The organism is Streptoalloteichus hindustanus (assembly GCF_900129375.1).
Classification (GTDB): domain Bacteria; phylum Actinomycetota; class Actinomycetes; order Mycobacteriales; family Pseudonocardiaceae; genus Streptoalloteichus; species Streptoalloteichus hindustanus.
In genome coordinates this window covers 342,986-398,308 of the sequence record NZ_FQVN01000006.1, presented here as the reverse complement: position 1 = coordinate 398,308, position 55,323 = coordinate 342,986, and the positions used below count along the sequence as shown (strand labels likewise).

The 55,323-nt window shown below is 73.3% G+C and carries 59 protein-coding genes and 1 pseudogene (2 of these 60 only partly in view); 18 read left to right on the top strand and 42 right to left on the bottom strand.

What is annotated here, in order from left to right:
* Positions 1-398: the 3' portion of a potassium channel family protein gene (locus tag BUE43_RS20640; RefSeq protein ID WP_073485662.1), read on the top strand. It extends 259 nt beyond the left edge of the window; only the last 398 of its 657 coding nucleotides appear in the window; its start codon lies off the left edge, out of view; its stop codon occupies positions 396-398.
* Between the two features lie 150 nt (positions 399-548).
* On the opposite strand, the gene BUE43_RS20635 is transcribed toward BUE43_RS20640, so the two are convergent.
* Complete coding sequence (locus tag BUE43_RS20635) at positions 549-1,322, bottom strand: DUF3159 domain-containing protein (RefSeq protein WP_234995834.1); 774 nt, start codon at positions 1,320-1,322, stop codon at positions 549-551.
* A gap of 74 nt (positions 1,323-1,396) precedes the next feature.
* Complete coding sequence (locus tag BUE43_RS20630) at positions 1,397-1,777, bottom strand: OB-fold nucleic acid binding domain-containing protein (protein ID WP_073485660.1); 381 nt, start codon at positions 1,775-1,777, stop codon at positions 1,397-1,399.
* A gap of 116 nt (positions 1,778-1,893) precedes the next feature.
* On the opposite strand from BUE43_RS20630, the gene BUE43_RS20625 reads away from it, so the two are divergent.
* Positions 1,894-2,667, top strand: a complete 774-nt coding sequence (locus BUE43_RS20625) for an alpha/beta fold hydrolase (RefSeq protein ID WP_234995817.1) — start codon at positions 1,894-1,896, stop codon at positions 2,665-2,667.
* Here the strand turns inward: BUE43_RS20625 and BUE43_RS20620 are convergent, their stop codons facing one another.
* Positions 2,668-3,630, bottom strand: a complete 963-nt coding sequence (locus BUE43_RS20620) for a threonine ammonia-lyase (protein ID WP_073485655.1) — start codon at positions 3,628-3,630, stop codon at positions 2,668-2,670.
* Positions 3,631-3,860: 230 nt separating this feature from the next.
* Here BUE43_RS20620 and BUE43_RS20615 point away from each other — a divergent pair, with 230 nt between their 5' ends.
* On the top strand, positions 3,861-4,502 hold the full coding sequence (locus tag BUE43_RS20615; protein ID WP_200797606.1) for a GntR family transcriptional regulator: 642 nt from the start codon (positions 3,861-3,863) through the stop codon (positions 4,500-4,502).
* A gap of 22 nt (positions 4,503-4,524) precedes the next feature.
* Here the strand turns inward: BUE43_RS20615 and BUE43_RS20610 are convergent, their stop codons facing one another.
* A complete protein-coding gene (locus tag BUE43_RS20610) occupies positions 4,525-4,989 on the bottom strand; it encodes a GNAT family N-acetyltransferase (protein WP_083959876.1) in 465 nt (154 codons plus the stop codon).
* Between the two features lie 257 nt (positions 4,990-5,246).
* Between BUE43_RS20610 and BUE43_RS20605 the strand changes: the two genes are divergently transcribed.
* Positions 5,247-5,870, top strand: a complete 624-nt coding sequence (locus BUE43_RS20605; RefSeq protein ID WP_073485651.1) for a LysE family translocator — start codon at positions 5,247-5,249, stop codon at positions 5,868-5,870.
* Positions 5,871-5,921: 51 nt separating this feature from the next.
* Here the strand turns inward: BUE43_RS20605 and BUE43_RS20600 are convergent, their stop codons facing one another.
* From BUE43_RS20600 to BUE43_RS20590, 3 genes are all read right to left on the bottom strand, one after another.
* Positions 5,922-6,728, bottom strand: coding sequence for a S1 family serine peptidase (locus BUE43_RS20600; RefSeq protein WP_073486148.1), 807 nt, complete (start codon positions 6,726-6,728; stop codon positions 5,922-5,924).
* 12 nt (positions 6,729-6,740) lie between these two features.
* Complete coding sequence (locus BUE43_RS20595) at positions 6,741-7,574, bottom strand: S1 family serine peptidase (RefSeq protein WP_083959875.1); 834 nt, start codon at positions 7,572-7,574, stop codon at positions 6,741-6,743.
* 462 nt (positions 7,575-8,036) lie between these two features.
* Positions 8,037-8,933 (bottom strand): S1 family peptidase, encoded by an 897-nt coding sequence (locus BUE43_RS20590; protein WP_073485647.1) that lies wholly within the window; start codon positions 8,931-8,933, stop codon positions 8,037-8,039.
* Positions 8,934-9,186: 253 nt separating this feature from the next.
* Here BUE43_RS20590 and BUE43_RS20585 point away from each other — a divergent pair, with 253 nt between their 5' ends.
* The gene (locus BUE43_RS20585) at positions 9,187-10,158 is read left to right on the top strand and encodes an alpha/beta hydrolase (RefSeq protein WP_234995816.1); all 972 of its coding nucleotides are present in this window, start codon (positions 9,187-9,189) and stop codon (positions 10,156-10,158) included.
* Between the two features lie 102 nt (positions 10,159-10,260).
* Positions 10,261-10,689 (top strand): hypothetical protein, encoded by a 429-nt coding sequence (locus BUE43_RS20580; protein ID WP_073486145.1) that lies wholly within the window; start codon positions 10,261-10,263, stop codon positions 10,687-10,689.
* 71 nt (positions 10,690-10,760) lie between these two features.
* Here the strand turns inward: BUE43_RS20580 and BUE43_RS20575 are convergent, their stop codons facing one another.
* From BUE43_RS20575 to BUE43_RS20565, 3 genes are all read right to left on the bottom strand, one after another.
* The gene (locus tag BUE43_RS20575; protein WP_073485644.1) at positions 10,761-11,555 is read right to left on the bottom strand and encodes a S1 family peptidase; all 795 of its coding nucleotides are present in this window, start codon (positions 11,553-11,555) and stop codon (positions 10,761-10,763) included.
* 264 nt (positions 11,556-11,819) lie between these two features.
* The gene (locus tag BUE43_RS20570) at positions 11,820-12,914 is read right to left on the bottom strand and encodes a M48 family metallopeptidase (protein WP_073485642.1); all 1,095 of its coding nucleotides are present in this window, start codon (positions 12,912-12,914) and stop codon (positions 11,820-11,822) included.
* A 259-nt stretch (positions 12,915-13,173) separates the two neighbouring features.
* Positions 13,174-13,980, bottom strand: coding sequence for a polysaccharide deacetylase family protein (locus BUE43_RS20565; RefSeq protein ID WP_234995815.1), 807 nt, complete (start codon positions 13,978-13,980; stop codon positions 13,174-13,176).
* 339 nt (positions 13,981-14,319) lie between these two features.
* Between BUE43_RS20565 and BUE43_RS20560 the strand changes: the two genes are divergently transcribed.
* The 4 genes from BUE43_RS20560 to BUE43_RS20545 all read left to right on the top strand — a co-directional run bounded on the left by BUE43_RS20560 (position 14,320) and on the right by BUE43_RS20545 (position 17,989).
* A complete protein-coding gene (locus tag BUE43_RS20560; RefSeq protein ID WP_073485640.1) occupies positions 14,320-14,508 on the top strand; it encodes a PspC domain-containing protein in 189 nt (62 codons plus the stop codon).
* A gap of 199 nt (positions 14,509-14,707) precedes the next feature.
* Complete coding sequence (locus BUE43_RS20555; RefSeq protein WP_073485638.1) at positions 14,708-15,940, top strand: VanZ family protein; 1,233 nt, start codon at positions 14,708-14,710, stop codon at positions 15,938-15,940.
* A complete protein-coding gene (locus BUE43_RS20550) occupies positions 15,937-16,467 on the top strand; it encodes a YbhB/YbcL family Raf kinase inhibitor-like protein (RefSeq protein WP_073485636.1) in 531 nt (176 codons plus the stop codon). Before BUE43_RS20555 ends, BUE43_RS20550 begins: the two co-directional genes overlap by 4 nt.
* A 139-nt stretch (positions 16,468-16,606) precedes the next feature.
* Complete coding sequence (locus BUE43_RS20545) at positions 16,607-17,989, top strand: mycothione reductase (RefSeq protein WP_073485634.1); 1,383 nt, start codon at positions 16,607-16,609, stop codon at positions 17,987-17,989.
* Positions 17,990-18,160: 171 nt separating this feature from the next.
* Here the strand turns inward: BUE43_RS20545 and BUE43_RS20540 are convergent, their stop codons facing one another.
* On the bottom strand, positions 18,161-19,456 hold the full coding sequence (locus BUE43_RS20540; RefSeq protein WP_234995814.1) for an MFS transporter: 1,296 nt from the start codon (positions 19,454-19,456) through the stop codon (positions 18,161-18,163).
* A 48-nt stretch (positions 19,457-19,504) separates the two neighbouring features.
* On the opposite strand from BUE43_RS20540, the gene BUE43_RS20535 reads away from it, so the two are divergent.
* The 3 genes from BUE43_RS20535 to BUE43_RS20525 all read left to right on the top strand — a co-directional run bounded on the left by BUE43_RS20535 (position 19,505) and on the right by BUE43_RS20525 (position 21,421).
* Positions 19,505-20,191 (top strand): FadR/GntR family transcriptional regulator, encoded by a 687-nt coding sequence (locus BUE43_RS20535; protein WP_073485630.1) that lies wholly within the window; start codon positions 19,505-19,507, stop codon positions 20,189-20,191.
* A gap of 82 nt (positions 20,192-20,273) precedes the next feature.
* The gene (locus BUE43_RS20530) at positions 20,274-20,681 is read left to right on the top strand and encodes a chorismate mutase (RefSeq protein WP_083959871.1); all 408 of its coding nucleotides are present in this window, start codon (positions 20,274-20,276) and stop codon (positions 20,679-20,681) included.
* A gap of 410 nt (positions 20,682-21,091) precedes the next feature.
* Positions 21,092-21,421 (top strand): hypothetical protein, encoded by a 330-nt coding sequence (locus BUE43_RS20525; RefSeq protein ID WP_073485628.1) that lies wholly within the window; start codon positions 21,092-21,094, stop codon positions 21,419-21,421.
* Between the two features lie 242 nt (positions 21,422-21,663).
* Here the strand turns inward: BUE43_RS20525 and BUE43_RS20520 are convergent, their stop codons facing one another.
* Complete coding sequence (locus tag BUE43_RS20520; RefSeq protein WP_073485625.1) at positions 21,664-23,202, bottom strand: cobyric acid synthase; 1,539 nt, start codon at positions 23,200-23,202, stop codon at positions 21,664-21,666.
* Between the two features lie 48 nt (positions 23,203-23,250).
* Here BUE43_RS20520 and BUE43_RS20515 point away from each other — a divergent pair, with 48 nt between their 5' ends.
* On the top strand, positions 23,251-23,976 hold the full coding sequence (locus tag BUE43_RS20515) for an alpha/beta hydrolase family protein (protein WP_073485622.1): 726 nt from the start codon (positions 23,251-23,253) through the stop codon (positions 23,974-23,976).
* Here BUE43_RS20515 and map read toward each other — a convergent pair.
* The 8 genes from map to dxr all read right to left on the bottom strand — a co-directional run bounded on the left by map (position 23,963) and on the right by dxr (position 32,322).
* Positions 23,963-24,820, bottom strand: a complete 858-nt coding sequence (gene map, locus BUE43_RS20510; RefSeq protein WP_073485620.1) for a type I methionyl aminopeptidase — start codon at positions 24,818-24,820, stop codon at positions 23,963-23,965. The genes BUE43_RS20515 and map overlap by 14 nt on opposite strands.
* Before the next feature lie 10 nt (positions 24,821-24,830).
* Positions 24,831-25,226, bottom strand: coding sequence for a type II toxin-antitoxin system VapC family toxin (locus tag BUE43_RS20505; RefSeq protein WP_073485618.1), 396 nt, complete (start codon positions 25,224-25,226; stop codon positions 24,831-24,833).
* Complete coding sequence (locus BUE43_RS20500) at positions 25,223-25,510, bottom strand: type II toxin-antitoxin system Phd/YefM family antitoxin (protein WP_073485615.1); 288 nt, start codon at positions 25,508-25,510, stop codon at positions 25,223-25,225. The genes BUE43_RS20505 and BUE43_RS20500 overlap by 4 nt, the downstream gene beginning before the upstream one ends.
* A 64-nt stretch (positions 25,511-25,574) precedes the next feature.
* A complete protein-coding gene (locus tag BUE43_RS20495; RefSeq protein WP_234995813.1) occupies positions 25,575-27,395 on the bottom strand; it encodes a penicillin-binding transpeptidase domain-containing protein in 1,821 nt (606 codons plus the stop codon).
* Between the two features lie 321 nt (positions 27,396-27,716).
* The gene (locus BUE43_RS20490) at positions 27,717-28,553 is read right to left on the bottom strand and encodes a GNAT family N-acetyltransferase (protein ID WP_073485610.1); all 837 of its coding nucleotides are present in this window, start codon (positions 28,551-28,553) and stop codon (positions 27,717-27,719) included.
* Between the two features lie 87 nt (positions 28,554-28,640).
* Entirely contained in the window at positions 28,641-29,804 is a 1,164-nt protein-coding gene (gene ispG, locus BUE43_RS20485; protein WP_073485608.1) for a flavodoxin-dependent (E)-4-hydroxy-3-methylbut-2-enyl-diphosphate synthase, read from the bottom strand.
* A 35-nt stretch (positions 29,805-29,839) separates the two neighbouring features.
* Positions 29,840-31,039, bottom strand: a complete 1,200-nt coding sequence (locus BUE43_RS20480) for a M50 family metallopeptidase (RefSeq protein WP_073486139.1) — start codon at positions 31,037-31,039, stop codon at positions 29,840-29,842.
* The gene (gene dxr, locus BUE43_RS20475; protein WP_073485605.1) at positions 31,036-32,322 is read right to left on the bottom strand and encodes a 1-deoxy-D-xylulose-5-phosphate reductoisomerase; all 1,287 of its coding nucleotides are present in this window, start codon (positions 32,320-32,322) and stop codon (positions 31,036-31,038) included. Before dxr ends, BUE43_RS20480 begins: the two co-directional genes overlap by 4 nt.
* Before the next feature lie 170 nt (positions 32,323-32,492).
* Here dxr and BUE43_RS20470 point away from each other — a divergent pair, with 170 nt between their 5' ends.
* On the top strand, positions 32,493-32,759 hold the full coding sequence (locus BUE43_RS20470) for a GlsB/YeaQ/YmgE family stress response membrane protein (protein ID WP_073485603.1): 267 nt from the start codon (positions 32,493-32,495) through the stop codon (positions 32,757-32,759).
* A gap of 85 nt (positions 32,760-32,844) precedes the next feature.
* On the opposite strand, the gene BUE43_RS20465 is transcribed toward BUE43_RS20470, so the two are convergent.
* Genes BUE43_RS20465 through BUE43_RS20450 form a run of 4 tightly spaced genes read right to left on the bottom strand, consistent with a single transcriptional unit; the run spans position 32,845 to position 36,961 of the window.
* The gene (locus BUE43_RS20465) at positions 32,845-33,741 is read right to left on the bottom strand and encodes an ABC transporter permease (RefSeq protein WP_234995812.1); all 897 of its coding nucleotides are present in this window, start codon (positions 33,739-33,741) and stop codon (positions 32,845-32,847) included.
* Complete coding sequence (locus tag BUE43_RS20460) at positions 33,738-34,589, bottom strand: ABC transporter permease (protein WP_073485601.1); 852 nt, start codon at positions 34,587-34,589, stop codon at positions 33,738-33,740. Before BUE43_RS20460 ends, BUE43_RS20465 begins: the two co-directional genes overlap by 4 nt.
* Positions 34,589-35,752, bottom strand: coding sequence for a polyamine ABC transporter substrate-binding protein (locus BUE43_RS20455; protein WP_073485599.1), 1,164 nt, complete (start codon positions 35,750-35,752; stop codon positions 34,589-34,591). The genes BUE43_RS20460 and BUE43_RS20455 overlap by 1 nt, the downstream gene beginning before the upstream one ends.
* A gap of 3 nt (positions 35,753-35,755) precedes the next feature.
* Positions 35,756-36,961: an ABC transporter ATP-binding protein gene (locus tag BUE43_RS20450; protein WP_073485597.1), complete on the bottom strand. Its 1,206-nt coding sequence runs from the start codon at positions 36,959-36,961 to the stop codon at positions 35,756-35,758.
* Positions 36,962-37,261: 300 nt separating this feature from the next.
* On the opposite strand from BUE43_RS20450, the gene BUE43_RS20445 reads away from it, so the two are divergent.
* Positions 37,262-37,543: a DUF2631 domain-containing protein gene (locus tag BUE43_RS20445; RefSeq protein WP_073486134.1), complete on the top strand. Its 282-nt coding sequence runs from the start codon at positions 37,262-37,264 to the stop codon at positions 37,541-37,543.
* A gap of 145 nt (positions 37,544-37,688) precedes the next feature.
* On the opposite strand, the gene BUE43_RS34305 is transcribed toward BUE43_RS20445, so the two are convergent.
* From BUE43_RS34305 to tatA, 9 genes and pseudogenes are all read right to left on the bottom strand, one after another.
* Complete coding sequence (locus BUE43_RS34305; RefSeq protein WP_159447762.1) at positions 37,689-37,835, bottom strand: hypothetical protein; 147 nt, start codon at positions 37,833-37,835, stop codon at positions 37,689-37,691.
* Positions 37,832-38,101: a type II toxin-antitoxin system Phd/YefM family antitoxin gene (locus tag BUE43_RS20440; RefSeq protein WP_073485595.1), complete on the bottom strand. Its 270-nt coding sequence runs from the start codon at positions 38,099-38,101 to the stop codon at positions 37,832-37,834. The genes BUE43_RS34305 and BUE43_RS20440 overlap by 4 nt, the downstream gene beginning before the upstream one ends.
* Before the next feature lie 319 nt (positions 38,102-38,420).
* Positions 38,421-38,519 (bottom strand): annotated as a pseudogene (locus tag BUE43_RS36005) (FitA-like ribbon-helix-helix domain-containing protein); the annotation flags it as partial.
* 24 nt (positions 38,520-38,543) lie between these two features.
* A complete protein-coding gene (gene rlmN / locus BUE43_RS20430) occupies positions 38,544-39,665 on the bottom strand; it encodes a dual-specificity RNA methyltransferase RlmN (RefSeq protein ID WP_073485591.1) in 1,122 nt (373 codons plus the stop codon).
* 133 nt (positions 39,666-39,798) lie between these two features.
* Positions 39,799-40,551, bottom strand: coding sequence for a class I SAM-dependent methyltransferase (locus BUE43_RS20425; RefSeq protein WP_200797623.1), 753 nt, complete (start codon positions 40,549-40,551; stop codon positions 39,799-39,801).
* Positions 40,552-40,610: 59 nt separating this feature from the next.
* On the bottom strand, positions 40,611-41,570 hold the full coding sequence (locus BUE43_RS20420) for an LCP family protein (RefSeq protein WP_073485589.1): 960 nt from the start codon (positions 41,568-41,570) through the stop codon (positions 40,611-40,613).
* 222 nt (positions 41,571-41,792) lie between these two features.
* Positions 41,793-42,950, bottom strand: coding sequence for a sensor histidine kinase (locus tag BUE43_RS20415; RefSeq protein WP_234995811.1), 1,158 nt, complete (start codon positions 42,948-42,950; stop codon positions 41,793-41,795).
* 29 nt (positions 42,951-42,979) lie between these two features.
* Complete coding sequence (locus tag BUE43_RS20410; RefSeq protein ID WP_143174270.1) at positions 42,980-43,621, bottom strand: response regulator; 642 nt, start codon at positions 43,619-43,621, stop codon at positions 42,980-42,982.
* 17 nt (positions 43,622-43,638) lie between these two features.
* Positions 43,639-43,917 (bottom strand): Sec-independent protein translocase subunit TatA, encoded by a 279-nt coding sequence (gene tatA / locus BUE43_RS20405; protein WP_073485583.1) that lies wholly within the window; start codon positions 43,915-43,917, stop codon positions 43,639-43,641.
* Positions 43,918-44,244: 327 nt separating this feature from the next.
* Between tatA and BUE43_RS20400 the strand changes: the two genes are divergently transcribed.
* Positions 44,245-45,045: a VOC family protein gene (locus BUE43_RS20400; RefSeq protein WP_073485581.1), complete on the top strand. Its 801-nt coding sequence runs from the start codon at positions 44,245-44,247 to the stop codon at positions 45,043-45,045.
* A gap of 51 nt (positions 45,046-45,096) precedes the next feature.
* On the opposite strand, the gene BUE43_RS20395 is transcribed toward BUE43_RS20400, so the two are convergent.
* The 5 genes from BUE43_RS20395 to rpsB all read right to left on the bottom strand — a co-directional run bounded on the left by BUE43_RS20395 (position 45,097) and on the right by rpsB (position 49,220).
* Positions 45,097-45,972 carry a phosphatidate cytidylyltransferase gene (locus BUE43_RS20395; protein WP_073485579.1) on the bottom strand — a complete coding sequence of 292 codons (876 nt, stop codon included), beginning with the start codon at positions 45,970-45,972 and terminating at the stop codon, positions 45,097-45,099.
* Entirely contained in the window at positions 45,973-46,530 is a 558-nt protein-coding gene (gene frr / locus BUE43_RS20390) for a ribosome recycling factor (RefSeq protein WP_073485576.1), read from the bottom strand. It lies immediately after the preceding gene.
* A gap of 64 nt (positions 46,531-46,594) precedes the next feature.
* Positions 46,595-47,344 (bottom strand): UMP kinase, encoded by a 750-nt coding sequence (gene pyrH, locus BUE43_RS20385; protein ID WP_073485574.1) that lies wholly within the window; start codon positions 47,342-47,344, stop codon positions 46,595-46,597.
* Between the two features lie 130 nt (positions 47,345-47,474).
* Positions 47,475-48,290, bottom strand: a complete 816-nt coding sequence (tsf, locus tag BUE43_RS20380) for a translation elongation factor Ts (protein WP_073485572.1) — start codon at positions 48,288-48,290, stop codon at positions 47,475-47,477.
* Positions 48,291-48,395: 105 nt separating this feature from the next.
* The gene (gene rpsB / locus BUE43_RS20375; RefSeq protein ID WP_073486130.1) at positions 48,396-49,220 is read right to left on the bottom strand and encodes a 30S ribosomal protein S2; all 825 of its coding nucleotides are present in this window, start codon (positions 49,218-49,220) and stop codon (positions 48,396-48,398) included.
* A 363-nt stretch (positions 49,221-49,583) separates the two neighbouring features.
* Between rpsB and BUE43_RS20370 the strand changes: the two genes are divergently transcribed.
* Entirely contained in the window at positions 49,584-50,126 is a 543-nt protein-coding gene (locus tag BUE43_RS20370; protein ID WP_073485569.1) for a M23 family metallopeptidase, read from the top strand.
* A 30-nt stretch (positions 50,127-50,156) separates the two neighbouring features.
* Here BUE43_RS20370 and whiG read toward each other — a convergent pair whose 3' ends face one another.
* The 4 genes from whiG to BUE43_RS20350 form a co-directional block, all read right to left on the bottom strand.
* Positions 50,157-50,987: an RNA polymerase sigma factor WhiG gene (gene whiG, locus BUE43_RS20365; RefSeq protein ID WP_083959868.1), complete on the bottom strand. Its 831-nt coding sequence runs from the start codon at positions 50,985-50,987 to the stop codon at positions 50,157-50,159.
* A gap of 205 nt (positions 50,988-51,192) precedes the next feature.
* Entirely contained in the window at positions 51,193-52,098 is a 906-nt protein-coding gene (locus BUE43_RS20360; RefSeq protein WP_327083468.1) for a tyrosine recombinase XerC, read from the bottom strand.
* A 559-nt stretch (positions 52,099-52,657) separates the two neighbouring features.
* Entirely contained in the window at positions 52,658-53,863 is a 1,206-nt protein-coding gene (dprA, locus tag BUE43_RS20355) for a DNA-processing protein DprA (protein WP_073485563.1), read from the bottom strand.
* On the bottom strand, positions 53,860-55,323 hold the 3' portion of the coding sequence (locus BUE43_RS20350; RefSeq protein ID WP_073485561.1) for a YifB family Mg chelatase-like AAA ATPase. It continues 48 nt past the right edge of the window; 1,464 of the gene's 1,512 nt are visible here — the last part of the coding sequence; its start codon lies off the right edge, out of view; its stop codon occupies positions 53,860-53,862. Before BUE43_RS20350 ends, dprA begins: the two co-directional genes overlap by 4 nt.

Sequence of the window (55,323 nt, the reverse complement as noted above, 5' to 3'; positions counted from 1 at the left end):
CCGAGTTCGCGGTGCGCCGGGTGGTCGCCCGGGTCAACGACCCGCGCAACGAGTGGCTGTTCACCGAGGCGTGGGGCGTGGACGTGGCCGTCTCGACGCCGCGCATGCTCGCGGCGATGGTCGAGGAGGCGGTCAGCGTCGGCGACCTGGTGCGCCTGCTGACGCTGCGGCAGGGCCAGGCCAACCTGGTGGAGGTCACCCTGCCGGAGGACACGCCGCTGGCCGGTCGGCCGGTGGGCCGGCTGGACCTGCCGCAGGACGCCGCGCTGGTGACCATCCTGCGCGGCGGCCGGGTCATCGTGCCGCAGCCGGACGACCCGCTGGAGGCCGGCGACGAGTTGCTGTTCGTGGCCGCCATCAACGTCGAGCAGCAGATCAGGGCGGCGCTCGACGGCTGAGCCGGCCGGCCGCCCGACCCCGAACGAACCGGTGCCCCTGGTCGCGGAGAGATCTCCTCGACCAGGGGCACCCGTCGTCTGTCCTGTTTCTGTCTCCGCGTGCCGTTCGGGGAGCGGGCGTCGTCCGGCCCGCATCGCCGGGGACGGCCGTCAGGACGGTGAGGACGCGGACGTCGTCTGCTCCGGGCCGGTCCCCGGGTTCACCACTCCCTTGGCGCCCGCGGCGCCCTCGGTACTGGTCGCGTCGCTGCCCGCCTGGTTCCCGGCCTCGCCGTTCTCCCGCGCGACCCGCTGGGTGTCCCTGCGCACCGCCCAGACCGTGACCAGCAACGCCAGACCGGTCAGGGGCCAGCCCATCCCGAGCCGGGCCGCGGCCAGCCAGCCGGTCAGGTCGTTGTCGTAGAGCCACTGCTGCACCACGTACCGGGCGCCGAAGACGACCACCCACGCCAGCGTGGCGAGGTCGTAGGCCAGCCGGACGCGGCGGTCGGAGCGCCAGCCGAACCCGGTGCCGTTGAGCGCCGACCACACCACGCCCACCAGCGGCCACCGGACCAGCGCCGAGACCAGGAAGACCCCGCCGTAGACCAGGCTCACCCAGATCCCGAACAGGAAGAACCCCTTGGCCGAGCCGGTGCGGTGCGCGATGAACGCGGCGATGCCCACCCCGAACAGGCCGGAGATCGCCGGCTGCACCGGCTCCCTGCGGATCACCCGCCACACCGCGATGGCGACCGCGACGCCCAGCGCCGACCAGATCGCGGGGGTCAACCCGGTCAACACGTTGACCAGGATGAACACCAGGACGGGGACCGACGAGTAGACCAGTCCGTGGACCCCGCCCATCATCTCCAGCATGGTCTGCTGCCGCTCGGCGTCCGGGGCGGGCTCCCGCTCCGGGTCCCGCACGCTGTCCTGGGCCATGTCCCTCCCGGGGAGCGGTGCCGCGGCGGCGGGGACGGCGGCGTCCTCCGCGGCGCGATGGGCGGTGGGTTCGGTCATGAGTTGGTCGTCTGCAGCTCGTAGTAGGGGTTGTAGAGGACCTTGCGGCCGTCCCTGACGGCGATGCGGCCCCGAGCCTTGATCGTGCGTCCCGGCTCGATACCGGGAATGCGGCGCCGGCCCAACCAGACCAGCGTGACGCCTTCGGTGCCGTCGTACAGCTCCGCCTCCAGCGTCGCGACCGCGTCGCGCGGACAGTGTTCCACACTCCGTAGCCGACCGAGTACGGTCGCCTCCTCGCCCGACCGGCAGTCGACGGCGCGACACGCGCCCACCGCCTCCACCCGCCGGGAGAGGTCGTCGGCGTCCAGCTCGGTCACGTCGCTGGTGAGCCGACGTACGAGGCGGCGCCAGTAGCCGCCTCCGTTGCCCGTCATCTCGCGCTCCTGTGCGCCTCGGGGCCCGCCGTCCCGGACGAGCCGTCCACTCGCCAGCGTAACCATGAGCGGGGCGCGGACGCGTCGCTCCAGGAGATGATCAGTGGATGGAGTGGGTGAGTCGATCACTGGGCCCGGTGGCGGTGATCCTTCCGGGCACGGGCTCGGACGCGGAGTTCGTGCGGGCGGCGTTCGCCGGGCCGCTGGCCGCGTGGGGGTTCCGGCTCGTCGCGGTGCCGCCGCGGCCGGGGCCGCGCCTGGTCGACCACCACCTGGCCGCGTTGGACGCCGCCGCCGAGGAGGCCGGGCGCCCGGTGGTCGTCGGCGGCGTGTCGCTGGGCGCGCACCTGGCCGCCGAGTGGGCCGCACGGCGGCCGGAGCGGTGCGCCGGCCTCCTCCTGGCCCTGCCCGGCTGGTTCGGGCTCGCCACCGGGGCGACCGACGGGGCCGGCAGGGCCGACGGGACCCACGGCGTCGACGGCGTCGGCACCGCGCCGGCGGCCCTGGCCGCGTTGGCCAGCGCGGAGGCCGTCGACCGGCTCGGCGTGGAGGCCGCGCTGCGGGCCGCCACCGACGGCGTGCCCGACTGGCTGGCCGCCGAGCTGACCCGCTCCTGGCGGTGGCACGGCTCCGGCCTGGCCGACTCGCTGCGCGCGGCCGCGCGCCACCCCGCCCCCGGGGCCGACGACCTGCGTCGGATCACCGCCCCCGCCGGAGTGGCGTACTGCGTCGACGATCCCGTCCACCCGGCCGAGGTGGCCGAGCGCTGGGCCGCCGCGCTGCCGCACGCCACCCGGCAGGCGCTCACCCTCGACGCCCTCGGAGCCGATCCGGAGAGCCTCGGGCGCGCCGCCCTCCTGGCGTGGCTCCGCGCGGCGAGCCGGCGCTGATCAGCCGAGCCGCGCCAGGACCTGGGCGGAGACGTTGCCCCCGGTGAGCACGGTCGCCAGCCGGTCGCCGGGGATGTCGTGCCGCCGGATCGCCGCCAGGCCGCTCGCCGCCGCCGGCTCGACCAGCAGGCCGAGGGTGTCGCGCACGACGCGGACCATCGCCAGCATCTCGTCGTCGTCGACGAGCACGACGTCGTCGACCAGCTCGCGCGCCCACGCCACGGCCGCCGGGACCGGGACCCGGACGTCGATCCCGTCCGCGATGGTGTCGACCCGCTCCGTCGGCACGGGCTCACCGGCTCGCCAGCTCAGCTCCATGGACGGCGCGCCGGCGGCGCACACCGCCACCACCCTGGTCGCCGGCGCGACCTCCCTGATCCACCGCGCAACGCCGGCGACGAGGGCGCCGTTGCCGAGGGGGACCACCACGGTGTCGGGCGGCGCGGACTCGCGGGAGCTCCCCAGCAGCTCCACGGCGATGCTGCCGGCGCCCTCGGCGATGCCGGGTTCGTGCCCGTCCTCGACGAAGACCCGGTCGGCTTGGCCGGCCGCGTACTCCCGCGCGGCCTCCTTCGCCTCGTCGAAGTCCGCGCCGCCCAGCGTCACCCTGGCGCCGAGGGACCGCATGCGCGCGACCTTGTCCGGGTTGGCGCGTTCGGCGCTGAACACGTGCACGTCGACGCCGAGCGCGCGGCCGGCGTAGGCCAGGCCCTGGCCGAAGTTGCCGGCCGAGGCGCACACGACCTGGGGGACCCGGCCGAGCTGGCGGAGGAAGAAGTCGGCGCCCCTGCCCTTGAAGGAGCGGATCGGGTTGACCGTCTCCACCTTCACCACGACCTCGCGGCCGAGGACGGCGTTGAGGTGGTCGTCGGCGAACTGCGGGGTGTTCCGGAACACGGGGTCGATCTCCCGTGCCGCCCGCTCGATGCGCTCGGGAGACAGCGACAGCGCGCTCTGCGTCATGCACGGCAGGCTAGCCCTCGCCTATCGTATTCGAAATACCTACCACGGCTTCGGCTCTCGACCCTCACCCCAGGCCCCGCCCGCCGCGACACCTGGAGCGCGAGGCTTGACGCGAGAGTGAAGGAAGGACACCCTCGGGCGTCCCATGCCCGGGGAAACCACCTGACGATCGGTGGAACCCGGGTCGCCACCGTCGTGGATCACTTCGTATATCGAATACGATGCCGCCCATGGTCGAGGCCCCGATCCCCCGCGCCGAGCCGCTCCGCGAGGCGGTCTACACCCGCATCGCCGGCATGATCGCGCGGGGCGAGCTGGCGCCGGGCTGCCCGGTCACCGAGGCCACCCTCACCCGCCAGCTCGGCGTCTCCCGCACCCCCGTCCGCGAGGCGCTGCTCCGGCTGGAGGCGGAGGGCGTCCTCCAGTCCGCGTTGGCCAGGGGATTCGCGGTGCGCCCACTGGACGGGCGCGAGGCCGCCGAGCTGTACCCGATCCTCGGCACACTGGAGGCCCTCGCCGTGCGGGAGGCGGAGCTGGACAGCGTCGACCTGCCGACGCTCACCGAGCTCGCCGAGGACCTCGCCCGGAGCGAGGACCCGGTGCGGCGCTGGCAGCTCGACACCGCCTTCCACGACGGTCTGGTCGACGCGGCCCACAACGCCCGCCTGAGCGCGTTGACGCGAACCCTGCGCACCAACCTCTCGCGCTACGAGCTCGCCTACATGCGCGAGGTGAGCCGCCGCGAGCGCTCCGACGAGCAGCACCGGGGCATCCTCGCGGCGATCCGGAAGGGCGACCGGGAAGGCGCAGCCCAGCTCGTCACGGCCAACTGGGCCGACAGCCTGAGCGTGATCCTGAGCTGGCTGAGCTGATCCCGCGCCCAGCCGTCGACGCTCAGCGCCCGGCGCGCCGCATGTCGACGTGCGGAATGCCGTCCTCCAGGTACTCCTCGCCGACGGCCTCGAACCCGAACGAGGCGTAGAAGTCCCTGACGTAGGTCTGCGCGCTGAGCACGCACGGCGCGGAGCCGACCTCGGCGAGGGCCGCGGACATCAGGTCACCGGCGAGCCCCCGCCCGCGCGCGGCCTTCGCCGTCACCACGCGCCCGATGCGCGTGCCGCCGTCCGGCTCGGGCAGCACCCGCAGGCACGCCAGCACCTCCTCGGGGTCGTCGGCGGGCGAGACCCACAGGTGCAGCACCTCGGGGTCGAGGTCACGGCCGTCCATGTCCGGGTACACGCAGTCCTGCTCCACCACGAACACGTCCGAGCGCAGCCTGAGCAGCGCGTACAGCACCGGGACGGTGAGCTGGTCGGGACGGGCGACGTGCACGGTCGTGGCGAGGGGCTGAGCGGTCACGCCCCCTGAATACCAGGGCGACACCCGACAGCGGCAGGGACGAGGCGGATCGGACCAACGGATTCTCCGCCGGGGACCCCCGCCGACCGCAGTTTCTCCGGCCCACGCCCGGGAGTGGCGTCAAGATCTGGCTCACATCTCTCAAGAACCCGTAAATCCTTCTGCTAGTCTCGTGATCAGCCGAAGATTCACCAGGCAAGTGGCCTAGTTCACAGTGATTTGTTCGGCTCCTGATCGGTGGAAGGGAGGGGTGTGCCGTGCTGGACCTCGGTTTGCTCCCGGCGTTCCTGCTGGCCTCCGTCGTGTTCGTGTTGACCCCGGGGCTGGACGCGTTCCTGCTGCTGCGCACCTCGCTCCGGGCCGGCCGGCACGCGGGTCTGCGCACGCTGCTGGGCATCCACACCGCGGGACTCGTCCAGGTCGCGCTGGTCGTCTCCGGGCTGGGCATCGTGCTGGCCCAGCACCCCGCGATCCTCACCGGGCTGCGCTGGCTGGGCGCCGCCTACCTCGGCTACCTCGCGCTGAGCACCGCGCGGGCGCTCGCCAGGGGCTGGCGCGAGGGCGTCGTCGCCGACAGCGCCGACGGGCCGACCGGCGGCGGCTTCGGCCAGGGCTTCCTGTGCAACATCACCAACCCGAAGATGATGTTGTTCTGCCTGGCCTTCCTGCCCCAGTTCATCGGCTCGGCGGGCAGCCCGACCGCCCAGCTCGCCCTGCTCGGCGGCGTGTTCACCGCGCTGGCCGCCACCTGGGAGCTGGCGCTCGTGCTCACCGCGTCCCGGATCGCCCCGCGGCTGCGGCGCCGCTCCGTCCACAACGCGCTTGAGGCGCTCAGCGCGACCGCCTTCCTCGCGATGTCGGTGGCGCTCGCCTTCCAGTGACCCGGACACGGATCGGCGGGGGTGGCGTGTGCCACCCCCGCCGATCCGTCGTCACGCGGCGCGCACCGCGCGGTCGATCCAGGTCGCGTACCGGTCCAGCCGGGTGTAGACGCCCGGCAGGTCGGGTCGCCCGCACCCGGTGCCCCAGGAGACGAGGCCGACGAGCCGACCGTCGACGACCAGCGGCCCGCCGGAGTCGCCCTGGCACGAGTCGGACCCGCCCGTCCCGGCGCAGACCATCGCCGACTGGTCGATCCGGTCCGGGTACGCCGCCTCGCAGGCGTCCCCGTCCCACAGCGGAACCGACACCGTCCTGAGCTGGCGCGGCGAGGCCGTTCCGGACTCCTCCGTCCGCCCCCACCCGAACACCCAGCCCGTGGTCCCCGGTTCGTAGGTCTCGTCCTCCCGCGGCGACACCCACGGCACCGTTCCGTAGGGCAACGCCCCGTCCAACGTCAACACCGCCACGTCGTTCACGTAGGGCATCGGCGTGTGCAGACCGGGGTGCACCGCGGCGCCGGCGACGCGGGCGATGGTCCCGGTGTCCTTCGCGAACAGGTCGGTCCGGCCGGCCACCACGCGGAGCCGACGCCGGTCCCGGTTGAGCAGGCAGTGCCCCGCCGTGACCACCTTCGCCGGCGCGACCAGCGCCCCCGCGCAGAACGCGCGCTTCGTGGTCGTGTCGACCAGGGCGACCACCCACGGGTGGTCGGCGATGTCGACGGGCGTGCCGCCGATGATCCGCCCGTCGGCCCGGGCGTGCGCCCCCGCCGGCGAGAGGGCCGGCAGGACCAGGGACATCAGCACGGCCAGCGGCAGCAGCGTGGACCGGAGCCGCCAGCGTCGGGATCTGGTCATCGTCCCCACCCGCTACTGCTGGATTTCCTGGCTGAGCTGCCGCGAGTAGGTGAGCACCCGCGCGTAGACGCCGGGCTTGCCGGGCCGGGCGCACCCCGTCCCCCAGGAGATGATCCCGATCACCCGGTTGTCGACCACCAGCGGGCCGCCCGAGTCGCCCTGGCAGGCGTCGGTGCCACCGCGCTCGTACCCGGCGCAGACCATGCGGTCGGGCAGGTACTCCGCGCCGTACGCCTTCTCGCACGTCCGGTCGGACAGCACCGACACCATCGCGCCCATGAGCTGCCGGGGTGAGGCGTCGCCGCCCTCGCTGGTGCGGCCCCACCCGAGGATGACGCCCTTGCGGCCGGCGTCGTAGAGCCGGCGGTCCCGGTCCCTGGTCGGCATCCGGAGCGCGGACTGCGACAGGTCCTGGTCGACGGTCAGCACGGCGACGTCGTTGGAGTAGGGCGTGGGGTCGTGGAACTTCGGGTGCGACCAGGTGCGCACCACCTTGGCGACGATGCCGCCCTCGGACTGCAGGTCGGTCCGGCCGGCGATCACCCGCAGGTCGTTGGCCTTCGCCTTCTCCGCGCAGTGGGCCGCGGTGAGCACCTTCTGCGGCGCGACGACGGCCCCGCCGCAGAACGGTTGTCCGGACGGGGTGGCCACCGCCACCATCCACGGGAAGTCCTCGATCGAAACGGGTTGGCCGTTGACGACCCGCCCGTCGGGGCCGTCGCTCGCCGACGCCGGCGCGGTGGCCGGCACCACCGACAAGGCCGCGACGACCACGGCCGCCGCCGTGCTCCACACCCACCTGACCATCCGACGCGGTCCGCCCCGACGACGCGCGGTGTTCCCCATCTCGGTCTCCCTTCCGCTCCCGACGATTCCGGTGCCCCTCCACGGGAACAGCGGCGGGGATCAGGCACAAACCGAGATCCAGAACTCGACCCCCACGTGTGACGCGGGAACCACCCGGAAAGGTCAACTCGCCGACACGCCGCGTCGCGTGTTCCCCGAGCCGCCCGTTCGTGCTCCCGAGGCCCACGAACGTCGTGACAGGTCAGGTGACCAGGACGGCCGGGACAGTCACTCCTGTCAGACCGAGTCTGGTCGGCTTACCGTGCCGCGCACGGCGATGACGACGCCCGACTTCTCGTTTTCCGCGCCGCGCAAGGTGATCCGGCGGTGATCAATATTTCGAGAGGTCCCGACATCAGGAGCCGCGCGACAGAGGAGAAAGTGGTTTCCCCCGCGAATCCCCCGATGACGAGACGAAGCGACGATTCCCTTCCGTGATCACGCGAGCGCGAGACGCCGGCGTCAGATCCGCGGCCGCACCAGGTCCTCGTAGACGGCGACCCGCGTGTAGATCCCCGGTTTCCCGGCGCGCGCGCAGCCCTCCCCCGTCGACACCAGGCCGATCACCTTGCCACCGGCCACGAGCGGCCCGCCGGAGTCGCCCTGGCACGCGTCGATGCGGCCCTCCGGATAGCCCGCGCAGAGCATGCGGCCCGCGTCGTACTCGGGGAACGCGCTGGAGCAGTCCCCGTCGGGCATGACCGGCACGACCGCCTTCATGAGGTAGCGCGACGACGGCCCGCCCTCGGCGGTGTCGCCCCAGCCGATCACCGCGGCCTCGGCCCCCGGCTGGTAGAGCGCGGCGTCGGCCGCGCCGGCCACCGCCACCGCCGGGTAGGGGACCGTCCGGTCGAGCGTGACCACGGCGACGTCGTCACCCCGGTTCGTCGACTGGAACGACGGGTGCACCCAGGCGCTCGCCACGCCGGCGACGACGCCCTCGGCGGACTGCTTGTCCTCCCGGCCGGCGATCACCCGCAGATCGGACAGGGCCCGGCGGGCCACGCAGTGCGCCGCCGTGAGCACCTTGTTCGGCGCCACGATCGCCCCGCCGCAGTACTGGTAGCCGTTGCTCGTGGTCAGGTGGACCACCCACGGGTGCTCCGCGATGCTCGCCCGCTGACCGCCGACGACGAACGGCTCGACCACGAGCGGCTCGACGGGCCGGCGCCGGCCCGAGCGGGACACCCGCACCCGGTCGCCCTCCGCCGGCGGGAGGAGAACGGGGCCGCCGGCGCGCCCCTCCGGTGTCGCCGCGAGCGTGCCCGTCCCGCCGACGAGCACCGTGGCGCTGGCGACGACCGCGGCGACGAGCAGGGTTCCGATCAGGGCGCGTGGACCACGGCGGGCACGCGGCATGGCGCTCTCCTTCCCGGACGCGAGGGGAACGAGCGGCACGTTACGCAGAACGGATCACCGTGTGGGCGCGCGCGGAGCAGTCCACCCGTCCGTGACGGCGATCATCCGGACGGACGATCGACCCCGGTCGCCGGCGGTGTTCACCGCGCCCGTCGGCTGGCGCCGGCCGGGACGGCGACGCGCTCCGAGTCCGGTCCGGTGTCCGGACCCCGCGCGGACGGTGACCCCAGCCGGGGACGGGGAGACTGGAGCCGTGCCGCCCGACATCCTTGGTCACCCGTTCCAGACCCGCGAGCTGCCGTTGGGCGGTGAGCCCGACCACCCGGCGTCCGCGACCCTGGTCCGCCACCCGGCCACCGCGGCGGAGGGCGCGACCAGGGGCGCCGTGCTCCACGTGCACGGCTTCGTCGACTACTTCTTCCAGGTCGAGCTGGCCCGCCACTTCGCGGCGCGGGGCTTCGACTTCTACGCCGTCGACCTCCGGGCCCACGGCCGCTCCCTGCGCCAGGGCGAGATGCCGAACTACGTCACCGACCTGAGCCTGTACTTCGAGGAGCTCGACACCGCGGCGCGGGTGATCCGCGAGGAGGACGGGCACCGCGGCCTGGTCCTCCTCGGCCACTCCACCGGCGGGCTGGTGGCCTCGCTGTGGGCGCACGAACGCCGCCACGACGACGTGCTGGACGCGCTCGTGCTGAACAGCCCGTGGCTGGACCTCGCCGAACCCTGGCTCACGCGCACGGTCGGCACGGCGCTGGTCGACGTCGTCGGCGGGCTGTGGCCGACCTGGGTGCTGCCGAAGGGCCTCTCCCCGGTCTACGGCCAGAGCATTCACGTCGACCACCACGGCGAGTGGGACTTCCGCACCGAGTGGAAGCCGATCGAGGGCTTCCCGGTGCGCGCGGGCTGGCTGCGGGCGATCCGCCGCGGCCAGGCCCGGCTGCACCGCGGGCTGGACGTCCGGGTCCCGGTGCTCGTCCTCCACTCGGCGCGCAGCATCGTGGGCAGCGCCCGGCGGCGCAGGGAGAAGCGGTGGCAGGACGACGTGCTGCGCGCCGACACCGTGCTGGACGTCGCGCAGATCGCCCGCTGGGCGCCGAGGATCGGCCGCCGGGTCACGACCACGCCGATCGAGGGCGGGATGCACGACCTCTTCCTGTCGGCCGAACCGGTCCGCCGGCACGCTCTGTCCGAAGTGGACACATGGCTGGACTCGGTCCGCTGACCGGTCCCACCGGTGCGCCGGGCCCCACCGAGCCCGGTGGCAGACACCCGAATCCGGCGCCGTCACGGACGAGCGGTGACATCCGATGAGAGAGGCATGACCATGTCCACGTCCCAATCCGACGGCACCGCGAGCGCTTCCCCGACCGGGCGCGGGAGGCGCCTGTGGCCGGTGCTCGCCGTCCTGGTCGTTCTCGTCGCTGTCGCCGGGTACGCCGTGCTCCGCGACGTCCTCGACGACGGGCCGAAGCCGGTGAGGCTGACCTACGAGGTCACGGGAACGGCCACCGGCGTCACGATCGGCTACTCGACGATGAGCGGGGGCAACACGAGCACCCAGACTGAACAGGGCGCGAAACTGCCGTGGCGCAAGGAAGTCGACGTCGTGGGCGAGACCAGGGGCGCGACGCTGACCGTGAGCGCCGGCCCGGAGGGCGGCACGGTGACGTGCTCGATCAGGGCCGAGGGCAGGGAACCGAGGACCGCCAGCGCGGAGGGACCGTTCGCCGTCGCGAGCTGCAGCAGCTCCTGATCCCCGCCCATGGCACGGCACGGCCCCGTCCACTGTGGACGGGGCCGTGCCGTGTTCGCCGGTTCGGGAACTCAGGAGTCGAGCTGGGCGGACAGTTCGGCGTGGTGGCCCGCCACGCGGGCGTAGACGCCGGGCTTGCCGGCCCGGGCGCAGCCCTGGCCCCACGACGTCACGCCGATGAGCTTGCCACCGGCCACCAGCGGGCCGCCGGAGTCGCCCTGGCAGGTGTCCGTGCCGCCCCTCGGGAAGCCAGCGCACACCTCACCGCGGGCGGTGTACTGGGGGTAGGTCGAGGAGCACTTCTGGTCCGCCACCAGCGGAACGGTGGCGCCCAGCAGGTAGCGCGACGGTGAACCGCCCTCCCTGGTGAGGCCCCAGCCCAGGATCGTCGCGTTCGTGCCCGGCTCGTAGAGTCCGGTGTCCTCCGGCGACGCGAGGGGCAGCGGCGTGTAGGACAGCTCCCGGTCCAGGGTCAGCACCGACACGTCGTTGCCGGCCTGGCTGCCGTAGCGGGGGTGCACCCAGATGTCGCTCACATCGGCGACCTCGCCCGCCGAGCTCCGCTTGTCGTCGCGACCGGCCACGACGCGGATCGCGCTCGGCGCCTCGCCCGTGGTGCAGTGCGCGGCCGTCACGACCTTGTTCGGCCGCACCAGGGTGCCGCCGCAGAACTGGAATCCGCTGTCCGTGGTGAGCTGCACGACCCACGGGTACGTGCTGGTGCTCACACGGCTTCCACCGACGATGAAGGGGGTGACGTCGGACCGCTCCGCGGCGAGCGCCGACACTCCGGAGGAGAGGAAGACCGCGACCGCCGCGCTGAGGGCGCCGGCGAGCGCGGCCAGGCGGCGCAGGGTTCCCGCCATGGCTGTCTCCTTTGTTCAGTTGTCACTTCGTTGCCACACCCCGTTTCCCCTGTCTGCACAGGGAATCAAGGGTGGACACAGTGCAACCGAACCAATACGGGTCGCGCCAGAGCCGGAAGACGTAGGCCGAGTGGTCGCCCGCGGCGCGGCGCGGCGGGCAGCGAACGTGACGCCGCCCGGCGCACCCGTCGTCTCCGACGGAGCACACCGGGCGGCCAGGTCATTCGCTTATAGCGGCAGGAAAACCGACGCTGGCGAGCGCCCTCACTCCTTGCTGTCGCGCCGCCCGGCGTCCTCGCCGTCGCGCTGCCCACCGTTCTCGCCGTTGCGGCCGTTGAACCGCTGCCAGACCTTGCTCGCCGCGTCGGACAACGTCTCGCCGACCTCGTTGAGCACCTTCGCCAACGGGTCCGCCGACGTGGCCAGGGCGTCCTTGTAGGAGCGCGCCGCGTCCTTCACGTCCTGCGTCCACGTAGCGGTCGGGTCCTCGCCGCGCCGCGGGTAGTCGCCGGCCAGGATCGCCCGGTACTGCTCGCCCGCCGCCCACCGCTGCAGGTCGGCGGCCCGCACCACGGGCAGCGGGTGGACGAGGCCGTCCAGGTGGCCGAGCTTGAGCACGCTGTCCCACACCGACTCGACCGCGTCGTACTCCGCGGCCTGCTGCAGGAACGCGGCGGTGTCGATCTCGTCCACGTGCGAGGCGCCGGACAGCAGGACGTGGGCCCGCAGCGCCGCTCCGGGGTCCTGCACGCAGAGCAGGCCCGCCCGGTCGGCCGACAGCTCGGCCCTGCGGTACCAGTCGGTCAGCGCCGCGATGACCGCGCGCATCCCCCAGTAGCCCACGGGCATCCAGGACAGACCGGTGACCATCTGCACGAGCCGGCGCAGCAGCGTGTAGTAGAGCGCGTGGCCGGACAGCGCGTGGCCCATCTCGTGGCCGACGGCGAAGCGCAGCGCCTCGTCGTCCAGCAACTCCACCAACCCGGTGGTGAGCACGACGAAGGGCTGGTCCATCCCGACGGTGTAGGCGTTCGGGCGCGGGTCGCGCTGCACGAACACGTCCGGCACCGGGTCGAGGTCGAGGATCTCCGCGCACTCCCGGCGCAGCCGGTCCAGCTTCGGGTACTGCCGCTCGGAGACCCGCACCGACGAGGCGAGCGCGAGCAGGCGCTCGCTGCGCTCGCCCACCGCGCCCGAGATCGCCTTGAGCACCTGGTCGAAGCCCGGCAACGCCCTGGCGGTCGCCAGCGCGCCCCGGTCGGCGGGGTGCTCGTACGCCCGCGGGCTGATCTCGGGGAAGCGGATGAGGGACCGGCCCTCGACCGCCAGGACCTCGTTGCCGGGCTCGGAGTCGCTCATGCTGTCTTCTCCCCCTCGGATGTGGCGACGGCCGGTGGTCCACGACCACGACCACGCTGCCGGGACGGTCCGCCGACCGGACACGTCCCTGCCAACCTAGCGAAAGATCCGACGCGGCCGGCGGGGTACGCGGACGGAGCACGACCGTCCGACTTCCCCGCCGGGGCAACCGGTCACCGTAGGTCCACTGTGGACACTCACGGTCGCCGCATCCCGGCCGGCGTCCCGCGCCGCGCCGTCGTCGGACGAGTTCGGCGGATCAGCCGAGGAAGTCGCCGAGCGGAACCGGCGTCAGGCCGTCCTGCGCCGCCCGGTGCAGGAACGCCTGGTAGTCGGCGACGAAGGTCTTGCGGAAGTGCATGAGCACGATGTCGCCCGGCCGAAGCCGGTTGCCCACCTGGAACTGCACGACCCCGTCGTTGACCGCCGCCGTCCAGTTGACCACCGCCCGCACGCCGCAGTCGGCGGCGGCGCGCAGCGTGTTCCCGTCGTACTTCCCGTACGGCGGACGGAAGTACACCGGTCGACGCCCGTAGGCCTGCCCGTACTTGTCCGAGGCCCCGCAGATCTCCTTGCGCTGCGCCTCGTAGGGCCGTCCCTTGAGGTCCGGGTGGCTGATGGTGTGGTTCTCGATCGTCGCGCCCGCGTCCCGGAGCTGGCGGAAGTACTCGTGGTCGTTCTCGACGTACTTGTCGGTCAGGAACAGGACGGGCCGCGCGTTGGAGCGCCGGACCAGGTCGATCGCGGCCGGGTCGCGGACCGCGCCGTCGTCGATCGTGATGAAGACCACCGGCTTGGTGGTCTCGATCCTGGTGACCACCGGCGCCCTGCCGTCCCGGCCGGCGGGGGCGTTCGCCTGCTTCTCCCCTACGGGATAGGGGGCGGTGAAGGAGGGGACGGCGGGACCCGACGGAGCGGTCGTCGTGCCGGGCGCCGCGCTCTGCCGCTGCGGGGGCGCCGGGCTGTTCGGCGCCGCCACCGGGTCGGCGGGCGAGCCGCAGGCGACGAGCACGGACACCGCAACCACGGCGAGGGCGCCCAGCGCCCAGGCCGACCTGTCACCCACTCCAACGGCCCCCTTCCGGCGACACCCGAACGGACAAGACGCCGCCGGGCCCGGGGGCGTTGCGCAGGGTGAGATCCAGCTCACTCTACCCGGAGGCCCGACGGGCGGGCTCCGCCCGTGGGCGGAGCCCGGGTACCGCCCCGGGCGGACCTGCGAACCGCACCGCGGAGCGACGCGGACGGCCGGCCCCTCGGGTGATCGTGGATCTCGTCGGGCCACAGGGGGTGACCGACGGCAGGTCCCGCGACGAACCGCCGGGAGCGCTTGGCGCGCATCCGGCGGCGTCGCGGGAAACCCGCGCCGACGCCGACAGGCGAGAGAAGACCACGGAGGTTCGAGATGGCGATCCGCATGACCCGCTCGCAGGACCGGGTGCTGTTGGGCGTCGCCGGGGGCATCGCCCAGCACTTCGGCTGGAGCCCGGGGAAGGTGCGGCTGGCGTTCGTGCTGTCCTGCCTGCTGCCCGGCCCCCAGTTCCTGCTCTACCTGGTGCTCGCGCTGCTGATGCCGGCCCCGGTCCGGCACTGACCGGTCGGGCCGCCACCCCGGCGCCACCGCACCCGCTCACCGTCACGCCCGCTCACCGTCGTGCCCACTCGCCGTCGTGCCCGCCGGGGTCGGCCACCGGCTCGACCCCGGCCCGGCTCCGGCCCGGCCCTGACGGACGTGATCTTCACTCGATCGGTCGTTTAGCGTCTGCTCCGGCTCGGACCGATCGGAGGAGATATTGAGCAACCGCGTGCTGCCCGCCGTCGTGGCGGTGTTCGCCGGGCTCGTGCTGGCGGTGTTGTTGTTCGTCCCCTACGTGGCGCGCCAGTACCGGCGGCGCGGCGAGCTGGGCCCGGGGCAGGCGGTGCTGGCGTTCGGCCTGCTGGTCCACGCCCTCGCGGTGATCGCCTACGTGCTGCTGCCGCTGCCGGAGATCACGCCCGACTTCTGCTCCGGCCGCGGGGTCCACACCCAGCTCCGCCCGCTGGCGTTCCTCGCCGACATCCGGCACGAGCGGGTCGGCGCCGGCGTCGGCGCGCTGCTGCGGAACCCGGCGTTCCAGCAGGTGGCGTTCAACGTGGCCCTCCTCGTGCCGACCGGGATGTTCGTCCGCCACCTGTTCGGCAGGAGCGTCGCGGTCACCACCCTGGTCGGCTTCGGCGCGTCGCTGCTGATCGAGCTGACCCAGGTCACCGGCGTCTGGTTCCTCTACCCGTGCCCGTACCGGCTGTTCGACGTCGACGACCTGCTGGCCAACACCGCGGGCGCGCTGCTCGGGGCGTTGATCGCCCCGGTGCTGCGCCTGGTGCCCGGCCAGCGGGTCGACGCCCCGGCCGGCGCGCCGCGCCCGGTCACCAGGGCCCGACGTCTGCTCGGCATGCTCTGCGACCTGTTCGCCGTGGGCCTCACGGGCTCGACTCTCGTGGTGGTCACGAGCATGGCCTTCTGGGCCAACGGAAACGGCGACGTCGAGGGTCCACTGTGGCCACTGATGCTGGCCACGCTGATGTACGGGGTCCCGGCGCTGGCCCAGTTGGCCTTCGTGCTCGCCGGGGACGCCACGCTCGGCGAGCGCGTCGTGCGGATCCGGTCGACGACCGCGGACGGCGGGCGGCCCGGCGTCGGCCGCCGCATCGTCCGCTGGGCCGGCGGCATCGGCGGGTTCTCGGTGCTCGGCGGCCTCACCCTCCTCGGGTCGGCGTGGGCCGGGCTGTCCGCGTTCCTGCTCGGCGCGGTCAGCCTCGTCGTGGCCTGGCGACGGGGGCACCGCGGCCTGGCCTGCGCGCTCGCCGGGCTGCACGTGGCGGACGCACGCGCGGTCGGCGCCGCCACTACGCTGGCCCCGACGAACGATCACCCCGACACGGGCGGTGTTCGTGGGGTCCGTGGGCAGTCCCACCCCGTCCGCGCCCACGACCACCGGCCCGCTGCGGGTGTCCCGCAAGACACCCTCGCGGAGGAACGCCGATGAGCCTCGAACGCCCTGTCGCCCCCGACCCCTACGAGCTGCTGCCCCAGGTCGGCTCGTTCACCGTGACCAGCCCGGACGTGCGCGACGGCGAGCCGATGTCGGACCGGCACGCGTTCTCCGGCGGCAACACCTCGCCGGCGCTGGCGTGGAGCGGCTTCCCGGAGGGCACCAGGAGCTTCGTCGTCACCTGCTTCGACCCGGACGCGCCGACGCCGAGCGGGTTCTGGCACTGGGTCGCGGTGAACATCCCGGCCTCGGTGACCGAGCTGGCGGCCGACGCCGGTGCCAGGGACGGCGCCAACCTGCCGGCCGGCGCGTTCCACGTGCGCAACGACTACGGGTACGCCGGCTTCGGCGGCGCCGCCCCGCCCGAGGGCGACCGCGCGCACCGCTACTACTTCGTTGTGCACGCGGTGGACGTGGACAAGCTGGACGTCGACGAGTCGGCCACGCCGGCCGTGGTCAGCTTCAACCTGGCCTTCCACACCCTGGCCAGGGCGGTCGTCACGCCGACCTACCAGAACTGAGCGATCGCCAGGAGGGCGCCGTCCACCGACGTGGGCGGCGCCCTCCGCCGTGCGGGGCACGCCACCGCGACCCGCAGGAATCGGCGTGGCGTCCGCCTGGTTGCCGTGGAGGACAACCCTGAGAGGACAGGATGGGCACGTGCGGCACTTCGACCTGGTGATCATTGGGACCGGCTCCGGCAACTCGATCCTCGACCCGAGGTTCGACGACTGGGACGTGGCGATCGTCGAGAAGGGCGTGTTCGGCGGCACCTGCGTCAACGTGGGCTGCATCCCCACGAAGATGTACGTGCACACCGCCGACCTGGCCGCCGCGCCCGCCGCCGGCGCCCGGCTCGGCGTGGACGCCGAGCTGCGCGGGGTGCGCTGGCCCGAGGTGCGCGACCGGATCTTCGGGCGGATCGACCCGATCGCCGAGGGCGGCCGGCGGTACCGCGCCGAGGACTGCCCCAACGTCACCGTCTACGAGGGCCTGGGCCGGTTCGTCGGCCCCAAGCGGTTCGCCGTGACCACCGCCGAGGGCGAGCAGGTGTTCACCGCCGACCGGTTCGTGCTGGCCGCCGGCGGGCGGCCGGTCGTGCCGGACGTGGACGGCATCGAGCGGGTCGGCTACCACACCAACGAGGACGTGATGCGGCTCGCGGAGCTGCCGCCGCGGATGGTGATCCTCGGCAGCGGGTTCGTGGCCACCGAGTTCGCCCACGTCTTCAGCTCGTTCGGGGTGGACGTCACGCTCGTGGCCCGCTCCGACGTCCTGCTGCGCGGCGAGGACGAGGAGGTCGCCGCCCGCTTCACCGAGCTCGCCGAGCGGCGCTGGGACGTGCGGCGCAACCGCAAGGCCGTGCGGGCCGAGCGGCACGGCGACGTCACCCGGCTGCACCTGGAGGGGCCCGCGGGCGCCGAGGTGGTCGAGGGCGAGGCGCTGCTCGTCGCGGTCGGCCGCCGGCCCAACTCCGACCTGCTGAACCTGGCCGCGACCGGCGTCGGCACCCACCCGGACGGGCGCGTGGTGGTCGACTGCCACCAGCGCACCGAGGTGGACGGGATCTACGCGCTGGGCGACCTCAGCTCGCCGTACCAGCTCAAGCACGTGGCCAACCACGAGGCCAGGGTCGTGCAGCACAACCTCCTGCACCCGAACGCCCCGGTGAGCACCGACCACCGGTTCGTCCCGCACGCGGTGTTCTCCTCGCCGCAGGTCGCCTCGGTCGGCCTGACCGAGCAGCAGGCACGGGCGCGGGGCGTGCGGTACGTGACCGCCACCCACGAGTACGCCGGCATCGCCTACGGCTGGGCGATGGAGGACACCACCGGCTTCTGCAAGCTGCTCGCCGACCCGGCCGACGGCCGGCTGCTCGGCGCGCACATCATCGGCCCGCAGGCGCCGACGCTGATCCAGCCGCTGGTGCAGGCGATGCACTTCGGCCTGGACGCCAGCACCATGGCCCGCGGCCAGTACTGGATCCACCCGGCCATGCCGGAGCTGGTGGAGAACGCGCTGCTCAACCTGCCGCTCAACTGACCCGTCGGTCGACTGGCCCACCGCTCAACCGGGCGGCCGGACGCGAAACGCCGCCGGCCCGGCGGGGAGATCCCCACCGGGCCGGCGGTCGCGCCGGACGAGCGCGGACGTCGTGTCAGGCGTGCCCCAGACGTCGTGTCGAATGCGTCTCGAACGTCGCGTCGGTGTGCCTCAGACGTGGCGGGGCCGGCCGGCGAGCCAGCCGAGCACGATCTGCACCACCAGCACGCCGACCAGCAGCGCGAGCGAAGCCGTCCAGCCCCCGGTGACGCCGTGCAGCTTGCCGACCAGGAACGGGCCGGTCGCCGAGATCAGGTAGCCGAAGCTCTGCGCCATCGCGGACAGCGCCGCCGTGTCCGGCCCGGTGCGGGCCCGCAGACTGATCAGCGTCAGCGCCAGCGGGAAGATGCCCAGGCCCACGCCGATCAGCAGGATCCACAGGCCGGGCGCGAAGGTGGGGGCCAGCAGCAGGCCGAGGAAGCCGGCCAGCCCGGACAGCACCATCGCGACGGCCATCGCGGACTGGGACCGGTAGCGGGCGGCCAGCGTCGGCGCGAAGAAGCTGATCGGCACGCCGATGACCATCACCACGGCCAGCAGGACGCCCGCGGTCGCGGCGTCGACGCCGGCGACGTCGCGCAGGATGTTCGGCAGCCAGCCCATCACGGTGTAGGCGACCAACGACTGCAGACCGAAGAACACGGTGATCACCCACGCGAGCGGGCTGCGCAGCAGCGAGCGCCTCGCGGGAGCGGGAGCGGCCTTCGGGGCGGCGCTGGCGCGGCGACGCGCCGCACGCAGCGACGGCAGCCACACCAGCAACGCGGCCAGCGCCAGCAGGGCCCACACGCCCACGGCCCCGCGCCAGCCGCCGAAGGCGTGGTCCAGCGGCACGGTGAACGCGGCCGCGGCCGCGCCACCGGCGGTCAGCGAGGCGCTGTAGGCGCCGGTCACCGGCCCGATCCGGTCGGGGAAGGACTCCTTGACCACCACCGGGATCAGCACGTTGCCGACCGCGATCGCCGAGCTGGCGACGAACGTGCCGAGCATCAGCACCGACGGGCCGCCCAGCACGCGCACCGCGAGACCGACCGTCAGCAGGGCGAGGGCCAGCCCGATGGCGCCCCGGGCGCCGAGCCGTCTGGCCAGCCACGGCGTGACCATCGCGGCCAGCCCGAAGCACAGCGTGGGGACCGCGGTCACGACGCTGACCCAGGTGTCGGACAGGGCGAGCGCCGAGGTGACCTCGGAGAGCACCGCGGCCAGGCTGGTGACCGTCGGGCGCAGGTTCGCCGCCGCCAGCACGACGCCGGCGACGAGCAGCGCGCCGCCCGCGGCGGCCACGGCGCCCGCAGTGGGACGCGCCGCCGGCCGACTTTCCGCCGACACCTCTGCCACGCCCGCGCCCGGAATGGCAGGGTTGTCCTTCTGACGGATGTCGGGCTGCACCTGTGGTTCGACGGTCACGCCGCCTAGTGTGGCAAACATAGGATGTTTGGATGAAAGGATGAGACGGTGCCGTTGGCCACAACCCGGCGAGCCGGCCTCGTCGAGCAGGTGATCGAGCAGATGCGGGAGCTGGTCACCAGCGGCGAATGGCCGGTCGGGCAACGCATCCCGCCGGAACCGGAGCTGGTCTCGGCCCTCGGCGTGGGACGCAACACCGTGCGGGAGGCGGTGCGTGCGCTGGCCCACGCCGGACTGCTGGAGGTGCGCCAGGGCGACGGCACCTTCGTCCGGGCCACCAGCGAGCTGTCGGGCGCCGTCCGCCGGCTCTGCGGCTCCGAGCTGCGCGAGGTGCTGGAGGTGCGTCGCGCGCTGGAGGTCGAGGGCGCCCGGCTCGCCGCCACCCGCCGGACCGAGGAGGACCTGCGCCAGCTGGAGGAGTCGCTCGCCGAGCGCGACGCCGCCACCGACGAGGGCGACGGCGAGCGCGTCGCCGAGACCGACACCGCGTTCCACCTGCTGCTGGTCGAGAGCGCGCACAACCCGGTGCTGACCGAGCTCTACCGGGGCTTCACCGAGGCGGTCCGGGCCAGCGTGGTCACGACCTTCGACCTCCGCGCCCACTCCGAGGAGCAGATCTCGCACACGGCGCTGCTCGACGCCGTGCGCGACCAGGACCCCGAGCGGGCCGCGGTCGAGGCCGGCGGGTTCCTGGAGGAGATGCTGCGCCGCCTCGGCCAGCCCGAGCGGAGCTGATCGCCAGGCCGGACTGGAGGTGGGCCTCCCCGCGACCGACACTCCCGGGGAGGCCCACCCCACTCCGAGAGGAGACGCGCCCATGCGCCTTCCGTCCCGCCTCGTCGCGCTCGTCTTCACCGCGCTCGCGTTAGCCGTGATCCCCGCCTGCGCGCCACCCCGGGAGTCCGCCACCACCGCCCCGCTCAGCACTTCGGCGCCGGCCCGCCAGCGACCGTCCGCCGACGCCGAGATCAGCGAGCACCGCCACCACATCGACCACCTCGACGCGGAGATCGCCCAGCTCCTGCGGGAGCGGCGGGACGTCTCCCGCAGGATCCAGCAGCGCCGGATCGAGACCGGCGGCGGCCGCGTCGACCCCGGTCGCGAGGAGCGCGTGATCGCGCGCTACCGCGAAGCCCTCGGCCCCGAGGGCGAACATCTCGCCCGCGCCCTGCTCGACACCATGCGCGGCACCAGCGCGGACCGCGAACAGAAAACGGGGAAGTGAGAGGGCAGGAGCCCGACCCCCCTCGCAGACTGGAGCCGAACCGAAGGAGTTGGTGCGGCGCGGTCAGAGTCACGGTTGGTCGTCGGTGTCGGGGGACGACCGTAAGGTCCGGAACCGTCTCCTGACCAACTGTTCGTCGGCAGCCAGGAGCGAACCTGCGTCCAAGTCACGTCCAGCGCCCACACAAGGAGTCACCTCGCAGGAAGACGGTTGTTGACGAAATCGCCCGCGCAGTTGGCTGGGATGGTGTTGGCCGCCAGCTCGACTGGCCCTCCGTCGAGCGAGCCTGCGGTTGCCGGTTCCCCTCCGACTACAAGGAGTTCGCGGAACGCTTTCCGGCGGGGCTTTTCAACGACTTCCTGGAGATCCACCCCCCGTCTTCACGGGGGTTTTCGGGCGGCAACTCGTGGGTGCTGGACGAATTCCCGGACATAGACGAGATCAACCCCGGCTTCCCGTACCGCTTCCATCCCAGCAAGGGAGGTCTGCTTCCCTGGGCGCTCATCGGAACGGACTTCGCGTTCTTCTGGCTCATGCACGGCAGTGACCCGGAGAAGTGGACGGTCGTCGTGGCCGAGTGCGCACTGGACGGCTACTGGCACTATGAGGGATCGATGACGTCGTTCATGTTGGACTTCGTCCACGGCCGAACAGGTCTGAAGGCGCTGGAGTACCTGAGCGACCAGAAGCCCACCTTCGTGGTCGACGTTCACGAGTCGCAGGCAACTGACCGAGCGTGAGGCGACTGACCTCGCCCGGGGTCCGCCTCCGCCGCACCCCCAGAGCCGAGGATCCACAATGGACAGCACGAACTGGGGACTTGCCCCGCCTCGCACCACCCGCCACCATGAAATTAGGGGTTCCCCCGAATAACACCGTTTTGGACGAATCGACGCCCTGGGGTAGCCGAATCTGCGGGCACGTGTGACGGATTTGACGGCTGTCTGTGCGGCGGGGACGGGTTCCGGGGTACGAGCCGTTCCTAGGGCTCCAGCGGCGGAGCGCCGGGCGGCAGCGCGGGGAGCCCCGCCGGGGCGCCCTCGTCGAGCAGTCGCAGCACCGCGTCGGTGTCGAGGTGCTGCTCGACGAGGTCACCGAGCAGGTCGAGCTGGGCGGCGCGCGCCGCCGCGAAGGCGACGTCCGGCGCGGGCACGAAGCCGTCGCGCCCGGCGCGCTCCGCCGCCCAGCGCAGGAACGCCCGACGGAAGTCGTCGTTCTCGAACAGCCCGTGCCAGTGCGTGCCAGCGACACCACCCGACACCACGCCCTCCGGCGCACTGCCGGGCAACTCCACCAACGGGACCAGCCGATCACCCCGACGCACGACCTGGCCGTGGTGGATCTCGTAGCCCGCGACCGCGTGACCGAACGCCGCACCCGTCGGCCGCGCCAGCGTCTTGTCCGGCGCGAAGGCGATGTCAACGTCGAGCAGCCCCAACCCGGGCACCTCCCCGGCCGCCGACTCCACCGGGTCGTCGATGCGGCGGGACAGCATCTGGAAGCCACCGCAGATGCCCAGCACGGGCAGGCCCCGCGCCGCGTGCGCCCGCACCGCCTCGGCGAGGCCGGTGCGCCGCAACCAGTCCAGGTCCGACACGGTGGCCTTCGACCCGGGCACCACGACCAGGTCGGCGTCGGCCAGTCGGGAGGGCTCGGTGGCGAAGCGCACGGCGACGCCGGGCTCGGCGGCCAGCGCCTCCACATCGGTCGCGTTGGAGATGCGCGGCAACCGGATCACAGCCACCCGGAGCCACTGCCGCCCCCGCGGCGGCCTGGGCCGACCCACCACCCCGTCCGCCGCGTAGGACAGCGAGTCCTCGGCGTCCAGCCACAGCTCCTCGCGCCAGGGCAGCACCCCGTGCACGGGCCGGCCGGTCAACGCGCGGAGCTGCCGCAGCCCGGGTTCGAGCAGGGCCGGGTCGCCCCGGAACTTGTTGATCACGAACCCGGCGACCAGCGCCTGGTCGGCCGGGTCGAGCAGGGCCAGCGTGCCGAACAGGTGCGCGAACACGCCGCCCCGGTCGATGTCGCCCACGACCAGCACCGGCATCCCGGCCGCGCGCGCCAGCCCCATGTTCGCGATGTCGTTGGCCCGCAGGTTGATCTCGGTCGGGGAGCCCGCGCCCTCGCACACCACCGCGTCGAAGTCGCGCCGCAACCCGTCGAGGGTCTCGTGCACGGTGCGGGCCAGCTCGGCCTTGCGCTGCCTGTAGGACAACGCGGTCACCTCGCCGATGGCCCTGCCCAGCACGACGACCTGGGAGCTGCGGTCGCCGCCGGGCTTGAGCAGCACCGGGTTGAACCGCACGCTCGGCTCCAGGCCGGCGGCGGCCGCCTGGAGCGCCTGCGCCCTGCCGATCTCGCCGCCGTCGGGCGTGACGACCGAGTTGTTCGACATGTTCTGCGCCTTGAACGGCGCCACCCGCAGCCCGCGCCGCGCCAGCCACCGGCACAGCCCCGCCACCAGCACGCTCTTGCCCGCGTCCGAGGTGGTCCCGGCGACCAGCAACGCTCCGCCCACGGCTTCCCCTCCACTCCCCCACCCGCGTCGGGTGACATCATCCGGGGCATGCCGCAGTCCCCGACGACCGTCCTGGTGCACAGCCCGTTCCTCGGGCCGAGCAGCCTGCGCCCGCTGGCCGCCGCGGTGCTGCGCCGGGGCCGGCCCGCCCTGGTGCCGGACCTGCGGCCCGCGCTGGCCCCGCCGCCGGCCGGCGCCGCCGACGGCGCGATCCACCGGCGGCTGGCCGAGGTGTTCGCCGAGGTCGTCGGCTCGAACGCGGCGCAGGGCCCGCTGGTGCTGGTGGGCCACAGCGGGGCCGGCCCCCTGCTGCCCGGCCTGGCCGACGCCCTCGACCGGCAGGTCCTCGCCCTGGTGCTGCTGGACTCCACCCTGCCCACGCCCGGCCGCTCGTTCCACGAGGCGGCCCCGGAGCTGGACGCCTTCCTCCGGCGGTTCGTCGTCGACGACCGCCTGCCGCCGTGGAGCGACTGGTTCCAGCCGGACCCGCTGCCCGAGCTGGTGGACGACCCGGCGCTGCGCGAGCGGATCGCGCGGGAGCAGGTCCGGGTGCCCGCCGCGTTCCTGGACGAGCCCCGCCCGGACGTGTCCTGGCCCGGCCGGGTCGGCTACCTGCTGCTCAGCCGGACGCCCTACGGGCAGGAGGCCGAAGCCGCCCGTCGCTGGGGGTGGCCGGTGCGGCATGCGCCCGCCCACCACCTGGCACCGGCCACCGAGCCGAACCCGGTGGCCGACGCGCTGCTCGCGCTGCTCGACGAGCTCACGGCAGGGTGAGGATCTCCGCCCCGTCGTCGGTGACCACCACGGTGTGCTCGAACTGGGCGGTCCACTTCTTGTCCCGCGTGGTGACGGTCCAGCCGTCGTCCCACATGTCGTAGTCGATCCCACCGAGCGTGATCATCGGCTCGATCGTGAACGTCATGCCGGGCTCCAGCGGCGTGTCCACGCTCGGCTCGTCGTAGTGCAGCACCACGAGCCCGCTGTGGAACGAGCGGCCGATGCCGTGCCCGGTGAAGTCGCGCACCACGCCGTAGCCGAAGCGCCGCGCGTAGGACTCGATCACCCGGCCGACGACGTTGAGCTGACGACCGGGGCGCACCGCCCTGATCGCCCGCATGGTCGCCTCGTGCGTGCGCTCGACCAGCAGCCGCGCCTCCTCGGACACCTCGCCGGCGAGGAAGGTCGCGTTGGTGTCGCCGTGCACGCCGCCGATGTAGGCGGTGACGTCGATGTTGACGATGTCGCCGTCCTCGACCACCGTCGAGTCCGGGATGCCGTGGCAGATGACCTCGTTCAGCGAGGTGCAGCACGACTTGGGGAAGCCCCGGTAGCCCAGTGTCGAGGGGTAGGCGCCGTGGTCGCACAGGAACTCGTGCGCCACCTTGTCGATCTCGTCCGTGGTCACGCCGGGGCGCACCGCCCTGCCGGCCTCCTGGAGGGCCTGCGCGGCGATCTTGCCGGCGACGCGCATGGCCTCGATCACCTCGGGCGGCTGCACCCACGGGTCCGTGTTCCTGGCCGGCGCCGGCCGGTCCACGTACTCGGGGCGCTCGATGGTGGCCGGAACCGGACGGCGCGGTGACTGCCGGCCCGGCGCGAGCGGTGCTCTCACGGACATGGCCCCCACCTTACGGGGCGCCCGGGCAGGCGACGGGCAGGCCAACCTCCTCCGCGGCGGCGAGCAACCTCTTGTCGTAGGTCACGAACGCGGTCAGGCTCGCCCGGAGCCGGATCGCGGTCGCCAGGTGAATGGCGTCCGGGGAGCGCAGGGGGAGCGGCAGGGCGCCAGCCGCGTCGAGCACGTCGAAGGTCATCGGCAACTGGTCGATCTCCACCAGGACGGCCCCCGCCTGGCGAAGGGCGTCGTCTCCCTGCCCCCGGACCGCACGGACCACCTCGACCCGCGCCAGCGAGCTGGTGACGCGTTGCTGATCAGTCAGCTCGTCCACCCACCGCGCGAGCGCGGGCGTCTCCGCCTCCTGCCGCACCAGCTTCACCAGGGCCGAGGAGTCGAAGTAGATCACCAGCGCTCCTCGTCCCGCAGCCGCTGCAACTCCTCCGAGGCGCTCACACCGGGAAGTGGGGGAAGAGGCTCCGGGAAGCGTCCGCCGCGACCCGGGATCAGCTCACCGTTGGCGATCAGCTGCTCCCGTAGCGACGACTCCGGACCCACGGGTCGGAGGAGGGCGACCGGATGGCCCCTGTCGGTGACCGTGAAGCTCTCCCCCGCCGCCACCCGCCGCAGATACGCGCTGGCGTTCTGCCGAAGTTCTCGCACACCGATGGTTTCCACTGTCCTCAACTCCATGTGCTACAACCTGCTACGACGCTAGCGGCAGGACCAACGATCATCACTCCACAATCGGGTTGTTTCACCCGGTGGAGGACAGGAACTTCGCCGTGACGTCCAGGGCCGGGGTGGAATCGCCGGCGTCCACCACCAGGGTGGCGAAGGCCAGGTCCCCCCGGTAGCCGACGAACCAGCCGTGCGACCGCGTGCCGTCACCGACCTCGGCGGTCCCGGTCTTGCCGTGGACCTCGGGCACGGACGCCAGCCGCATGCCCGTGCCCTCGGTCACGACGGCGCGCATCATCGCCCGCACCGCCTCCAGCACCGCCGGCGGCGGCGCGTCCGGCCGCGTGTCGACCTTGGTCTCCACGCCCCTGAGCAGGACGGGGGTGGGCATCGAGCCGCGTGCCACCGACGCCGCCACCAGCGCCATCCCGAACGGGCTGGCGACCACCTTGCCCTGGCCGAAACCGGCGGCGGCCCGCTCTTTGGCGTCGGGTGTGGCCGGCGCCGCGCCGGTGACCGTGGTGACCCCGGGCAGCTCGAAGTCCACGCCGAGCCCGAGCTGGCGCGCCGCCCTGGTCAGCGCGTCGGCCGGCAGGTTCGTGGCGAGCTGGGCGAACGTGGTGTTGCAGGACCGGGCGAACGCCCTGGTCAACGGCACCGCGCCGAGGTCGAAGCCGCCGTTGTTGGGAATCCGGTAGCCGTCGACGATCCACGAGCCGGGACAGGGCAGCGGGGCGTCGCCGGCCGTGCCGGCCTGCAGCGCGGCCGCGGCCGTGACGATCTTGAAGGTCGAGCCGGGCGGGTAGCGACCGCTGAGCGGGAGCGCGCCCGCCTGGTCCGCCGCGGTGTTCTGCGCCACCGCCAGCACGTCCCCGGTCGAGGGCTGGATGGCCACGACCATCGCCTGCTGGGGCACCGTCTCCACGGCGTCCTCGGCGGCGGACTGCACGGCGCGGCTGAGCCCGGTGGACACGGCGGCGGCCAGCTCGGGCTGGTGCTCGTGCAGCGTCTCGGCCTCGGCCCCCGCGGCGTTGAGCGACACGATCCGCCACCCGGCGCGGCCGGCGACCTGCTCCTCCACGGTGCGGCGGACGGCGGGCAGCACCTGCGAGGCGAAGCCGCGGTCCGGGGCGAGCAACCGGGTCTCGGTGGTGAACCGCACCCCCGGCAGCTCGTAGATCCGGGGTTTCACCTGCTGGTAGTCGGTCTCGCGCAGGCTCGCCACGGCGTAGGGCTCGCCGGCGCCGGCCCGGCTCGCGCCGTCGACGATGGACTGCTGGGTGATCGAGGAGTCGAACTGCTGCAGGGCCGCGGCCAGCCCGCCGGCCACCGCCCCGAGGTCCCCGGCGGCCCCGCGGTCCAACAGGACCGAGATGACCTTCTGCGGCGACAGCAGCGGCGCGCCGTCCCGGTCCAGCACGGGCGCCGGGTCCGGACGCAGCTCCCGCAACGCGAGCGACTGCTGCGCGGCGAGCTTCGGGTGCACGACCGAGGGCGTCCAGTGCACCTGCCAGGTGTCGCGGTGTCGCCGCAGCTCCACGGTGCTCTGGTAGGACCACTTGCGGTTCTTCCCGAGGTCCCAGGTCAACGCGACGGTCGCCTCCGCGACGTCGGCGGCCGTGGACGAGGAACGGACCTGCTCCACCCGGTGGGCGAGGCCGGCGGGGCCGAGCGCCCCCCGGACCCGGTCCAGCACGTCCCTGGCCGCCGGCCCGTCGTCGGTGCCCTGGCCGGCCCGGTCGGTGTCGCCGGCGGCCAGCGCGTCGTAGAAGGCGCGAACCACGGCGTCCGGGGTGGACTCGGAGCCGAACCACGCGCAGCCCGCGACGGACAACAGCCCGAGGACGACCACCGTGCCGATCGCACCGATCCTGCGTCGAGCGGGTCTTGCGTGCACCGCCGCAGTATGCCCGGGTTCGCACAGGACGTCCGACAAGATCCCCCGGGCACGGGCTGTCCCCGGAACACCGGCGTGGGTGCCGCACGCAGCGCTGAAGTGGGCGCCCCACAGAACGGGCAGTGCGCGCACCCCGCGAAGCGCAGGGGCCGGGGACTCCACAGGACCCCACGTGTGGGTGATCGGTGGGGCAGCACCGCCGACGCCGGCGACCACGTCAGCCCGCGACCAGAGGCGGCCGGCGCAGCAGGGTCAGCACAGCGGAGACAGTCAGCAGAGACAGCACCGCGGAGTCGGAGCAGCAGAGACAGAAGAGCAGAGTCAGAAGAGCACGGTCGCGTAGCTGCCGACCTGCTGGAACCCGACCCGCTGGTACACCGTGCGGGCCGGCAGGTTGTAGCCGTTCACGTACAGGCTGGCGATCCGGCCGAGGCCCCGCACCAGGCGGTCGACAACCGCGGCGGTGCCGGTGGCGCCCAGGCCGTTGCCCCGGCGGTCCGGGTGCACCCACACGCCCTGGATCTGCCCGACCCGGGTGGACAGGGCACCGATCTCGGCCTTGAAGACGACCTCGCCACCCTCGAACCGGGCGAACGCCCGCCCGGCGGAGACCAGTTCGGCGACCCGGGCCCGGTAGCAGGCGCCGCCGTCGTCCAGCCGGGGGTCGATGCCGACCTCCTCGATGAACATGGCCACCGCCGCCGGGAGGTACCGGTCCAGCTCGTCCGGGCGGACCGGGCGGACCAGCGGGTCGGGGGTCACCCTGGGCGTGCCGGACATGGCCAGCAGCGGCTGCTCGGCGCGCACCTCACGGGCCGGGCCCCACTCCGGTTCCAGCTCCTGCCACAGGCCCAGCACCTGCTCGGCCGGGCCGACCAGGGACGAGCAACATCGCCCCCGGCGCAGCGCCCGGTCGGCGAAGGCGCGCAGCGCGGCCCGCCCGCCCCGGAGCGGCACCAGGTTGGCCCCGGAGAAGCACAGCCCGTCGAGTCGGCTGCCGTAGCCCCACAGCTCGCCGCCCAGTCGCCACGAGTCGACCCCGGCCACCTCGACGCGGGAGGACACCATGCACGAGGCGACCGGGTCGGCCCGCAGCACCGAGCAGACCTGACGGGCGTCCCGGTCGTCGAGCAGCCGGGCACCGGCGAGCTTCAGCACGCTCCAAGCCTGCCAGACGTCACCCCCGATATGCGTACGGTGACCCCCGACCGGAGCGGTTCAGAGCACTCGTGTGGAGTACAGAAGTCAGGAAACGGTGACAACCGGCTGACCGACGCCGGCCGCCAACTCACCCGACTCGGTCATCTCCTCGGCGATCCGCATCGCCTCTTCGATGAGCGTCTCGACGATCTTGGACTCGGGCACGGTCTTGACGACCTGGCCCTTGACGAAGATCTGGCCCTTGCCGTTGCCGGAGGCCACGCCCAGGTCGGCCTCCCGCGCCTCGCCCGGCCCGTTCACCACGCAGCCCATCACCGCGACCCGCAGCGGGATCTCCATGCCCTCCAGGCCGGCGGTGACCTCCTCGGCCAGCTTGTAGACGTCCACCTGGGCCCGGCCGCAGGACGGGCAGGAGACGATCTCCAGCTTGCGGGGCCGCAGGTTGAGCGACTGCAGGATCTGGATGCCGACCTTGACCTCCTCGACCGGAGGCGCCGACAGCGAGACGCGGATGGTGTCGCCGATCCCCTTGGCGAGCAGCGCGCCGAAGGCCACCGACGACTTGATCGTGCCCTGGAACGCCGGGCCGGCCTCGGTCACCCCGAGGTGCAGCGGGTAGTCGCACTGCTCGGCCAGCATCTCGTAGGCCCGCACCATCACGACCGGGTCGTGGTGCTTGACCGAGATCTTGATGTCGTGGAAGTCGTGCTCGGCGAACAGGCTCGCCTCCCACAGCGCCGACTCGACCAGCGCCTCCGGGGTGGGCTTGCCGTACTTGGCCAGCAGCCGGGGGTCCAGCGACCCGGCGTTGACGCCGATCCGGATCGGCGTGCCGTGGTCGCGGGCCGCCTGGGCGATCTCCCTGACCTTGTCGTCGAACTTCTTGATGTTGCCGGGGTTGACCCGGACCGCCGCGCAACCGGCCTCGATGGCGGCGAAGACGTACTTCGGCTGGAAGTGGATGTCCGCGATCACCGGGATCTGGGACTTGCGGGCGATCGCGGCCAGCGCGTCGGCGTCGTCCTGCGACGGGCAGGCCACGCGGACGATGTCGCAGCCGGACGCCGTCAGCTCCGCGATCTGCTGGAGCGTCGCGTTGATGTCGGCGGTGACCGTGGTGGTCATCGACTGGACCGAGACGGGGAACTCGCTGCCGACCCCGACCGACCCCACCATGAGCTGGCGGGTCTTGCGCCGCTCGGCGAGCACCGGCGGCGGGGTGGCGGGCATGCCCAGGTCGACGGTCATCGGGTCCTCTCAGCTCGTGCGTCGGCCAGTCCAGGTTACTGGGGGAGCCGGATGGGGTTGACGATGTCGGCGGTCACCGTGAGCAGCATCATCGCGCCGCCGAGCAGCATGAGCACGTACGTGATCGGGAGCAGTTTGGTGTAGTCGACCGGACCGCCCGCGGGCAGCCCCCGCATCCGGCGCACCCAGTCCCGCACGCGGCCGTAGACGTTCACGGCGATGTGCCCACCGTCCATCGGCAGCAGCGGCAGCAGGTTGAAGACGCCGACGAAGAAGTTCAGGCCGGCCAGGAGCATCAGGAACAGCTCCCACAGGCCCCGCTCGACCGCGTCGCCGCCGATGACGCTGGCGCCGACCACGCTGACCGGGCGCTGCGGGTCGTTCTCGCCCATGATGGCCCGCCAGACCGCCGGCACCTTCTCCGGAAGCTTCTTGATGCCCTCCCAGGTGTTGGCGAACATGTCGCCGGTCAGGCTCAGGGTGGCCGGCACGGCCTCCAGCACGCCGTGCTGGAGCATGCGCGAGTTCGACAGGCCCACGGCGCCGACGCTCACGAGCTGGGTCTCCCCGGGCTTGGGGTCCAGCGGGGCGCGCTGCACCCTGGCCACGTCCACGGTCAGCGTCTGCTCCTGGCCGTCCCGGCGGATCCGGAACGGCGTCGGGCCGGCCATCTCCCTGGTCGTCCGCAGGACGTCCTCGTAGGTGGCGGTGGCGCGCCCGCCGACGGCGAGGATCTCGTCGCCGGGCTTCAGGCCGGCCTGCCGGGCGGGGGCCGGGTCGCCGGGGGCGCAGCCCTTCTGGGTGGGCGTGGCCGGCACGCAGGCGCTGATCTCGCCGACGACGGGCTTGTTGCCCAGGTTCGGCAGGCCGATCGAGACCGCCATCAGGAACAGCACCAGGATGCCGATGATGAAGTGGGTGATCGACCCGGCGGCGAGCACGACCACGCGCTGCCACACCGGCTTGTTGTAGAAGGCGCGCGGCTCGTCGGCGGGGTCGACCTCCTCCAGCGCGGTCATGCCCACGATCTGCACGAACCCGCCGGCCGGGATGGCCTTGAGCCCGTACTCGGTCTCGCCCTTCCGGAACGAGAAGATCTTCGGCCCGAAGCCGACGAAGTACCGCGTGGCCTTCATGCCGAACGCCTTGGCGGTCAGCAGGTGGCCGAACTCGTGCAGGGCGATCGAGATGCCGATGCCCAACGCGAAGAGGACGACCCCGAGCACGAACGTCACCGCGTGTTCCTCCCCGCCTCGGCGGCCGCGCCGGCCGCCCCCACCAGTTCCCGCGCGCGTGCCCTGGCCCACTCCTCGGCCGCGACCACGTCCGCCACGGAGGCCGGCGCCGCGCGCCAGCCGTCAGCCTCGGACACCACCTCGGCGACCGTGTCGACGATCGCCGTGAACCGGATGCCGCCGGTGAGGAACGCCTCGACGGCCTCCTCGTTGGCCGCGTTGTACACCGCGGGCAGGCAGCCGCCGGCCGACCCGGCGGCCCTGGCCAGCTCGACCGCGGGGAACGCCTCGTCGTCCACCGGCTCGAACGTCCACGCCGTGGGCACCTGGAAACTACACGGCGCGGCGGCCCCGGGGACCCGGTCCGGCCAACCCAGCCCGAGCGCGATCGGCAGCCGCATGTCCGGCGGGCTGGCCTGGGCCAGCGTGGACCCGTCGGTGAACGCGACCATCGAGTGCACGACCGACTGGGGGTGCACCACGACGTCGATCCGCTCGTAGGGCACGCCGAACAGCAGGTGCGCCTCGATCAGCTCCAGGCCCTTGTTGACCAGCGTCGCCGAGTTGAGCGTGATGACCGGCCCCATCGCCCACGTCGGGTGGGTCAGCGCCTGCTCCACGGTGACCTCGGCCAGCTCCGCGCGCCGCCGGCCGCGGAACGGGCCGCCCGACGCGGTCAGCACCAGGCGGTCGACCTCCTCGGACCGACCGCCGCGCAGGCACTGCGCGAGCGCGGAGTGCTCGGAGTCCACCGGCACGATCTGGCCGGGGCGCGCGGCGGCCAGCACGAGCGGCCCGCCGGCGATGAGCGACTCCTTGTTGGCCAGCGCGAGGGTGGCTCCGGTGCGCAGCGCCTCCAGGGTCACGGGCAGTCCCCGCGAGCCGACCACGGCGTTGAGCACGACGTCGGCCGGCGTGGTGGCGACCAGCTCGGTCACCGCGTCCGGGCCGACGAGGATGCGGGGCAGCCGGAACTCGCCGCGCTCGTACCCCCGGCGCTGGGCCGCGGCGTAGAGGGCGAGCTGCAGGTCCTCGGCGGCGGTCGCCCTGGCCAGGGCGACGGCGGACACGCCGAACTCGAGCGCCTGCTCGGCGACGGTGGCCGGGTCGGCGCCGCCGGCGGCCAGGCCGGCGACGCGGAACCGGTCCGGGTTGGCCCGGACCACGTCCAGCGCCTGCGTGCCGACCGACCCGGTCGACCCGAGGACGAGCACGCTGCGCTGGTGGGAGGGGGACGTCTGGGGTGCTGCGGGCGCTGCGCCCTGGCTGCCGGCGGACTCCATCGCGCCCATTGTCCCCGAACCGGGGTAAGCCCCCGTTGAGGTGTCAGAAGATAACGTCCTGATAACGACGGCACTCCGGTGAGCGTGAGGTCGGCGCCCGCGGGCAACTCAGTAGCGGCGGTAGTGATCGCCGAGGGCGCGCCCCAGGCGCGCCGAGGAAGGAGACACCGGTGGGCATCATCGGCTGGATCGTGCTTGGCCTGCTCGCGGGCGCCCTGGCCAAGGCCATCATGCCCGGTAGGGACCCGGGCGGGATCTTGGTGACGATGCTGCTGGGCATCGTCGGCGCCTTCGTGGGCGGCTTCATCGGTCGGTTGATCTTCAACACCGACCTGGGCCAGTTCTTCGACCTGCGGACCTGGCTGCTGGCCATCCTCGGCTCGATCGTCGTGCTGGCGATCTACCGGGCTGTCACCGGCAAACGCGTCACCCATTGACCCCATCTGACACGACCGACCGCGGCGCCCCGCCCACCGTCCTCCGACGTGGGCGGGGCGCCGCGGTCGACGTCTGTCCGGGACGTCAGTTCGGCAGGGCGAGCTCGGCCCGGCGGCCCGCCCGTCGTGCCCGCCACGAGACGGCCGCGACACCGACCAGCAGCAGCGCGGCGCTCACCGCGACCATCAGCGTGGACAGCGCGACGATCTCCGGCGACACCCCGCGCTTGCTCGCCTGCCCGTAGATGAACACCGGCAGCGTGGTGGACCCCACGCCGGTCAGGTAGCTGGAGATCACCAGGTCGTCGAAGGACAGCAGGAAGGCGAACGCCGCACCCGCCACCACGGCCGGCGCGACCAGCGGCAACGTGACCGTGCGGAACGCGGTCAGCGGACCGGCGCCGAGGTCGGCGGCGGCCTCCTCCAGCCGGAGGTCCATCCCCGCCAGCCGGGACCGCACCACGACGACCACGAAGCTCAGCGAGAACGCCACGTGCGCGGCCAGCAACGCGCCGAAGCCCAGCGGGATGCCGGCGAGCTTGACGCAGAACGCCAGCAGGCTGACCCCCATCACCACCTCGGGCACCACCAGCGGCAGGCTGAGCAGCACCGTCCACAACCCGCGGCCCCGGAACACCCGGCGCAGACCGAACGCGGCGAGCGTCCCGACCACGGTGCAGACCGCCGCGCTGCTCAGCGCCAACCGCAGCGTGAGGCCGAGCGCGGACCGCACCCGCTCGTCGACGACCAGCTCGGCGTACCAGCGGGTGGAGAACCCGGTGAACCGGCTCACCGTGCGGGAGTCGTTGAACGACACCAGCGCCAGCCACAGGATCGGCGCGTACAGGAACGCGAACACCACGGCCACCGCGGCGATCAGGGCCCACGGGCGCCGCCCGCCGCGTCCGCGCCGGGTCCTGGGCGCGTTCTCCCGCGCGCCGGCGGCGTCGTTGCCGGGGTTCAGGGCAGGGCGCGCGCTCACAGCACGTCCTCCCCTCGCCGGCCGCGGACGACGAGCACCACGACCACGAGCGCCATCAGCAGCACCGCCATCGCCGAGCCCAGCGGCCAGTTGTTGCCACCCCGGAACTGGTCGTCGATGACGCTGCCGAAGGTGGACTGGTCGACGCCGCCGAGCAGCCTGGGCGTGACGAAGTCGCCGGCGGCGGGCACCAGCACGAGCAGGGAGCCGGCCAGCACGCCCGGCCGCACCCCGGGCAGCACCACCCGGAAGAAGGTCGACACCCGACCGTGGCCGAGGTCGTAGGAGGCCTCCACCAGCCGGTGGTCGAACCGCTCGCACGCCACGTACAGCGGCAGCACCATGAACGGCAGGAAGCCGTAGGTGAGGCCGAGCACCACGGCCCCGTCGGTGAGCAGGAAGCCGCCGTCCCTTCCCAGACCGACCAGGCCGAGCAGCCGGTTCACCAGCCCGTCGCCGTCCAGCAGCGCCTTCCAGGCGTAGATGCGGGCCAGGTAGCTCGCCCAGAACGGCACCAGGACCGCGGCCAGCAGCGCGTTGCGGTGCCGCCCGCCGTGCCGCGCGATGAACCACGCCAGCGGGAAGCCGAGCAGCAGGCAGGCCGCCGTGGTCAGCGCCGCGTAGGCCAGCGTGCGGCCGAAGATCGGCAGGAACGCCGGGTCGAGGGCGGTGCGGTACGCCTGCGCCGTCCAGGGCAGCACCACCCGCAGCGGGCCGGTGTCCCTGGTGGCGAAGCTGTACTGCACCACCAACGCCAACGGGACGAGCAGGAACAACGCCAGCCACAGCCCGGTGGGGAGCAGCAGCAGGTTGGCGGAGAGCCAGCGGGGAGCGCGACGCCGTGCCATCAGCCCGTCTTGACCTTGGTCCACGCGTCGGCGTACCTGGCCTCCACGTCCGGCCCGAGGTCCTTGGTGAACGGCAGCTTCGCGAGCACGTCGGCCGGCGGGTACACCAGCGGGTCGTTCAGCAGCTCCTTGTCGACCATCGGCTTGGCGGCGGCGTTGGCGCTGCCGTAGCGGATCGCGTTGGCGAGCTTGGCGCCGACGTCGGGGCGCAGCACGTAGTCGAGGAAGCGGTGCGCGTTCTCGGCGTGCGGCGCCTTGGCCGGGACGCACAGCAGGTCGACGTAGCTCATGCCGCCCTCGCGCGGGATGGCGTAGGCGAGGTCGGCGTTGGCCTTCCTGGCCTGGAAGGCGTCGCCGGAGTAGCACTGCGCGAGCGGCACCTGACCCGAGGTGAGCGGCTCGATCACGTCCGAGGTGATCTGGCCGATCTTCTTCTTGAGGTCGAGCAGGTAGCGGGTGGCGTCCTCGATCTGCTTCGCGTCCTTGGTGTTCGGGTCGTGCCCCAACGCCAGCAGGCCGATCATCATCCCGTCCCTGGCCTCGTCCAGGATCGTGCTGCGCCCCCGGGCGCCGGCCAGGTCGTAGGCGGAGAACCCGGTGACCTCGGCGCCGAGCTGGCTCCGCGAGTAGGCCAGGCCGGTCGTGCCCCACGCCCACGGGATCGAGTACCGGTTGCCCGGGTCGTAGTCGGCCTCCCGGAACCGCTGCTCCAGGTTGCGCAGGTTGGGGATGAGGTCGTGGTCCAGCGGCCGCACCAGGTTCGACCGCAGGAACCGGCGCAGGAAGTTGTCGCTGGGCACGACCAGGTCGTAGCCGGCCGCCCCGGAGGCGATCTTGGCCTCCAGCTCGTCGTTGGAGCTGAAGTTGTCGTAGGTGACCTGGATGCCGGTCTCGGCCTGGAAGCCGGGCACGGTGTCCTCGGCGATGTAGTCGGTCCAGTTGAAGAAGTTCAGCTTCTTCTCGTCGACCGCGTTGCTCGCCTTGACGTCGGCGCTGGACCCGCCGCCGGGCGCGGGCGGCGCCTCGGAGATCCCGCAGGCCGCCGCGCCCTGCGCGGCCAGCGCGAAGAAGGCCATCGACCGCAGCACCGAGCGGCGGGTCACCCGCGGGCTGTCGGTGTCCCACAACCGCGCGACGCGCACGGTCGGCCTGTTGTCACCCATCGGTCAGCGCACCTCCTCGACCAGTTCGCGCTCGGCCCGGCCAGCCGGCTCGGCGTCCAGCACGACGGTGAACTCGGGGTCCCAGGCCATGCGCACCGGCTGGCCCGGCGTGCCGGCGTCGGAGATCCGCCGCGCGTTCTGCACGAACGCCACCAGCGAGCCGCCGCCGGGCACGTCGACGACGTACTGGGTGGACATGCCGGTGTAGACGACGTCGGCGACGGTGCCGGTGAGCGAGCACCAGCCCGCGGGCGGCTGCTCGTCGCCGTCGGCGTCGTACAGGTGCAGCTTCTCCGGGCGCACCGTGACGGCCAGCCGCTGCCCGTGCCGCACCGCGCGCCGCTCCGGCAGCGTCGCCCGCAGCCGCTCCACGCCGTCGGCGGTCAGCTCCACGACGCCACTTTCCACCCCGGCGACGGTGGCGTCCATGATGTTGGAGGTCCCGATGAACCCGGCCACGAACCGGGTGCCCGGCCGCTCGTAGACGTCCTCCGGGTAGCCGACCTGCTCCACCCGGCCCGCGTTCATGACCGCGACCCGGTGCGACAGGACCAGCGCCTCCTCCTGGTCGTGGGTGACGTAGAGGAACGTCGTGCCGACCTCGCGCTGGATGCGCATCAGCTCGATCTGCATCTGCTTGCGCAGCTTCGCGTCCAGCGCGCCGAGGGGCTCGTCGAGCAGCAGGACGCGGGGCCGCGCGGCCAGCGCGCGGGCGATGGCCACCCGCTGCTGCTGCCCGCCGGACAACTCCGCGGGGCGGCGCTTGGCGAACGCCGACAGCTGCACCAGCTCCAGGTGCTCGCCCACCCGTTCGCGCAGCTCACTGCCCTTGACGCGCTTGCGGCGCAGGCCGTAGGCCACGTTGTCCCACACGCTCATGTGCGGGAACAGCGCGTAGGACTGGAAGACCGTGTTGACGTCCCGCCGGTAGGGCGGGACGCCCACCATGTCGACGCCGTCCAGCTCGATCCGGCCGGCGTCGGGGTCGACGAACCCGGCGACCATCCGCAGGAGCGTGGTCTTGCCGCAGCCCGACGGGCCGAGCACCGAGAAGAACTCGCCCTCGTGCACGCGCAGGTCGATCCCGTCGACCGCCACCTGGTCGGAGAAGCGTTTCTCGACCCCGTAGATCCCCACCTCGACCGGCGCGAAGGTGTCGGGCGTGCGCTCCTCTGCCGGGTGGAACCCGCCAGGCGGCTCATCGGTCAATCCGGGCACCTTCCAGGCAGTCTTCGGCCGCGACAGGCCGTACGGGGGACGGGACGGGGGTCGGCGGCCGCCGCCGGCGGCCCGGTGGCGGTCCTCGGCGACCGCGCTCAGGCGCCGCCGCGCGCCGTCCGGACGCGGACGCCCCGCGGAACGCGGGCGCGGGCGGGCCCGCGATGGGCCAGGGTAGACGAGTTCGACCGGTCACAGCCAACGGAGGCGGCCGAGGTCACCACCCGATCGTGTGGGACGATGAGCCCCGCAACCGACCGTGACGCTGGCGCAGGAGAGGTAGTGGCCACTGTGTCGAACTCATCCAACTCGTCCTCCTCGGAGCTGGAGAAGCGGCACGCCGTGACGGCGCTCGACCTGGAGCAGGAGCCGTCGGCGGAGTGGGGCTGGCACGGCACCTTCCCCCGGGCGACGCAGATCGCCGGCTGGTTGACCGCCGCCGTGATGCTGCTGATGCTCATCGGCAACCACCGCGGCCACGTCGAGGACATCTTCCTCGTGCTGATCGCCGTGACCATGGCCTTCATGCTGGTGCGCGACATCATCAAGCGCCGCACCCACTGGCGCCGCTGAGGCCGCCGGACACCGACACGCGAAAGGCGCGTCCAGGACCCCGTCCCGGACGCGCCTTTCTCCGTACGCGCCCCGACTCGATCCCAGATCACCAAGTGATCGTCATGGCGACCGGGGGAGGCAACGCGCCCACGAGGGCGGGAGGTCATCGCGGGCGGTAGACCTCGGCACGGTGCCTGACACGCGGCGCCGTGACCTCGCGGCGATCATCGTCGATCTCGTGGAGCAGCGAGCCCGTGATGAACCCGATCACGGCGGAAGCGACGCTCTCCGGCAGCTCGTCCTGGATCACGAACGGGTCCGACGAGCGCGAACGGCGTCCACGCCGCGAACGACCTCACCACGAGCGAGTTCGTCCCGGCTCTGCCGGAGGGCCGCCGCGTTCGGGACGCTCATGGTCTCCAGCGTCTCTTCGAGGGCCGTCAGGTCGTCGTACCCGATCAGCACCGCTGCGGGCCGTCCGTTCCTGGTCACGACCACGCGCTCGTGCTCGCGTTCGGCCCGATCGACGAATTCCGACAAGTGGCCACGCACCGTTCGCAGCGGCTCAGCGGTCATGGCCACAATCGTGGCGCGCCCCCGATGGCCACCAGGTTCGGCTCCACCCTGTCCGCCGCGCCTCGTGGGGAGGATCCCCTCCGTCGTGCGCGGTCCGGGCACCCGGTACGGCCTGAATCCACCTCGCGTGACACTCCGGCAAGCACCACTCCGGCCCAAGCGTGCCCCACCGTCTCCGTCAGGGCAGCTCCGCACCGCGCGCGGCCTCGGTCCGCTCCGGAAGGTCGAGCTGGCAGTCCCCCACGTCACCGAACCCGCGGCGAATCCGGGACCTCATCCCCTCACCACGGATCGACGTGGGTGGCACCGAGGTGAGAACGGCCGGTGTCTCCGCTTCCGGGGAACGGCCGTGCTCAGCGAGGCGAACACGCAGTTCCGCCTTCAGGCCCTGGTCGAAGTCACGGACTGTCAGGACCACCAGGCCCCCATCCGGCGCGGGGGCTCAGCCCTCGGCGGCGAGCTGACCGCAGGCCGCGGCGATCTCCTGCCCGCGCGTGTCCCGCACGGTGCAGGCCACGCCCTGCTCCTGGACCCGCCGCACGAACTCCCGCTCGACCGGCTTCGGGCTGGCGTCCCACTTGCTGCCCGGGGTCGGGTTGAGCGGGATCAGGTTGACGTGGGCGAGCTGCCCGAGGTGCTTGCGCAGCAGCTTGCCCAGCAGGTCCGCGCGCCAGCCGTGGTCGTTGATGTCGCGGATCAACGCGTACTCGATGGAGACCCGGCGGCCGGTCCGGTCCGCGTAGCCCCGCGCGGCCTCCAGCACCTCGGCGACCTTCCACCGGGTGTTCACCGGCACCAGCGTGTCCCGCAGCTCGTCGTCCGGGGTGTGCAGCGACACCGCCAGCCGGACCTGGAGACCCTCCTCGGTCATCTTCCGGATGGCCGGGACCAGACCGACCGTCGAGACGGTCACCGAGCGCTGCGAGATGCCGAGGCCGTTCGGCGCCGGGTCGCAGATCCGGTGCACAGCGTCGATCACCCGGCGGTAGTTGGCCAGCGGCTCGCCCATGCCCATGAACACGATGTTCGTGAGCCGGCCCGCCTGGGCGTCGTCGGCGGAGCCGGGCAGCAGCCCGTCCCGCATGGCGGCGGCCGCGGCCCGCACCTGCTCCACGATCTCGGCCGTGGACAGGTTGCGCTGCAGGCCGGCCTGGCCGGTGGCGCAGAACGGGCAGGCCATGCCGCAGCCGGCCTGGCTGGAGATGCACACCGTCGCCCGGTCCGGGTACCGCATGAGCACGCTCTCCAGCAGCGTGCCGTCGTGGGCCTTCCACAGCGTCTTGCGGGTCAGGCCGTCGTCGCAGGTCACGTGGCGCACGGGCGTGAGCAGCGGCGGCAGCAGGCGCTCCGCGAGCCGGGCCCTGGCGGCGGCCGGGATGTCGGTCATCGCCTCCGGGTCGGCGGTGAGCCGGCCGAAGTAGTGGTGCGACAGCTGCTTGGCCCGGAAGGGCTTCTCCCCCAGCTCGACGACGGCGGCCTGGCGCTGCTCGGCGGAGAGGTCGGCGAGGTGCCGCGGCGGCAGGCCACGGCGCGGGGCGTCGAACACGAGTGGGAGCGAAGTCATAACGCGCTCCAGTGTCCCAGATCGACCAGCTCACCCGGCCGCCGTCCGCCTGTTACGCCCACCGCACCCCATGTCCGCCGCAGCGGGGGAAGCCGCGGCGCGGCACGCTCGTCGCGACCCGCCCCGCGCCGACTCAGGCGCGGACGATCCCCGTCGGCTTGCGGCGGACGTGCAGCCGGTAGCGGACCGGGATGGTCAGGCCGGACGACTCGGCGATCGCCCGCTCCGCGACCCGGGGCGAGAACTCGATCCGCAGCACGGCCGCCAGGCTCTCCCGGTCCGGGAACCGCCACAGGGTGTCGACCCGCCGGCAGTCGAACCCGTGCCGCGCGAAGAACGCCTCGACCGCCGACGGGTCGTAGTGCGGCATGTCGGCGCGCATCCAGGCCCCGTAGGGCCCGGCGGTGGCATCGAGGTCGACGACCGCGAGAGCGCCGCCCGGACGCAGCACCCGGTCGGCCTCCCGCAGACCGGGCTCGCAGCCCGGCCCGAAGAAGTAGGCGGTGCGGGCGTGCACGAGGTCCGCGCTCGCCTCCGCCAGCGGCAACCGCTGCGCCGGTCCGGCCAGCACGGTCACGTTGGTGAGCTCAGCCACCCGGCGTCGCGCCCGCTCGACCAGCGGCGCGTGCGGCTCCACCCCGGTCACCGAGCGGGCCGAGGCGGCGAACACCGGCAGGTGGAACCCGTCGCCGCAGCCGACGTCGACCACGTCGCGCCCGGCGAAGTCGTGGGCCGCCCGCAGGGCACCCCAGATCGCCCCGCCGGAGTCCTGCGCGTGGTTCTCCACCTCGTACACGTCCGGCCAGTGCCAGATGTTCGGGCTGGGCACCACGGTGCCGGTGGCGCCCGGGTCGGGGGCGCGGGCCGCGGCCAGGGCCGCCCGCACGTAGTTCTTCACCCCTTCGCTCTACCAGGTGACGTGCGGGCGTGCCAGTCTCCCGTCCGCTACTCGGGCAGCGGCGCGTCGGCGGCGAGCGCCGCGAAGAGGCGCCGGCTCGCCTCGACGTCGAGCAGCACCCGGTCGGCGGGGTGCGCCCGGCCCGGCTCGGGCTCGTGGTCCGGGAAGGCGATCGGAGCGGTCCGGAAGACGAACCGCTCCGGCGGAACGGACCGCAGGGCGGAGACGAGGCGCTCCAGGTCGGCGAGCGAGGTCTGCCCGTCCGCGGTGGTCGCGGCCAGCACGGCCGACACGGCCTCCCGCAGCCGGGCCGGATCGGCCAGGACGTCGGTGCTCGCGGCCTTCCTGGCCACCGCCAGCATGAACCGCTGCTGCCACTGGACGCGCCACGGGTCCGCCCCGTCGCCGAGGTGGCACCGCGCCCGCACGTAGGCCAGCGCCCCCTCCCCGTCCAGCTCGTTGCGCCCCGGCCGCAGCTCCAGCCCGCTGTCCGGGTCGGACACCGGACCCGGCCCGGGGTGGTCGACCGCGACCCCGCCCAGCGCGTCCACGACCGCCCGGAAGCCCTCGTAGTCGAGCTGGACGTACCGCGTCACCACCATGCCCGTGAGCTTCTGCACCGTCCGCGCGGTGCAGGTGGGGCCGGCGGTGTCCAGCGCCGAGTTGAGCATCCCGGTGTAGGGCGCGGTCCAGCCACCGCCCGGACGGGGGCAGGAGGGCACGTCCACCCAGGCATCGCGGGGGATGCTGACGGCGGTGACGCTCGCGCGGTCCGCCGGCACGCGCACCAGCACGACCGCGTCCGACCGGGCGCCGGAGACCCCGGCCCGGCCGGACCGGGAGTCCGCTCCGATGAGGAGGACGTTCTCGGCGGCCCGCCGCCGGCCGGCGCCGACCGGGTTCGGGGCCTCGGTGGTCGGGAGGACCCCGTCGACGCGGTGCATCGCCGCGCCCAACCGCCACCACGTCGCCCCGAAGGTGCTCATGACCAGGACCGCGACGACCACCGGCCCCAGCAGGCTCCCCCGTGCCCAGCGGCGGCGCCGCGCTGGTCGAAGGTGATGCCGCGGTCTCCGCCGCGTGACCCTCGACGCAGATCCCATCGCCGACCACTGTCCCGGGGCCGCCCGCGCGGGGTCGCCGCCCACCGGGACCGATCCGGGGTGGGCCGACCCCAGCCGATCGGCCGAGGCCGATCGGAGGAGCCCGACCGCTCCCACCTCGGGAGATCAGTACGGCAGCTCGACCTCGACGACGGTGCCCCCGCCCTCGCGGGGCCGCACGTGGAACGCGCCGCCGGCGCCGGTGACCCGCACCTGCTGGCTGGCCAGGCCGATGTGCCCCTCGGCGATGCGCCGGCGGAGCACACCCGGCTCGATGCCGACCCCGTCGTCCCGCAGGCACAGCCGCAGCCGCCCGTCCCGCGCGGTGAGCAGCAACTCCACCCGCGAGGCCCGCGCGTGCCGCTCGACGTTGGCCAGCAGCTCGCGCGCGGCGGAGTACACGAGTTGCTCGGCGGGGTGCCGGGGCACCGGGTCGATCCGGCAGTCGAGGTCGAACCGCCCCCGGCGGGCCGCCCGCTCCCCCAGGCTGCGCAACGCCTGCGCGAGGCCGGCCTCCCGCAGCACCCTCGGGTGCAGGTCGAACACCGCCTCCCGCAACTCCCGCACGGTGTCGGTGACCACCTCGCGCACTCGGTGCCACCACGGCCCGCGGTGCTCCGGCCCGACCTCCTCCAGGTCCAGCCGCACCGCGAGCAGGTTCTGCACCGCGCCGTCGTGCAGCGCCTCGGCCAGCGCCGCCCGCTCCCGGTCCTCGACCCGCAGGACCTCGGCGAGCAGCCGCTCCCGCTCGTCCAGCAACCGCTGGATCCGCTCGTTGCGACGCCCCAGCGCGACGGTCAGCAGGGTGCACATGCCGGTCAGCCAGAACAGGTAGCTCGCGTCCGTGCCGGCCCGCAGCAGGTCGTAGAGCATCCCCCTGGACGGGTCCAGGTTGGCCACGTCCTCCGGCCGCAGCGGCGCCAGCACGAGCACCGCGTGCCCGACGAGCCCGGCGAGGCCCACACCGGCGGTCAGCCAGGCCCGGTTCCACGGGATCGCGACGACCGGCAGCAGGAAGTACGCGTACCGCGCCTCCGAGCCAGGCCCCCTGGACAGCGCGGCGAGGACGGTGATCACCACGACGTCGACGGCGGCGGCCACCACCGCCACGGTCGGCCCGACGCGCTCCGGCCGCGTAACGAACCGCAGCCACCCCAGCGCCCACACCGCGTAGACCGCGACGACGGCGAAGAACGCCACGCGCTGGTTGCCCTGGGTGGCCGCCAGCCCACCCAGGGACAGCGGGAGGACCAGGAGCAGCCGCGCCCACCCGGCGCCGCGCACCGACGCCGGGCCCCTCGGTTCGGCCGGACTCACTCCAGCAGACCGCGGCGCATGGCCTCAGCCACCACCGCCGCCCGGTCGCCCACCCCGAGCTTCTCGTACAGCCGCTGCGTGTGGCTCTTCACCGTGCTCGGGCTCAGGTGCAGGTTCCGCGCCACCTGCGGGATGGTCAGGCCCGCGGCGAAGGACCGCAGCACCTCGCGCTCCCGTTCGGTCAGCGCCGGGCGGTGCTGGCCCCCGCGCATCCGGATCTGCCCGGCCAGGCCGGTGGCCACCTCGGGCGGCAGCACCGCCTGGCCCCTGGCCACCCGCAGCACCGCGTCGATGATCTGGTCCCGGTCGGCGTCCTTGCCCAGGTAACCGGCCGCGCCGCGCTCCAGGGCCTCGAACACGACGGGGCCGTCGGTGGTCGCCGAGATCAGCAGCACCCGGCAGTCGAGCCCGTCCCTGGTGACCGCGTCGGCGACCTGCACGCCGTTCCTGCCCGGCAGGTTGTAGTCGACGACGAGCACGCACGGGGCGTGCTCCCTGGCCGCCGCCAGCGCCTGGTCGCCGTCGGCGACCGCGGCGACCACCTCGAGGTCGTGGTTCCAGCCCAGGGCGCGGCGCAGCCCGTCCCGGTAGATGGGGTGATCCTCAGCGATCACCACCCGGACCCGGTCGCCGCTCACGCGCGCAGCCCCCTCGTTCACCGACCCGTCGACCCGCCGGCCGGCGGCCGCGGCACCTCCACCCGCGGCGCCTCCACCCGGGGCGCCGGCCGCTCCTGCCCGGTCGGGCCGCCACCGGCGGAGCCATCGTAGGCCGCGGCCTCGCCCCCGGACTGCCCGGCGGTGCCCATCTCCGCCCGGAAGATCCGCAACGACCTGCCGACCGACCGCGCCGCGTCCGGCAACCGCTTCGCGCCGAACAACAGGGCGAACGCCGCGATGACGACGATCCAGTGCCAGGGGCTGAGCCCACCCATCGTCCCGACCTCCCGTTCCCCCGGCCGCCCGGGGCGCGCCGTGTCGCCCGACCGCGGCAGGGAGCGAGGCGGCGGACGGGTGGTGGCCGGTCGCCCCCTGCCGGGCTGGGCGGCGGGGGAGACCCCCGCCCACACCACGACGCTAGGACCGCACCCGGATGGGGCATCACCGACCAGCGGGTCACCCCGTGGTCGACCAGCGGCCCCCCGATCGGGGGATGTCCGGGCGCGGTGCGGCCGTCGGTGTTCCCCCTGCCGGCCTAGGGTCCGACGTGGATTCCCGCCGATCACACGGTCTCCCCCGCCGTGCGGGAGAGGAGGGCGCCCATGGTCCACGCCGACCCGGCCGGCTTCGCGCCGGGCACCCCGTGCTGGGTCGAGCTCGCCAGCCCCGACCCGCGGGCCACCCGCGAGTTCTACGCCGGCCTGTTCGGCTGGCGCTACGCCATCAACCCCGACCCGTCCACCGGCAACTACACCTTCGCCCTGGTCCACGACCGCCCGGTGGCCGGCGTGTACACCAACCCCGGCCGACAGCCGGGCGAGCTGGGCACGTGGATGCTCTACCTCGCCACCGTCGACGCCGTCCGCACCGCGGAACAGGTCAGCCTGCTCGGCGGGCAGCTCGTCCACGGCCCGGTCGAACTGCCGGGGTGCGGGCACATGCTGATCGCCGCCGACCCGACCGGCGCGGTCGTCGGCTTCTGGCAGCCCACCGGGACCTGGCGGTTCGGCACGGCCCTGCCCGGCGCGGTGAGCCGCGGCGAGCTGCACTCCCGGGACGGCGCGACGGCCGACACGTTCTTCGCCGCGCTCTTCGGATACGCCCAGGAACCCTGGGACGACCCGCGGACCGCCGACTACACCCTCTGGTCGCTGGGCGGCAGGACGATCCGGCTCGGGCGGCTGGGGATGGGCCCGGAGTTCCCCCGCGAGATGCCGCCGCACTGGATGGTCTACTTCGACGTCGACCCGGAGGTGGGCGTCGACCGGCTGGCGGAGCGGGCGGTGCGCCACGGCGGGCACGTGGCGCTCGCGCCGTTCGCCACACGCGAGGGGCGCGTCGCGGTGCTCGCCGATCCCTGTGGCGCCACCTTCGCCGTGCTCGACGCCACCACGCGGTCCTGACCACCGCCCGCCGCGCCCCGGCTCCGCCGCGGCGCGCACGCGAGGCGGTGGTCAGGCCGGGACGAACGCGCGCAGCAACAACCAGGACACCACCGCCGACGGCAGCAGGGAGTCCAGACGGTCCATCAGCCCGCCGTGGCCGGGCAGCAGCGTGCCCATGTCCTTGATCCCCAGATCCCGCTTGATCATGGACTCGACGAGGTCGCCCACGGTCGCCGTGACCACCAGCGCCGCGCCGAACAACACGCCCTGCCACCAGTGGCCGCCCAGCAGCAGGCTCACCGACAGGGCGCCGCCGACCACACCGGCCACCATTGACCCGGCGAAACCCTCCCACGACTTCTTCGGGCTGATCGCCGGCGCCATCGGGTGGCGCCCGAACAGCACCCCGGCGACGTACCCGCCGGTGTCCGAGCAGACCACTCCGATCATGAAGCAGAGCACGCGGTACTGCCCGTCGTCGGGCACCACCAGCATCGCCGCGAACGACGCGAACAGCGGCACGTAGGCCGCCGTGAACACCGAGGCGGCCACGTCCCGCAGATAGCCGTCCGCGCCGGCGCGCATCCGCCACACCAGGCAGCACAGGATGGTGACCACGAACGCGGCCAACACCCCGCTCCGCCCGAACGGCCAGGACAACCACACCATGGCCTGGCCGCCGAGCAGCAGCACGGGCAGCTGGAGCTGGATGCCGGCGCCCCGGCGCAACGCGCCGGCGAGCTCCCACGTCCCGACCGCGACGGCGAGCGCGGCGATCCCGACGAACACCTCGCGCACGGTGAGCAGCGCCACCAGGATCGCCGCGCCGAGCCCGACGCCGACCGCGATCGCCGCCCGGAGGTCCCGGCCAGCCCGCGAAGGCTTCTTCCCTGATGTGCCGCCGGACGCGCCGGCGGCATCCCCCCGTTGGCTGGCCGTCACCACTCAGACCTCGAGAAGCTCGGTTTCCTTGTGCTTGACCAGCACGTCGATCTGGGAGACGTACTTGTCGGTGAGGGCCTGCAGCTCCTTCTCGGCCCGCACGCCGTCGTCCTCACCGGCCTCGCCGTCCTTGACGATGCGGTCCAGCTCGTCCTTGGCCTTGCGGCGGATGTTGCGGACGGACACCTTCGCGTCCTCGCCCTTGCCCTTGGCGATCTTCACCATCTCGCGCCGCCGCTCCTCGGACAGCGCCGGGATGACCACGCGGATGATGGTGCCGTCGTTGCTCGGGTTGACGCCCAGGTCGGAGTCCCTGATCGCCTTCTCGATGGCGCGGAGCTGGCTGGCGTCGTAGGGCTTGATGACCGCCATCCGCGCCTCGGGCACCGAGATGCTGGCCATCTGGTTGATCGGCGTCGGCGCACCGTAGTAGTCGACCGTGATGCCGTGGAACATGGCGGGGTTGGCCCGGCCGGTGCGCACCGTGGCCAGCTCGTCCTTGGCCACCGACACCGCCTTCTCCATCTTCTCCTCGGCGTCGAGGAGTGTCTCGTCGATCACGGCTGCTCCTTCTGTGCTTTCTGCTGCGGGGTGGACGCTCGCGGTGAGGCCGATCCCAGCACGGTCAGGCCGTGGCCGCACCGCCGGGGGTGCTGACCAGGGTCCCGATCTTCTCACCGCGCACGGCGCGGCCGATGTTGCCCTCGGTGAGGAGGTTGAACACGATGATCGGCATCTTGTTGTCCATGCACAGGCTGAAGGCGGTCGCGTCGGCGACCTTCAGCCCCCGCTCCAGGACCTCGCGGTGGGTGATGCTCTCGAACATCACCGCCGCCGCGTCCAGCTTCGGGTCGGCGGTGTAGACGCCGTCGACCGCCTTGGCCATCAGCACCGCCTCGCAGCCGATCTCCAGCGCGCGCTGCGCGGCGGCGGTGTCGGTGGAGAAGTACGGCATGCCGACCCCGGCGCCGAAGATCACGACGCGGCCCTTCTCCAGGTGCCGCTCGGCGCGCCGCGGGATGTAGGGCTCGGCGACCTGTCCCATCGTGATGGCGGTCTGCACGCGCGTCGGCACGCCCTCCTTCTCCAGGAAGTCCTGGAGGGCCAGGCAGTTCATCACCGTGCCGAGCATGGCCATGTAGTCGGCGCGGTCGCGCTCCATGCCCCGCTGCTGCAGCTCGGCGCCGCGGAAGAAGTTGCCACCGCCGATCACGACGGCCACCTGGACGCCGTCGCGCACGACGTCGGCGATCTGACGGGCGACCGAGTGGACCACGTCCGGGTCGACACCGACGCTGCCGCCACCGAACATCTCACCACCGAGCTTGAGCAGGACCCGCCTGTAGCCGGTCCGCTGTCCGCCGTTCTCGGTCACCGGTCCTCCTCCTTGTCGCCGTCACGGCGTTCGTCGTCGCCATCACGGCGTTCGTCGCGTCGCGGATACGCGAAGACGGGGCCGCCAGCGCGCGTCGTGTCGCCGCACGGCGGCCCCGTCCTCGGGTGGATCAGGCCTGGCCGACCTCGAACCGGGCGAAGCGGGTCACGGTCACGCCCGCCTCGTCCAGCACGGCCTTCACCGACTTCTTGGAGTCCTGCACGGACGCCTGGTCCAGCAGCACGACGTCCTTGAAGAAGCCGTTGACCCGACCCTCGACGATCTTCGGCAGGGCCTGCTCCGGCTTGCCCTCCTCGCGGGCGGTCTCCTCGGCGATGCGGCGCTCGTTGGCGACCACGTCGGCCGGGACCTCGTCGCGGGTGACGAAGCGCGGCTTCATCGCGGCGACCTGCATCGCGGCGCCCTTGGCGGCGTCCACCGCGTCACCGGTGTACTCGACCAGCACGCCGACGGCCGGCGGCAGGTCGGCGGCCCGCTTGTGCAGGTAGGTGGCGACGGGGCCGTCGAACACGGCGACCCTGGCCAGCTCCAGCTTCTCGCCGATCTTGGCCGAGAGCTCCTGCACGGTCGCGTCGACGGTCCTGCCGTCCAGCTCGACGGCCTTGAGGGCCTCCACGTCGGCCGGCTTGGCGACCTTGGCGGCCGCGACGATCCGCGCGGCCAGCTCCTGGAAGTCGGCGTTCTTGGCGACGAAGTCGGTCTCGCAGCGCAGCTCGATCATCACGCCGCCGTCCGCGGCCACCAGGCCGTTGGCGGTGGTGCGCTCGGCGCGCTTGCCCACGTCCTTGGCGCCCTTGATGCGCAGGATCTCGACCGCCTTGTCGAAGTCGCCCTGCGCCTCCTCCAGCGCCTTCTTGCAGTCCATCATGCCGGAGCCGGTGAGCTCGCGGAGACGCTTGACGTCGGCCGCGGTGTAGTTCGCCATCGTGCGTTGTCCGTCCTTCTTCGGTGTACGCGGCGGGGATGAGGGGTACGTGGCGTGACCCGCCCGTGGCCGCCGTGGGGTCACGGCGGCCACGGGCGGCACGGATCAGGCCTGCGCGGTGGGCTCGGCGCCCTGCGCGCCCTCGTCGGCGCGGGTCAGCAGCTCCTGCTCCCACTCGGCCAGCGGCTCCTCGCTGGCCACGCCCGGCTCGGGCTTCTCCTCGCCGTCCACGGCGCCCCGGCCGGACCGCGACATGAGGCCGTCGGCGGCGGCGTCGGCGACCACGCGGGTCAGCAGCGCGGCCGACCGGATGGCGTCGTCGTTGCCCGGGATCGGGTAGTCGACCTCGTCCGGGTCGCAGTTGGTGTCGAGGATCGCCACGACCGGGATGCCCAGCTTGCGGGCCTCGCCGACGGCGATGTGCTCCTTCTTGGTGTCCACGACCCAGATGGCGCTCGGCACCTTCTGCATGTCGCGGATGCCGCCCAGGGTCTTCTCGAGCTTGTCCTTCTCACGGGTGAGCATCAGGATCTCCTTCTTGGTGAGACCCTGGAACCCGCCGGTCTGCTCCATCGACTCCAGCTCCTTGAGGCGCTGCAGCCGCTTGTGGACGGTCTGGAAGTTGGTGAGCATGCCGCCCAGCCAGCGCTGGTTCACGAACGGCATCCCGACCCGCAGCGCCTGCTCGGCGATGGCCTCCTGGGCCTGCTTCTTGGTGCCGACGAACAGGATGCTGCCACCGTGGGCCACGGTCTCCTTGACGAACTCGTAGGCCCGGTCGATGTAGGTCAGCGTCTGCTGCAGGTCGATGATGTAGATGCCGTTGCGCTCGGTCAGGATGTAGCGCTTCATCTTCGGGTTCCAGCGCCGGGTCTGGTGTCCGAAGTGCACGCCGCTGTCGAGCAGCTGCTTCATGGTGACGACGGCCATGGCCGGTTTCCGCACCTCGTGGCTCGGGCGTGCCGGTGCGAGCCGACACGCGGTTCGGTTGACGCGACGGGCCGGGTGGCCCCTCGCCCTGGTGCCGCGCCGCCGCCCGGACCCGCCGAGGACCATCAGGGTGGTCGTCCGCCGGGACCGCCGGGCGTCGTGCCCCGCGACCGCTGGGGCGTGCGCCGACACGCGAAGTCGGTCCGCGCACACACGGACCGCCGCAGAAAGTGTAGTGGGTCGGCCGGACAGATCTCACCCGGAGGTCCCGGTCAGAGCCGGAGTTGTCCACAGGACACCGAGTTGTCCACAGGCGGCGACCAGGCGCTGGCTCACCGTCACGGCCCACGCCACCGTGGAGCCATGCTCCGCGCCCTGCTCACCCTCCTGCTGGCCTGTTGCCTCCTCACCACGTCGACCGCGGACCCGCGCCCGGCCGCGGCGGCCCGCGCCGGACCACCGGCCCCCGCGCCCCGCCCCGACTTCGACTGGCCCCTGTCCGGCCCGCCCCCGGTGCTGCGGCCCTTCGTCCCCCCACCACACCCGTACGGCCCCGGACACCGCGGCGTCGACCTCGGCGGCGCCGTGGGCCAGCCGGTGCTGGCCGCGGGGGACGGAATCGTGCTGCTCGCCGGCCCCGTCGTCGACCGCAACGTGATCACCATCGGGCACCCCGGCGGGCTCCGCACCACCTACGAGCCGGTGACCCCGCGCGTCGAGGCCACCCAACGCGTGCGCCGCGGCCAGGTCATCGGCGTCCTGGACGCAGGCCACCCCGGCTGCCCCGCGCACGGGGAGGGGGCGGCCTGCCTGCACTGGGGCGTCCGCCGCGAACGCGAGTACCTCGACCCGCTCCGCCTGCTGCGACCACACCGGGTACGGCTGCTGCCCTGGAAGGAGAGGTGACCGCGAGACCTCGCCCGAACAACCGACGGATCAGGCGTCGTTCTGCTCGGCCAGCTTCGTCCGCAGCCGCAACACGGCACGCGTGTGGAGCTGGCAGACCCGGGACTCGGTCACCCCGAGCACCCGGCCGATCTCGGCCAGGGTGAGGTTCTCGAAGTAGTAGAGCGTCACGACGATCCGGTCCCGCTCGCTGAGCTGGGCGATCGCGTCGGCGAGCTGACGGCGGCTGTCCTGGTCGACCAGGCTGGCCACCGGATCCTCGGCGCGGTCGTCGGGCAACGTCTCGGCCAACGACGCGCTGCCCCGCCCCGCGGCGATCAGCTCGTCCAGCGCGACGACGCTGGTCAGCTGGAGCTGCGCGTACAGCTCGCGCAGCTCACCCAGGCCGATCCCGAGCTCGGTGGCGAGCTCGGCGTCGGTCGCCGTGCGCTGCAACCGGGCCTCCAGCCGCTCCAACGCCCGCTCCACGTCCCGCGCCCGGCTGCGCACCGACCTCGGCACCCAGTCCTGGGCCCGCAGGTCGTCCAGGATCGCCCCGCGGATGCGCTGCATCGCGTAGGTCTCGAACTTCAGGCCCCGCTCGGGCTCGAACTTCTCGATCGCGTCGACCAGCCCGAAGATCCCCGACTGCACCAGGTCGGCCACGTCGACGTGCGAGGGCAGGCCCGTTCCGACCCGCCCGGCCACGTACTTCACCAACGGCGCGTAGTGCAGCACCAACCGGTCCCGCAGCGACTGGTCCCCACTGCGGCCGTACGCCCGCCACAGGGCGACGATGCCCGCCTCGACGTCGTCAGCGCTGCGCTGGTCACCTCCGGCGCTGGCGGCCCCGCCGCCGTCCCGCCGATCCTCAACACCCATCGTCCGCGCACCCGTCGCCCGCACCCGCACGCACTCCCCGCCACTCCCTGTGACAACGGCGTCAGCCGTCACGCCATCACCAACCCCCCGACCCGGGGTGGCACGCGGTGAGACCGCGGTGCCGGGGCCGTCGTCCCGCGAGGAACGGCGCCCCACCAAGGACGCCGTGGGCGCCGCTGCCGCGCGGGAACCTCCCCCGGCATCGTCAGGAACGGGGGTGGGTTCGGTCATGGATCGCCTTCAACCGGTCAACGGTGACGTGGGTGTAGAGCTGCGTCGTTGCGAGCGTAGCGTGACCGAGCAGTTCCTGAACGCTGCGGAGGTCGGCTCCGCCTTCCAGCAGATGGGTCGCGGCCGAGTGCCGCAGCCCGTGCGGCCCCGTCCGGCTCGCGCCCGGCACCGCCGAGACCGCCTCGTGCACCACCCGACGGGCGCACCGCGGCCCGAGCCGCCCGCCCCGCGCGCCGAGGAACAACGCCGCAGGTGAACCCGCTGTGACCAGCGAAGGTCTGCCCCGCGCCAACCACACCCGCAGCGCCCGCTCAGCCGGTTCCCCGTACGGCACGACCCGCTCCCGCCCTCCCTTGCCGAGCACCCGCACCACCCGGCGATCGAGATCGACGTCATCGACGTCCATGCCGCACAACTCGGACACACGGACCCCGGACGCGTAGAGCAACTCCACCACCGCATGGTCACGGAGCGCAACCGGGTCCTCCTCGGCGGCGCCCGACGCCGAGGCCGCCATCACCGCCGAAGCCTGCTCGGCGCGCAACACCGCGGGGAGACGACGCGCCGCCCGCGGGGCCGTCAACCGCTGCCCCGGATCCGTCGCCAACCACCCCGCCCGCTTGGCCCAGCCGGTGAAGGCCCGCGCCGCGGCAGCGCGCCGGGCCAGCGTCGTCCGGCTCGCCCCCGCCTCCCGCAGAGCGGCCAGCCAGCCCCGCAACGCCCCGAGGTCCAGGGCTTCCCACCCGTCCGCCCCGGCACGCGCGACCTGGTCCACCAGCGACACCACATCCCCGACGTACGCCCGCACCGTGTGCGCCGACAACCCGCGCTCAGCACGCAGGTGCCGCTCGAACCCGTCCACCGCCTCACCGAACGCCACCGGAAGACGAGCCCGAGCACCCCGCAGATCAACTCTGCCCCGAGAACCATGCGCGGCCGTCACGCCCCGTAACGCTGCGCGCCCCACCCCGCCGGGTCAAGCATCGCCACGCCCTTCCCCCAAGATCAGTGATCTTCTGGCTCCCCCCTTGCCACACCCCGCTTCCGCAACCCCACACCCACCCCTACTCCCCCCAGAACCTCACGACTCTCCAGCCCCACCCCTCCCACCTGCATCAACCCTTCCTTCGTCTCCCACCCCCCGGGGCCCCTCCCCCCACCCCCTCCCCTCCCCGCCCCCGGCCCCTGTGTGTTGGTCGTGTGGATGTACCCCCGATGTGGTGGTGGTGTCGGGCACCGGCGGGGTGCCCTGGTGTCCGGCAGACGTGTGGATGCCGGCGTGGCGTGGCACCGCGTGAGGGCGGGTGATGACGTCCCTCGACGGCGCTGGGCTCAGTCAGCCCCAAGTGAGGTGAGGTGGCTGAGGCTGCGGTGCTCCAGGCCGGTGGATGCCTGGGAGCCGGGCGGGGCCGCGGTCCCACGCCTGACTCGGGGCCGACTCAGCCAGGGGGATGTGGCGGAGCACGGGTGGGGCGGAGCACGGCATCGGACGAGGGGCGAGTCGAGGGCGCGCGGGGCCGTCGGGGGCAGCGCCAGCCTTCGTCGCAGCGTTCGGCGTGGCCGGACAACTCCAGCGTCGGGAGGAGCGCCCGGACCCGGTTGAGAGGCACGCCCGACTCGAAGGCGACCTCCTCCGCGCTGCGGCCACCCCGCTGGGGCAGCGCCTCGTGGACGCGGAGCGTCTCGGGGTCAAGGTCGTCTGTGTGCCTCCGTGCCGCCTCGGGTTCGTCCGCGAGGTCGAGCCCCAGCCGGCCAACCGACTCGACAACCTCCTCCACCCGGCCGACCAGCAGAGCTGCCTCGTCGCGGATGAGGGCGTGGCATCCCACCGACATCGCCGACGTCACCGGGCCGGGCACGGCCATCACGACGCGGCCGAGCGCCCTTGCCGTGGCCGCGGTGTTGCGGGAACCGCTGCGGACCCCCGCTTCAACGACCACCGTGCCCTCTGTCAGGCCGGCGATCAGGCGGTTTCGCACCAGGAAGCGGTGCCGTGCTGCCACCGAACCAGGGGGGTACTCGGAGATGACCGCGCCGGTCGCGGCGATCTGGTCGAGGAGCCTGGTGTGGCCGGCCGGGTAGCTGAGGTCGATGCCGCACGCGAGAGCCGCCAGGGTGGTTCCTTCGGCGGCCAGTGCGCCCCGGTGGGCGGCTCCGTCGATGCCGTAGGCGGCGCCGGAGACAACGGTGATCCCTCGGCCCGCGAGGCCGTGGCCGATCTCGGCGGCCATGGTCTCGCCGTAGGCGGTGGCCGCCCGGGCTCCGACCACCGCGACCGCGCGCTCGACCAGCTCGCTCAGCGGCTGGCGACCTCGGACCCACAGCGCCAACGGCGCGACCAAACCGCGCGCGGTCGCGAGGTCGAACGCCGCGAGCGGCCACGCCGGCCACTCATCATCCTCGGGGACCACCAGGCGGGCGCCCGCCGCGGCCGCGGCGGCCAGGTCGTGCTCGGGTTGGTGGACCAGACGACGCGCGTCGGTCTCCTTGCCCACCTCGGGTGGGACCTCGCCGGACCGCACCAGGTGCGCGGCGAGCACCGGCCCGACATGGGTGACGAGGGTGGCCAACGCCGGCGCTGGCGGCTCGGCGACGCGGGAGAGGTAGGCCCTGGCGGTGCGCACCTCGTGGTCGGCGGTGCTCATGCCACCCTCCTCTCCCGGAACTCCAGCGCGGCGGCCACGTGGTCGGCGTCCGGTCGGTCGGCTCCGGCCAGGTCGGCGAGTGTCCAGGCCACTCGCAGGCTGCGGTCAGCTCCTCGGCCAGTGATCGTGCCGAGGTTCAGGCCGCGGTCCAGGACCGACGTCACCTTGCGGGGCAGGGCGAACCGCCGGCGGAGCGCGGGACCGGGTGCCTCGGCGTTGGTCCGCCAGCCGTGCTCACCCCAACGGGCGGCCGCCGCCTCCCTGGCCCGGCACACCCGCTCCCGGACGACGGTCGTGTTCTCCGACTCCACGCCGACCGCCGACATCGCGACCAGTGGGCGCATGTGCACCCGGAGATCGACGCGGTCGAGGAGCGGCCCGGACAACCGGGAGAGGTAGCGCCGACGGACGTTCGGTGGGCACACGCAGTCGGAGTCGCGGGCCGGAGCGCACGGACAGGGGTTCGCGGCGAGAACCAACTGGCAGCGGGCCGGGTAGTGGACCACCCCGTCCCGGCGGGCGAGGCGCACCTCGCCCTCCTCCAGCGCTGTTCGCAACGCCTCCAACCGGCGTGCGCCGAACTCGCAGGCCTCGTCCAGGAACAGCACGCCCCGGTGGGCACGGCTGACAGCGCCGGGCTTGGCCAGTCCCCCGCCGCCACCGACCAACGCGGCCACCGACGTCGAGTGGTGGGGAGCGATGAACGGGGCGGTGGTCACCAGCGGTGCGGAGCTGTCGAGCTGGCCGGCCACCGAGTGGATGGCGGTGACCTCCAGCGCCTCACTGCGCGTCAGGTCCGGCAGCAGCCCGGCGAGGCGGTGGGCCAGCATCGTCTTGCCGGTGCCCGGCGGCCCCAGGAGCAACAGGTGGTGGCCACCGGCCGCGGCCACCTCCAACGCCCAGCGGGCCTCCGGCTGCCCCACCACGTCGGCGAGGTCCGGACGGGCGGGCGGCGCCGCCTGGGGTGGTTCCTCCGGCGGGACGAGCCGGCCCTGTTCGCCCCGAGCCGAGGCGAGCACGTCGGCGAGCGTGCACGCCCCGAGGACCTCCACGTCGTCGACCAGTGCCGCCTCCGGAAGGGTAGAGACCGGCACCACCGCCCGACGCAGTCCGTGTCGGCGCGCAGCGAGCAGTCCCGGGAGCACGCCGCGCACCGGACGGACGCGTCCGTCCAGCGCGAGCTCCCCGACCAGCACGGTGAACTCCCACGCCCCCTGGGGGACGCTGCCGGCCGCGGCCAGGACCGCGCAGGCGAGCGCGAGGTCGTAACCGGAGCCGTTCTTGGGCAGGGCGGCCGGCGACAGGCCGAGCGTGACGTGCTGGGACGGCCACGACTCCCCGCTGTTGCGCACGGCGGCCCGCAGTCGTTCCTTGGCCTCGGTGAGGGAGGGGTCGGGCAGGCCGACCAGCCGGACCTTCGGCAGGCCGTTGCCGATGTCGGCCTCGATCTCGACGGGCAC

What these genes read in the sequence shown, in the direction of transcription:
- BUE43_RS20595 (WP_083959875.1), bottom strand. Translation starts at nt 7,574, where the DNA reads ATGGGGAACACCGCGCGTCGTCGGGGCGGACCGCGTCGGATGGTCAGG.
- tatA (WP_073485583.1), bottom strand. Translation starts at nt 43,917, where the DNA reads ATGGGTGGGCTCAGCCCCTGGCACTGGATCGTCGTCATCGCGGCGTTC.
- dprA (WP_073485563.1), bottom strand. Translation starts at nt 53,863, where the DNA reads ATGAGCACCGCCGACCACGAGGTGCGCACCGCCAGGGCCTACCTCTCC.
- BUE43_RS20590 (WP_073485647.1), bottom strand. Translation starts at nt 8,933, where the DNA reads ATGCCGCGTGCCCGCCGTGGTCCACGCGCCCTGATCGGAACCCTGCTC.
- BUE43_RS20560 (WP_073485640.1), top strand. Translation starts at nt 14,320, where the DNA reads ATGGCGATCCGCATGACCCGCTCGCAGGACCGGGTGCTGTTGGGCGTC.
- BUE43_RS20615 (WP_200797606.1), top strand. Translation starts at nt 3,861, where the DNA reads ATGGTCGAGGCCCCGATCCCCCGCGCCGAGCCGCTCCGCGAGGCGGTC.
- BUE43_RS20575 (WP_073485644.1), bottom strand. Translation starts at nt 11,555, where the DNA reads ATGGCGGGAACCCTGCGCCGCCTGGCCGCGCTCGCCGGCGCCCTCAGC.
- dxr (WP_073485605.1), bottom strand. Translation starts at nt 32,322, where the DNA reads ATGGAGTCCGCCGGCAGCCAGGGCGCAGCGCCCGCAGCACCCCAGACG.
- BUE43_RS20570 (WP_073485642.1), bottom strand. Translation starts at nt 12,914, where the DNA reads ATGAGCGACTCCGAGCCCGGCAACGAGGTCCTGGCGGTCGAGGGCCGG.
- BUE43_RS20400 (WP_073485581.1), top strand. Translation starts at nt 44,245, where the DNA reads ATGGTCCACGCCGACCCGGCCGGCTTCGCGCCGGGCACCCCGTGCTGG.
- BUE43_RS20515 (WP_073485622.1), top strand. Translation starts at nt 23,251, where the DNA reads ATGCCGCAGTCCCCGACGACCGTCCTGGTGCACAGCCCGTTCCTCGGG.
- BUE43_RS20580 (WP_073486145.1), top strand. Translation starts at nt 10,261, where the DNA reads ATGTCCACGTCCCAATCCGACGGCACCGCGAGCGCTTCCCCGACCGGG.
- rlmN (WP_073485591.1), bottom strand. Translation starts at nt 39,665, where the DNA reads ATGACTTCGCTCCCACTCGTGTTCGACGCCCCGCGCCGTGGCCTGCCG.
- ispG (WP_073485608.1), bottom strand. Translation starts at nt 29,804, where the DNA reads ATGACCGTCGACCTGGGCATGCCCGCCACCCCGCCGCCGGTGCTCGCC.
- BUE43_RS20370 (WP_073485569.1), top strand. Translation starts at nt 49,584, where the DNA reads ATGCTCCGCGCCCTGCTCACCCTCCTGCTGGCCTGTTGCCTCCTCACC.
- BUE43_RS20455 (WP_073485599.1), bottom strand. Translation starts at nt 35,752, where the DNA reads ATGGGTGACAACAGGCCGACCGTGCGCGTCGCGCGGTTGTGGGACACC.
- BUE43_RS20550 (WP_073485636.1), top strand. Translation starts at nt 15,937, where the DNA reads ATGAGCCTCGAACGCCCTGTCGCCCCCGACCCCTACGAGCTGCTGCCC.
- BUE43_RS20600 (WP_073486148.1), bottom strand. Translation starts at nt 6,728, where the DNA reads ATGACCAGATCCCGACGCTGGCGGCTCCGGTCCACGCTGCTGCCGCTG.
- rpsB (WP_073486130.1), bottom strand. Translation starts at nt 49,220, where the DNA reads ATGGCCGTCGTCACCATGAAGCAGCTGCTCGACAGCGGCGTGCACTTC.
- map (WP_073485620.1), bottom strand. Translation starts at nt 24,820, where the DNA reads ATGTCCGTGAGAGCACCGCTCGCGCCGGGCCGGCAGTCACCGCGCCGT.
- BUE43_RS20630 (WP_073485660.1), bottom strand. Translation starts at nt 1,777, where the DNA reads ATGACGGGCAACGGAGGCGGCTACTGGCGCCGCCTCGTACGTCGGCTC.
- BUE43_RS20500 (WP_073485615.1), bottom strand. Translation starts at nt 25,510, where the DNA reads ATGGAGTTGAGGACAGTGGAAACCATCGGTGTGCGAGAACTTCGGCAG.
- BUE43_RS20440 (WP_073485595.1), bottom strand. Translation starts at nt 38,101, where the DNA reads ATGACCGCTGAGCCGCTGCGAACGGTGCGTGGCCACTTGTCGGAATTC.
- tsf (WP_073485572.1), bottom strand. Translation starts at nt 48,290, where the DNA reads ATGGCGAACTACACCGCGGCCGACGTCAAGCGTCTCCGCGAGCTCACC.
- BUE43_RS20635 (WP_234995834.1), bottom strand. Translation starts at nt 1,322, where the DNA reads ATGGCCCAGGACAGCGTGCGGGACCCGGAGCGGGAGCCCGCCCCGGAC.
- BUE43_RS20620 (WP_073485655.1), bottom strand. Translation starts at nt 3,630, where the DNA reads ATGACGCAGAGCGCGCTGTCGCTGTCTCCCGAGCGCATCGAGCGGGCG.
- BUE43_RS20460 (WP_073485601.1), bottom strand. Translation starts at nt 34,589, where the DNA reads ATGGCACGGCGTCGCGCTCCCCGCTGGCTCTCCGCCAACCTGCTGCTG.
- BUE43_RS20530 (WP_083959871.1), top strand. Translation starts at nt 20,274, where the DNA reads ATGCGCCTTCCGTCCCGCCTCGTCGCGCTCGTCTTCACCGCGCTCGCG.
- whiG (WP_083959868.1), bottom strand. Translation starts at nt 50,987, where the DNA reads ATGGGTGTTGAGGATCGGCGGGACGGCGGCGGGGCCGCCAGCGCCGGA.